This is a genomic window from Agromyces cavernae (assembly GCF_021044935.1).
GTDB classification, from domain to species: domain Bacteria; phylum Actinomycetota; class Actinomycetes; order Actinomycetales; family Microbacteriaceae; genus Agromyces; species Agromyces cavernae.
The window spans coordinates 1-55,019 of the sequence record NZ_JAJNMP010000005.1; the positions used below are offsets into that span (position 1 = coordinate 1).

56 protein-coding genes and 2 tRNA genes (1 of these 58 running past the window's edge) are annotated in these 55,019 nt (G+C 69.9%); 31 read left to right on the forward strand and 27 right to left on the reverse strand.

The features are described from left to right. Positions 1–168: 168 nt before the first annotated feature. Positions 169–411 carry a hypothetical protein gene (locus LQ757_RS18265; protein WP_231048720.1) on the forward strand — a complete coding sequence of 81 codons (243 nt, stop codon included), beginning with the start codon at positions 169–171 and terminating at the stop codon, positions 409–411. Between the two features lie 51 nt (positions 412–462). On the opposite strand, the gene LQ757_RS18270 is transcribed toward LQ757_RS18265, so the two are convergent. Together LQ757_RS18270 and LQ757_RS18275 are read right to left on the reverse strand one after the other, a co-directional pair. Beyond that, positions 463–759, reverse strand: coding sequence for a hypothetical protein (locus LQ757_RS18270; protein ID WP_231048721.1), 297 nt, complete (start codon positions 757–759; stop codon positions 463–465). Between the two features lie 110 nt (positions 760–869). After that, positions 870–1,553 (reverse strand): phosphatase PAP2 family protein, encoded by a 684-nt coding sequence (locus LQ757_RS18275; protein ID WP_231048722.1) that lies wholly within the window; start codon positions 1,551–1,553, stop codon positions 870–872. A 347-nt stretch (positions 1,554–1,900) separates the two neighbouring features. Between LQ757_RS18275 and LQ757_RS18280 the strand changes: the two genes are divergently transcribed. Next, positions 1,901–2,539, forward strand: a complete 639-nt coding sequence (locus LQ757_RS18280) for a DNA-directed RNA polymerase subunit beta (RefSeq protein ID WP_231048723.1) — start codon at positions 1,901–1,903, stop codon at positions 2,537–2,539. A gap of 155 nt (positions 2,540–2,694) precedes the next feature. Then, entirely contained in the window at positions 2,695–3,582 is an 888-nt protein-coding gene (locus LQ757_RS18285; protein WP_231048724.1) for an aminodeoxychorismate lyase, read from the forward strand. A 6-nt stretch (positions 3,583–3,588) separates the two neighbouring features. Here the strand turns inward: LQ757_RS18285 and pstB are convergent, their stop codons facing one another. From pstB to LQ757_RS18320, 7 genes are all read right to left on the reverse strand, one after another. Continuing rightward, positions 3,589–4,368, reverse strand: a complete 780-nt coding sequence (gene pstB / locus LQ757_RS18290) for a phosphate ABC transporter ATP-binding protein PstB (RefSeq protein ID WP_231048725.1) — start codon at positions 4,366–4,368, stop codon at positions 3,589–3,591. Between the two features lie 24 nt (positions 4,369–4,392). Then, a complete protein-coding gene (gene pstA, locus LQ757_RS18295; RefSeq protein WP_231048726.1) occupies positions 4,393–5,484 on the reverse strand; it encodes a phosphate ABC transporter permease PstA in 1,092 nt (363 codons plus the stop codon). Beyond that, positions 5,484–6,419, reverse strand: coding sequence for a phosphate ABC transporter permease subunit PstC (pstC, locus tag LQ757_RS18300; protein WP_231048727.1), 936 nt, complete (start codon positions 6,417–6,419; stop codon positions 5,484–5,486). Before pstC ends, pstA begins: the two co-directional genes overlap by 1 nt. 97 nt (positions 6,420–6,516) lie before the next feature. Then, the gene (locus LQ757_RS18305; RefSeq protein ID WP_231048728.1) at positions 6,517–7,608 is read right to left on the reverse strand and encodes a phosphate ABC transporter substrate-binding protein PstS; all 1,092 of its coding nucleotides are present in this window, start codon (positions 7,606–7,608) and stop codon (positions 6,517–6,519) included. A 207-nt stretch (positions 7,609–7,815) separates the two neighbouring features. After that, positions 7,816–8,754: an NUDIX hydrolase gene (locus tag LQ757_RS18310; protein ID WP_231048729.1), complete on the reverse strand. Its 939-nt coding sequence runs from the start codon at positions 8,752–8,754 to the stop codon at positions 7,816–7,818. After that, the gene (locus LQ757_RS18315; RefSeq protein WP_231048730.1) at positions 8,751–10,943 is read right to left on the reverse strand and encodes an RNA degradosome polyphosphate kinase; all 2,193 of its coding nucleotides are present in this window, start codon (positions 10,941–10,943) and stop codon (positions 8,751–8,753) included. Before LQ757_RS18315 ends, LQ757_RS18310 begins: the two co-directional genes overlap by 4 nt. A gap of 44 nt (positions 10,944–10,987) precedes the next feature. Beyond that, on the reverse strand, positions 10,988–11,674 hold the full coding sequence (locus LQ757_RS18320) for a response regulator transcription factor (protein ID WP_231048731.1): 687 nt from the start codon (positions 11,672–11,674) through the stop codon (positions 10,988–10,990). 83 nt (positions 11,675–11,757) lie between these two features. Here LQ757_RS18320 and LQ757_RS18325 point away from each other — a divergent pair, with 83 nt between their 5' ends. The 3 genes from LQ757_RS18325 (at position 11,758) to ygfZ (ending at position 13,995) form a co-directional block, all read left to right on the forward strand. Further along, positions 11,758–12,072: a hypothetical protein gene (locus LQ757_RS18325; RefSeq protein ID WP_231048732.1), complete on the forward strand. Its 315-nt coding sequence runs from the start codon at positions 11,758–11,760 to the stop codon at positions 12,070–12,072. Between the two features lie 154 nt (positions 12,073–12,226). Continuing rightward, a complete protein-coding gene (locus LQ757_RS18330; RefSeq protein WP_231048733.1) occupies positions 12,227–12,835 on the forward strand; it encodes a nitrobindin family protein in 609 nt (202 codons plus the stop codon). Beyond that, positions 12,835–13,995 (forward strand): CAF17-like 4Fe-4S cluster assembly/insertion protein YgfZ, encoded by a 1,161-nt coding sequence (gene ygfZ, locus LQ757_RS18335; RefSeq protein ID WP_231048734.1) that lies wholly within the window; start codon positions 12,835–12,837, stop codon positions 13,993–13,995. Before LQ757_RS18330 ends, ygfZ begins: the two co-directional genes overlap by 1 nt. Before the next feature lie 44 nt (positions 13,996–14,039). Here ygfZ and LQ757_RS18340 read toward each other — a convergent pair whose 3' ends face one another. Beyond that, positions 14,040–14,849: a class I SAM-dependent methyltransferase gene (locus LQ757_RS18340; protein WP_231048735.1), complete on the reverse strand. Its 810-nt coding sequence runs from the start codon at positions 14,847–14,849 to the stop codon at positions 14,040–14,042. A 104-nt stretch (positions 14,850–14,953) separates the two neighbouring features. Here LQ757_RS18340 and LQ757_RS18345 point away from each other — a divergent pair, with 104 nt between their 5' ends. After that, positions 14,954–15,700 (forward strand): phosphoglyceromutase, encoded by a 747-nt coding sequence (locus LQ757_RS18345; protein ID WP_231048736.1) that lies wholly within the window; start codon positions 14,954–14,956, stop codon positions 15,698–15,700. 57 nt (positions 15,701–15,757) lie between these two features. On the opposite strand, the gene phoU is transcribed toward LQ757_RS18345, so the two are convergent. Continuing rightward, positions 15,758–16,417 carry a phosphate signaling complex protein PhoU gene (gene phoU / locus LQ757_RS18350; RefSeq protein WP_231048737.1) on the reverse strand — a complete coding sequence of 220 codons (660 nt, stop codon included), beginning with the start codon at positions 16,415–16,417 and terminating at the stop codon, positions 15,758–15,760. 182 nt (positions 16,418–16,599) lie between these two features. On the opposite strand from phoU, the gene LQ757_RS18355 reads away from it, so the two are divergent. Together LQ757_RS18355 and LQ757_RS18360 are read left to right on the forward strand one after the other, a co-directional pair. Beyond that, positions 16,600–17,871 carry a sensor histidine kinase gene (locus LQ757_RS18355; protein ID WP_231048738.1) on the forward strand — a complete coding sequence of 424 codons (1,272 nt, stop codon included), beginning with the start codon at positions 16,600–16,602 and terminating at the stop codon, positions 17,869–17,871. Then, positions 17,868–18,548 (forward strand): response regulator, encoded by a 681-nt coding sequence (locus LQ757_RS18360; protein WP_231048739.1) that lies wholly within the window; start codon positions 17,868–17,870, stop codon positions 18,546–18,548. Before LQ757_RS18355 ends, LQ757_RS18360 begins: the two co-directional genes overlap by 4 nt. An 85-nt stretch (positions 18,549–18,633) precedes the next feature. Here LQ757_RS18360 and LQ757_RS18365 read toward each other — a convergent pair whose 3' ends face one another. Next, entirely contained in the window at positions 18,634–19,098 is a 465-nt protein-coding gene (locus LQ757_RS18365) for a DNA modification methylase (protein WP_231048740.1), read from the reverse strand. 174 nt (positions 19,099–19,272) lie between these two features. On the opposite strand from LQ757_RS18365, the gene LQ757_RS18370 reads away from it, so the two are divergent. From LQ757_RS18370 to rlmB, 4 genes are all read left to right on the forward strand, one after another. Next, positions 19,273–19,755 carry a CarD family transcriptional regulator gene (locus tag LQ757_RS18370; protein ID WP_022889889.1) on the forward strand — a complete coding sequence of 161 codons (483 nt, stop codon included), beginning with the start codon at positions 19,273–19,275 and terminating at the stop codon, positions 19,753–19,755. A gap of 75 nt (positions 19,756–19,830) precedes the next feature. Further along, positions 19,831–21,024 carry a 2-C-methyl-D-erythritol 4-phosphate cytidylyltransferase gene (ispD, locus tag LQ757_RS18375; protein WP_231048741.1) on the forward strand — a complete coding sequence of 398 codons (1,194 nt, stop codon included), beginning with the start codon at positions 19,831–19,833 and terminating at the stop codon, positions 21,022–21,024. Between the two features lie 42 nt (positions 21,025–21,066). Next, a complete protein-coding gene (cysS, locus tag LQ757_RS18380) occupies positions 21,067–22,479 on the forward strand; it encodes a cysteine--tRNA ligase (RefSeq protein ID WP_231048742.1) in 1,413 nt (470 codons plus the stop codon). Next, the gene (gene rlmB / locus LQ757_RS18385) at positions 22,476–23,516 is read left to right on the forward strand and encodes a 23S rRNA (guanosine(2251)-2'-O)-methyltransferase RlmB (RefSeq protein ID WP_231048743.1); all 1,041 of its coding nucleotides are present in this window, start codon (positions 22,476–22,478) and stop codon (positions 23,514–23,516) included. The genes cysS and rlmB overlap by 4 nt, the downstream gene beginning before the upstream one ends. 75 nt (positions 23,517–23,591) lie before the next feature. On the opposite strand, the gene LQ757_RS18390 is transcribed toward rlmB, so the two are convergent. Further along, positions 23,592–24,911, reverse strand: coding sequence for a DUF4032 domain-containing protein (locus LQ757_RS18390; protein WP_231048744.1), 1,320 nt, complete (start codon positions 24,909–24,911; stop codon positions 23,592–23,594). A gap of 86 nt (positions 24,912–24,997) precedes the next feature. Continuing rightward, positions 24,998–26,098, reverse strand: a complete 1,101-nt coding sequence (locus tag LQ757_RS18395) for an ABC transporter ATP-binding protein (RefSeq protein ID WP_231048745.1) — start codon at positions 26,096–26,098, stop codon at positions 24,998–25,000. 270 nt (positions 26,099–26,368) lie between these two features. On the opposite strand from LQ757_RS18395, the gene LQ757_RS18400 reads away from it, so the two are divergent. From LQ757_RS18400 to LQ757_RS18410, 3 genes are all read left to right on the forward strand, one after another. Further along, a complete protein-coding gene (locus LQ757_RS18400) occupies positions 26,369–27,295 on the forward strand; it encodes a DsbA family protein (protein ID WP_231048746.1) in 927 nt (308 codons plus the stop codon). 77 nt (positions 27,296–27,372) lie between these two features. Beyond that, a tRNA-Thr gene (locus tag LQ757_RS18405) sits at positions 27,373–27,445 on the forward strand. 1 nt (position 27,446) lies between these two features. After that, positions 27,447–28,505, forward strand: coding sequence for a DMT family transporter (locus LQ757_RS18410; protein ID WP_231048747.1), 1,059 nt, complete (start codon positions 27,447–27,449; stop codon positions 28,503–28,505). On the opposite strand, the gene LQ757_RS18415 is transcribed toward LQ757_RS18410, so the two are convergent. Together LQ757_RS18415 and msrB are read right to left on the reverse strand one after the other, a co-directional pair. Next, on the reverse strand, positions 28,489–29,037 hold the full coding sequence (locus tag LQ757_RS18415) for a nitroreductase family protein (protein WP_231048748.1): 549 nt from the start codon (positions 29,035–29,037) through the stop codon (positions 28,489–28,491). The two genes, LQ757_RS18410 and LQ757_RS18415, sit on opposite strands and share 17 nt — an antisense overlap. 2 nt (positions 29,038–29,039) lie before the next feature. After that, on the reverse strand, positions 29,040–29,441 hold the full coding sequence (gene msrB / locus LQ757_RS18420) for a peptide-methionine (R)-S-oxide reductase MsrB (RefSeq protein ID WP_231048749.1): 402 nt from the start codon (positions 29,439–29,441) through the stop codon (positions 29,040–29,042). Between the two features lie 210 nt (positions 29,442–29,651). Between msrB and LQ757_RS18425 the strand changes: the two genes are divergently transcribed. From LQ757_RS18425 to groL, 4 genes are all read left to right on the forward strand, one after another. Then, positions 29,652–29,948 (forward strand): DUF3263 domain-containing protein, encoded by a 297-nt coding sequence (locus tag LQ757_RS18425; RefSeq protein ID WP_231048750.1) that lies wholly within the window; start codon positions 29,652–29,654, stop codon positions 29,946–29,948. A gap of 29 nt (positions 29,949–29,977) precedes the next feature. Beyond that, entirely contained in the window at positions 29,978–30,520 is a 543-nt protein-coding gene (locus LQ757_RS18430; RefSeq protein WP_231048751.1) for a LytR C-terminal domain-containing protein, read from the forward strand. Positions 30,521–30,748: 228 nt separating this feature from the next. Beyond that, positions 30,749–30,952: a cold-shock protein gene (locus LQ757_RS18435; RefSeq protein ID WP_159606913.1), complete on the forward strand. Its 204-nt coding sequence runs from the start codon at positions 30,749–30,751 to the stop codon at positions 30,950–30,952. A 204-nt stretch (positions 30,953–31,156) separates the two neighbouring features. Then, positions 31,157–32,776 (forward strand): chaperonin GroEL, encoded by a 1,620-nt coding sequence (gene groL / locus LQ757_RS18440; protein WP_231048752.1) that lies wholly within the window; start codon positions 31,157–31,159, stop codon positions 32,774–32,776. Positions 32,777–32,964: 188 nt separating this feature from the next. On the opposite strand, the gene LQ757_RS18445 is transcribed toward groL, so the two are convergent. The 4 genes from LQ757_RS18445 to LQ757_RS18460 form a co-directional block, all read right to left on the reverse strand. Further along, positions 32,965–33,255, reverse strand: a complete 291-nt coding sequence (locus LQ757_RS18445; RefSeq protein WP_231048753.1) for a WXG100 family type VII secretion target — start codon at positions 33,253–33,255, stop codon at positions 32,965–32,967. 120 nt (positions 33,256–33,375) lie between these two features. Next, the gene (locus tag LQ757_RS18450) at positions 33,376–35,205 is read right to left on the reverse strand and encodes a sensor histidine kinase (protein WP_231048754.1); all 1,830 of its coding nucleotides are present in this window, start codon (positions 35,203–35,205) and stop codon (positions 33,376–33,378) included. Between the two features lie 31 nt (positions 35,206–35,236). Further along, on the reverse strand, positions 35,237–35,929 hold the full coding sequence (locus tag LQ757_RS18455) for a response regulator transcription factor (RefSeq protein WP_231048755.1): 693 nt from the start codon (positions 35,927–35,929) through the stop codon (positions 35,237–35,239). Positions 35,930–35,988: 59 nt separating this feature from the next. Then, on the reverse strand, positions 35,989–36,669 hold the full coding sequence (locus LQ757_RS18460; protein ID WP_231048756.1) for a helix-turn-helix transcriptional regulator: 681 nt from the start codon (positions 36,667–36,669) through the stop codon (positions 35,989–35,991). 155 nt (positions 36,670–36,824) lie between these two features. Between LQ757_RS18460 and folE the strand changes: the two genes are divergently transcribed. The 4 genes from folE to LQ757_RS18480 are packed head-to-tail and all read left to right on the forward strand — an operon-like array spanning position 36,825 to position 40,357. Further along, positions 36,825–37,469, forward strand: coding sequence for a GTP cyclohydrolase I FolE (gene folE, locus LQ757_RS18465; protein ID WP_231048757.1), 645 nt, complete (start codon positions 36,825–36,827; stop codon positions 37,467–37,469). Position 37,470: 1 nt separating this feature from the next. Then, positions 37,471–38,715, forward strand: coding sequence for an NAD(P)/FAD-dependent oxidoreductase (locus LQ757_RS18470; RefSeq protein ID WP_231048758.1), 1,245 nt, complete (start codon positions 37,471–37,473; stop codon positions 38,713–38,715). After that, entirely contained in the window at positions 38,712–39,638 is a 927-nt protein-coding gene (folP, locus tag LQ757_RS18475) for a dihydropteroate synthase (RefSeq protein WP_372459678.1), read from the forward strand. Before LQ757_RS18470 ends, folP begins: the two co-directional genes overlap by 4 nt. After that, entirely contained in the window at positions 39,635–40,357 is a 723-nt protein-coding gene (locus LQ757_RS18480) for a pyrimidine reductase family protein (RefSeq protein ID WP_231048759.1), read from the forward strand. Before folP ends, LQ757_RS18480 begins: the two co-directional genes overlap by 4 nt. Before the next feature lie 125 nt (positions 40,358–40,482). On the opposite strand, the gene LQ757_RS18485 is transcribed toward LQ757_RS18480, so the two are convergent. Genes LQ757_RS18485 through LQ757_RS18495 form a run of 3 tightly spaced genes read right to left on the reverse strand, consistent with a single transcriptional unit; the run spans position 40,483 to position 44,310 of the window. Continuing rightward, entirely contained in the window at positions 40,483–42,126 is a 1,644-nt protein-coding gene (locus LQ757_RS18485) for a DNA repair helicase XPB (protein ID WP_231048760.1), read from the reverse strand. Positions 42,127–42,158: 32 nt separating this feature from the next. Further along, positions 42,159–44,024 carry a helicase-associated domain-containing protein gene (locus LQ757_RS18490; RefSeq protein WP_231048761.1) on the reverse strand — a complete coding sequence of 622 codons (1,866 nt, stop codon included), beginning with the start codon at positions 44,022–44,024 and terminating at the stop codon, positions 42,159–42,161. A 10-nt stretch (positions 44,025–44,034) separates the two neighbouring features. Continuing rightward, positions 44,035–44,310, reverse strand: coding sequence for a hypothetical protein (locus LQ757_RS18495; protein ID WP_231048762.1), 276 nt, complete (start codon positions 44,308–44,310; stop codon positions 44,035–44,037). Between the two features lie 217 nt (positions 44,311–44,527). On the opposite strand from LQ757_RS18495, the gene LQ757_RS18500 reads away from it, so the two are divergent. Further along, complete coding sequence (locus tag LQ757_RS18500; RefSeq protein WP_231048763.1) at positions 44,528–44,908, forward strand: cold-shock protein; 381 nt, start codon at positions 44,528–44,530, stop codon at positions 44,906–44,908. Beyond that, a complete protein-coding gene (locus LQ757_RS18505; protein WP_231048764.1) occupies positions 44,901–45,650 on the forward strand; it encodes a DUF3027 domain-containing protein in 750 nt (249 codons plus the stop codon). Before LQ757_RS18500 ends, LQ757_RS18505 begins: the two co-directional genes overlap by 8 nt. Here LQ757_RS18505 and LQ757_RS18510 read toward each other — a convergent pair. Together LQ757_RS18510 and serC are read right to left on the reverse strand one after the other, a co-directional pair. Then, complete coding sequence (locus LQ757_RS18510; protein ID WP_231048765.1) at positions 45,626–45,889, reverse strand: DUF2530 domain-containing protein; 264 nt, start codon at positions 45,887–45,889, stop codon at positions 45,626–45,628. The genes LQ757_RS18505 and LQ757_RS18510 overlap by 25 nt on opposite strands. 5 nt (positions 45,890–45,894) lie before the next feature. Continuing rightward, the gene (gene serC / locus LQ757_RS18515; protein ID WP_231048766.1) at positions 45,895–47,010 is read right to left on the reverse strand and encodes a phosphoserine transaminase; all 1,116 of its coding nucleotides are present in this window, start codon (positions 47,008–47,010) and stop codon (positions 45,895–45,897) included. Positions 47,011–47,082: 72 nt separating this feature from the next. Between serC and LQ757_RS18520 the strand changes: the two genes are divergently transcribed. The 4 genes from LQ757_RS18520 (at position 47,083) to LQ757_RS18535 (ending at position 50,784) form a co-directional block, all read left to right on the forward strand. Then, on the forward strand, positions 47,083–47,775 hold the full coding sequence (locus LQ757_RS18520) for an iron-dependent transcriptional repressor DtxR (protein ID WP_231048767.1): 693 nt from the start codon (positions 47,083–47,085) through the stop codon (positions 47,773–47,775). A gap of 396 nt (positions 47,776–48,171) precedes the next feature. Continuing rightward, positions 48,172–48,852, forward strand: coding sequence for a C40 family peptidase (locus tag LQ757_RS18525; protein ID WP_231048768.1), 681 nt, complete (start codon positions 48,172–48,174; stop codon positions 48,850–48,852). Positions 48,853–49,216: 364 nt separating this feature from the next. Beyond that, positions 49,217–49,714, forward strand: coding sequence for an HNH endonuclease (locus LQ757_RS18530; RefSeq protein ID WP_231048769.1), 498 nt, complete (start codon positions 49,217–49,219; stop codon positions 49,712–49,714). 389 nt (positions 49,715–50,103) lie between these two features. Then, complete coding sequence (locus LQ757_RS18535; protein ID WP_231048770.1) at positions 50,104–50,784, forward strand: CHAP domain-containing protein; 681 nt, start codon at positions 50,104–50,106, stop codon at positions 50,782–50,784. 235 nt (positions 50,785–51,019) lie between these two features. Here the strand turns inward: LQ757_RS18535 and LQ757_RS18540 are convergent, their stop codons facing one another. Continuing rightward, positions 51,020–52,075: a lactonase family protein gene (locus LQ757_RS18540; protein ID WP_231048771.1), complete on the reverse strand. Its 1,056-nt coding sequence runs from the start codon at positions 52,073–52,075 to the stop codon at positions 51,020–51,022. A gap of 93 nt (positions 52,076–52,168) precedes the next feature. Here LQ757_RS18540 and LQ757_RS18545 point away from each other — a divergent pair. Further along, a tRNA-Arg gene (locus tag LQ757_RS18545) sits at positions 52,169–52,240 on the forward strand. Positions 52,241–52,265: 25 nt separating this feature from the next. On the opposite strand, the gene LQ757_RS18550 is transcribed toward LQ757_RS18545, so the two are convergent. Next, positions 52,266–55,019: the 3' portion of a DEAD/DEAH box helicase gene (locus LQ757_RS18550; RefSeq protein WP_231048772.1), read on the reverse strand. It continues 633 nt past the right edge of the window; the window shows 2,754 of its 3,387 coding nt (coding positions 634–3,387); its start codon lies beyond the right edge, outside the window; its stop codon occupies positions 52,266–52,268.

Here is a 55,019-nt window from a genome sequence, read left to right on the forward strand (position 1 = left end):
GGCGCGAAGGACGACGTCGTGTTCTTGCACTCGATCAGTCTGGCCTACCGGCTGGGCGGGCCCACGCCGGCGCTTGGCCGGCCCCGCTGAGGGATCGGCCATCGGGCGGGCTGCTCGTGGTATCGGACTCCCTCGCCACCTTTTGCGTCCATGCCGCATACTTGTGCGGTGGAAGAGTTGACGCAACCCAAGGCTCGTGGTCGCGGCTGGAGGGATCTGCTCGCCGGTAGCCTCGCCGCTGCGGGCGCCATCGTCCTCTCGCTGCTCGACAAGCCGACGCCCTACTACTTCATCCTGTTCACGCTGGGGGTGATCATCGCGCTCGTCGGCGTGGGAAGGCTCGCCCAGTCAAGAATCGATCGCAGGGTCAACCCGACAGAGGGTGGACAGCGCCGGCGAACCCCGAGCTAACGGATCTCACTTGGCGATCCGCCAGGGACCAGATGGCCCTGCAGTGATTCTCTAGGCCAAGTGCCCGAGCGCCTTGAGTAGGTCACCCAGCCACACCAGTTCGAACATGATGGTGGAGTCGATGTCCTTGTCGCCTTGGAGGTTGTCCCACGTCTCGGTGAGCGACCCGATCGTTGGCGACGGCGGGCCATTCAAGACGTCATAGATTTCCGGATATGGCATCGAGTAGAAGTAGTCCTCGTGCAGGGTGACGGATTCGCCTCTCGTCTGCTCCAAATGAGTGATCAGCCGCTCGAACACATCGCGGAGTTCCCGGGTGTCGATCGTCAATCCGCTCCACAAATCCATACACCGACGCTAGTGGGCCGACGACGCCGTTACGAGCCGCCCGCTTGACGGTCGGTAAACGGGCGACCTGCAATACCCGCAAGGCCGTCGGGCGGGGGCGTCCCGCCCGCCTACGACGAGATCAGCTCCCGCCGCACCACCGCGGTGCTCCACCGTCCCAGAAGGGCGCCCGCGACGGTGTCCGAGATGTGGTGTTGGCCGCGGTAGACCCGCGAGAACGCGATCGCTCCGGGAATCCCGTACCGAAGGAGGGGGCCGAAGAGCCGCGCGCCGCGGGCGCCGTGGAGATCGAGCAGGTCGGCGAGCGTGCCGTGGAGCGCGAAAGCTGCCGCCGTGTGCCCGGAGGGGAACGACGAGGTCGCGTGCGGCTGCTCCGGGCGCCACACGCCCTCGGGTCGTGGCCGTCCCGAGAGCGCCGCGGATGCGACGAAGCACGCGGTCTCGAGGGCGAGCACCGCCGCCGGGGCGACAGCTGAGCGCCGGTCGCGCGTCAACAACCAGGTGACGCCGCACCAGATCGCCCCGTTCGCGATGGTCTGCGGCACGCCGGAGTACCACGAGAGCGGCTGGGTGATCCGGTCGATCGGCTCGCGTAGCCCGGTCGGGTCGGTGGGGTCGGTCGGCACGGCGACATCGCCGTCGGCCGGCCGGTGGCCGAACGCGTTCTGGAGCGCACGCAGGGCCCGGTCCTCGCGTGGGTCGTCGCCGCCGAGGAGCCGCATCGCCCGCCCAGCCGCGGCGAACATGGCGATCGCGCCGAGCGCCGGCAGAACGACGGCTCGGAGCAACGGCATACCCGCAGACTAGTGGCGCTGCGCGGGATGGCAGTAGACCGGGGCGCCCCACTCCCGGGAACGCGCGAACGCCGGTCCTTGCGCGCCCCAAACCCCGGGCCGAGCAGCACGCTCGCCGGTGAGCGAATCGCGATTCTCGTATGCCCCGCCCGGTGAAGACGTCCGCACAGGTACGCCAAACGCAACAAGGATTTCCGTTGGGATCCTTGGATGCTTGCGAATCGGTCCCGTGGTGTGCAGTCGACTTCGGATATTCGCGAAGTCGACTTCGAGTCCGACACCGATGCCGGGCGGAGTCGATTTCGGCATCGGCCGGCATGCAGCCGAGCGGAGTAAGGTTGCGCGCGATGGCTTCCGACTTCCACCGTCCCACCCGTTTTCCGCCGACCATGTTCGAGGGCTATCTCGGCGCAGAAGACCCGGCGCACGTCAGCCGCGTGGCGCACGACACCGCGGCCGCACTTCTGGCGCGCGTGCGCGAAGATCCCGATCCCAAGGTCGTCGCGCGGCTGGTGTCGTACACCGACGAGCACGGCATCGACGCGATCGCCGAGCTCTGGTCGCACGCCTCCGCGAAGAGCCTGCCGGGCGCGCTCTGGCGCGTGTACCTGCTGCGGGCGCTCATCCGGCAAGATCCCCGCGGGCAGGCGCTCGCATTCCAGCGCGGCACCGAGGTGTCGCACACGATCGACCAGGTCGTCGCCGGCGCTGCGATCCCCGCCGGTCCCGACGAGGTCGTCGCGCTCGCCGACCGCATCCTGCACGGGCTCTTCACGGGCGACTTCGCGGTCGCCCTCGAGCGGGCGGCCGCGTTCGCGCGCGTGTCGGCCGCCGGGCTCGCGAGCCTCGCAGACGATGCGGATGCCGCAGACGCGACGCATCCCGATCGCCCGGCCGCGCTCACCACGCGTGCGCTTCGCCTCACCCAGCTCGCCGACGAGTTCGCGTCGTGCGCGCGACTCTGGCGTCGCGAGGCGCTCGACTGACCGCTCGGGAATGCCGAGGGGGTCGACCTCGTTTACACTTGTCGAGGCCGGCCGCATAACCCCGGGCTCCAATATTCGCCGCTGCGAGCGGCCTCGCGCCGAGAGGCGTTCTGCGGCCGGCCTTACCTCTGCTCGGCTGCCCGTAACATCGGAGCATGCCCGACACCGTCACCCTCCTCATCGAGCCGCTGCCCGCCGGCGAGACCGTCACCGACGTCGAAGCGACGTTCCGCGAGGTGGATGCCGCCGAGCCCGCACTGCGGGTCGGTGAACTCTCGACGCAACGCGGTGACGGCATCTTCGAGACCCTCGCGGTTACCGACGGGCACCCGCAGGAGCCCCGCGCGCATCTCGAGCGACTGCGCAACTCGGCGCGGATCTGCGAGCTGCCCGAGCCCAACCTCCCGCAGTGGGAGGCGGCGATCGCACGTGCCGCTGCGGCGCTCCCGGTGCACGGCGAGTTCGCGCTCAAGCTCGTCCTGAGCCGCGGCGTCGAGCACGGGCCGGCGCCGACCGCCTGGCTCCACGCGTCGCCCGCCGCCGACTTCAGCGGCCCCCGCGAGCACGGGGTGCGCGTCGTCACGCTCGACCGCGGGTATGCGCGCGACGCAGCGGAGAACGCGCCGTGGCTGCTGCTCGGTGCCAAGACGCTCAGCTACGCCACGAACATGGCAGCGCTGCGCGAGGCCAAGCGCCGCGGCGCCGACGACACGATCTTCATCTCCTCGGACGGCTACGTCATGGAGGGGCCGACGTCGAGCGTGATCCTGCGCAGCGGCGACCTGTACTCGACTCCCGCGCCGAGCGGCGCCATCCTGCACGGCACCACGCAGCTGAGCCTCTTCGGGTACCTCGAGCGCACCGGCCGCCGCACCGAGTACCGCGACATCCCGGCTGCCGAACTCGGTTCCGCCGATGCGATCTGGCTCGTCTCGAGTGTTCGGCTCGCCGCGGGCGTCACGGCGCTCGACGGGACATCCGTGCCCTATGACGCCGAGGCGACCGCCGAATTCAACGCGTACCTCCAGAGCCCGCGCGACTGACGGGGCTCAACCGAAGCGGCCCGAGACGTAGTCTTCGGTCGCCTGCACCGACGGGTTCGAGAAGATCGTCGTCGTGTCGTCGTACTCGATGAGGTTGCCCGGCTTGCCGGTGCCGGCGATGTTGAAGAACGCGGTCTTGTCGCTCACACGCGAGGCCTGCTGCATGTTGTGGGTCACGATCACGATCGTGTACTGCTGCTTGAGCTCCTCGATGAGGTCCTCGATGGCGAGCGTCGAGATCGGGTCGAGGGCCGAGCAGGGCTCGTCCATGAGGATGACCTCGGGGGAGACCGCGATGGCGCGCGCGATGCAGAGACGCTGCTGCTGGCCGCCCGACAGGCCTGAACCGGGACGGTCGAGGCGGTCCTTGACCTCGTTCCAGAGGTTCGCGCCCCGCAGCGACTTCTCGACGAGGTCGTCGGCGTCGGACTTCGAGATGCGGCGGTTGTTGAGCTTCACGCCCGCGAGCACGTTCTCCTTGATCGACATCGTGGGGAACGGGTTCGGCCGCTGGAACACCATGCCGACCTGACGGCGCACGAGCACGGGGTCGACGGCCGCGTCGTAGAGGTTGTTGCCGTCGATGAGCACTTCGCCCTCGACGCGGGCGCCGGGGATGACCTCGTGCATGCGGTTCAGCGTGCGGAGGAACGTCGACTTGCCGCAACCCGAGGGGCCGATGAACGCGGTGACGCTGCGGGGCTCGATCTCGAGGCTGACGCCCTCGACCGCGAGGAACTTGCTGTAGTAGACGTTGAGGTCTCTGACTTCGATGCGCTTGGACACGGGTTTCCTAACTGGGCGTGCGGATCAGCGGCCGAACTTCGGTGCGAAGAAGCGGGCGACGAGTCGGGCGATGAGGTTCAGCGCCATGACGATGAGGATGAGGGTGAGGGCGGCGGCCCACGCGCGATCGAGGTAGGCCTCGGGCGGGTTGCCCTGGTTGGCGTACTGCGTGTACACGAAGACCGGCAGCGACGACATGCGGCCGTCGAAGAGGTTGTAGTTCATGCTCGCGGTGAAGCCCGCCGCGATGAGCAGTGGCGCGGTCTCGCCGATCACTCGCGCGATGGCGAGCGTGATGCCGGTCGTGATGCCGGCGATCGAGGTGGGCAGCACGACCTTGACGATCGTGAGCCACTTCGGCACGCCGAGGGCGTAGGCCGCCTCGCGCAGTTCGTTCGGCACAAGCCGCAGCATCTCTTCACTCGACCGCACGACGACGGGGATCATCAGCACCGAGAGCGCGACCGCGCCCGCGATGCCGGTGCGGGTGCCCGGGCCGAGGAAGATCGAGAAGAGCGCGTAGGCGAACAGGCCGGCGACGATCGACGGGATGCCGGTCATGACGTCGACGAGGAACGTGATGCCCCGGGCGAGACGGCCACGACCGTACTCGACGAGGTAGATCGACGTCATGAGGCCGATCGGGATCGAAATGATCGCCGCAGCCCCGGTGATGAGCAGGGTGCCGACGATGGCGTGCAAGGCGCCGCCGCCCTCACCCGTGACGTTGCGCATCGAGTAACTGAAGAACTCGGCATCGAATCGGGCGAGCCCGTAGGTCACGACGGTGATCGTGAGCGAGATGAGCGGGATCATCGCGAGCACGAAGGCGCCGGTGACGAGGGCGGTGACCAGGCGGTCCATCGCACGGCGTCGGCCCTCGACGAGCATCGAGAAGAGCCAGATCGACGGGATGTAGAGCAGGGCGCCGACGACGAGCGCGCCGCCCCAGTTGAATTCGTTGCCGGCGAGGGCGAGCACGCCGAAGACGGCGGCGCCGACGGCGATGGCGGCGCCGAGGATGATCCACGGCGCCGGGGCGGGCAGGCGGCCCGCGGTGAGCGAGTTCTCGATCGGAACCGCGGTTGCGGTGTCGGGCTTCGTCGTCGTGGTCATCAGTTGGCTCCCGAGAATTCCTTGCGACGGCTGACGATCCAGCGAGCGAACGCGTTGACCGCGAAGGTGACGATGAAGAGGATGAGGCCCGTCGCGATGAGCACGTTGACGTTCATGCCGTAGGCCTCGGGGAAGCTGAGGGCGATGTTCGCGGCGATGGTCGACGGGTTCACCGAGGTCAGCAGCTGGAACGTGACCGCACCCGAGGCGGAGAGCACCATCGCCACCGCCATCGTCTCGCCGAGCGCGCGACCGAGGCCGAGCACCGAGGCCGAGATGATGCCCGACCGACCGAAGGGGAGCACCGCCGTGCGGATCATCTCCCAGCGGGTCGCGCCGAGCGCGAGCGCCGCCTCCTCGTGGAGCACGGGGGTCTGCAGGAACACCTCGCGGCAGATGGCGGTCATGATGGGCAGCACCATGACGGCGAGGACGATGCCGGCCGTCAGGATGGTGCGGCCCGTTCCCGAGACGGGGCCGCTGTACAGCGGGAACCAGCCGAGGTTGTCGACGAGCCAGGAGTAGAGCGGCTGGACGGCCGGGGCCAAGACCCCGATGCCCCAGAGGCCGAACACGACGGAGGGCACGGCAGCGAGCAGGTCGACGATGTACCCGAGCACCGAGGCCAGGCGACGAGGCGCGTAGTGCGAGATGAAGAGGGCGATGCCGATCGAGACCGGAATGGCCATGATCAGCGCCAGGGTCGCAGCCCACACCGTGCCGAAGACGAGGGGGCCGACGTAGGCCCAGAAGTTGGTGGGCAGGATCGAGGCGTCTTCGCCGGTCGCGAAGAACGCCGGGATGCTCTGCACGATCAGGAAGATCGCGACGGCTGCCAGGGTCACGAGGATCATCGACCCCGCGAAGACGGCGGAGCCGGAGAAGACCCGGTCGCCGGGTCGTTGTTTCGCCTTGATCGCGGTGGTGGTGCTCATGGGGCGCAATCCTCGATATCAGGAACGGGTGGGGGAACAAGGCCGTGCCCGACCCCGCGGCGTCCTGGACGCACGCTCGGGGTCGGGCACGAACTTACTAGCTGATCGAGTCGATCGCAGCCGTGACCTTCTCGCGGAGCGCGTCCGAGATCGGAGCCGAGCCGGCGTCGGCCGCCGAGGCGTCCTGGCCCTCGGGGCTGGCGATGTACGAGAGGTACGACTTCACGAGCTCGACGTTCTCGGTCTCGGCGTACGTTCCGCAGGCGATGAGGTAGCTGACGAGGACCACCGGGTAGACGCCGGCCTCGGTCGAGGTGCGGTCGAGCTCGATGGCGAGGTCGCCCTCAGCGCGACCCTCGGCGAACGGCGAGGCGTCGACGATGGCGGCAGCAGCCTCGGGCGAGTACGAGACGAACTCGTCGCCGACCTGCACCGCGACGGTGCCGAGGTCGCCGGCGCGCGACGCGTCGGCGTAGCCGATCGTGCCGGTGCCGTTGGTGACGGCGTCGACGAGGCCCGAGGTGCCCTGCGCAGCCTCGCCGCCCTCGAACGGCCAAACGCCATCAGCCTCGTACGTCCACACGTCGGGGGCGGCGGCACCGAGGTACTCGGTGAAGTTCTCGGTCGTGCCCGAGTCGTCGGAGCGGTGCACGGGAGTGATCGCCAGGTCGGGCAGCGTCGCGTCGGGGTTCGTCGCGGCGATGGCCGGGTCGTTCCACTTGGTGATCGTGCCCGAGAAGATGCCCGCGATGGTCGCCGCGTCGAGGTTGAGCGCGTCGACGCCCTCGACGTTGAAGATCACGGCGATCGGCGAGATGTAGAGCGGCAGCTCGACGATGGTCGAGTCGGGCGCGCACTTGGCGAAGCCGCCTGCGGCGAGTTCCTCGTCGTTGAACGCGCGGTCGGAACCGGCGAAGTCGCTCGCGCCCTCGAGGAAGGTCTCGCGACCGGCACCCGAACCCGAGGGGTCGTAGTCGATCGTGACATCGGGGTTCGCGGTCTGGAAGCCCGCGATCCACGACTGCTGTGCGGCGTCCTGCGAGGAGGCGCCGGCGCCGACGAGGTTGCCCGAGAGCGTCGAAGCCGACTCCGCGGGGGCGGCTCCGCCTTCGTTCGCGGCGCAGGAGCTGAGTGCGAGTGCCGCGGTGACGGCGACAACGGCAGGCACGCCGAAACGCTTGAGGTTCACGTGAATTCCCTTCCGGGGTTCGTTTTGCAGGATTTCGGGCCGGTGCCGACCCGCCTGCGACGTTAATCAGCGAGCCTTACCAACTTGCGCCGCGTTGGTAAACGGAAGGTGAACGAGCGCTGTCGCTCCGGATGTCGCGTGCAGAGCGCTCTCAGGAACCGGCCGCTCGGCGCGGGGCGCGCGCAGAGCCCGCTCAGGAACCGGACGCTATGCGCGGGGTGCGTGCGTCTCGATGGCGATGATGCCCGAGCCCGAATTCGTCGCGGAGAGGTGCACGACGCTGAACGCGCCGGGCTCGAGCCCCGCGGCATCCGTCACGTACGAACCCAAGGGGGTGCCCGTCGCCAACGCGACCTCGCGCATGATCTCGGGCAGCACCGGGCCGTGGCTGCAGAGCACGGCGTTCTTGCCCGATCGCACCCGCTTGCCGATCACGCGCCGCACCTCGCCGTCGCCGGACTCCCAGGCGTCCTGGCTGATGCCGGCGTCGCGCTTCACCGTGATGCCGGTGGCCGCCCCGAGCGGCGCCACGGTCGTGACGCAGCGAACCGCGGGGCTCGACACGATGCGCTTGAGGCCCCACGCCGGCAGCGCGTGCACGAGACCCGCCGCCTGCGCGACGCCGCGTTCGGTCAGGGGCCGTGAGGCGTCGGCGCCGGTCCAGCCGCTGCGTCCGACGGCCTTGCCGTGACGCAGGAGGGTGAGGGAGAACGTCGAGGTCACGCCCTGGTCGACGAGCTTCGCGAAGTTGTCGAGGATCTCGACGTCGGGCTCGTAGCTCAGGTACCCGCGCGCTCGTTTGATGGTCACCCACTCGACCGCGGCGACCTCGGCGTTCGGCTTGAACGTCGACTGCTGCACGGCGCGCTCGCTCACCTCGGCCGACCAGTAGTGCACGATCTTCTCGCGCCCGCTCGACAGCGGGTAGCGCGAGACGCCGAGCGGGACCCCGAGCGCAACGGCGAGCCCGGTCTCCTCGGCGATCTCACGCACCGCCGTTTGCGGGAGCGACTCGCCCGGGTCGACCTTGCCCTTGGGGATCGTGACATCTCCGTATACCGTGCGGTGGATCACCAGCACGTGCACCTTACCGTCGATGATGCGCCAGCACACGGCACCCGCGGCATAGATCGCGGTCGAGGTCACCGGCGTTTTCCGGAGCGCTTGCGCTGTGCGATCTCGAGCATCTGCCGATTCTGCAGGTCGGTGAGCGGAAGCCCGGATGCATCGGTCGCGTGGCGGGTCCACACGCCGTCGCCCGCGAGGTGCCACGTGCTCGTCGAGTCGTCCATCGCCTGGTCGAACAGCGTGCTGATCTGGGCGAGATGCATGGGGTCGGTGAGCCGCACGAGCGCCTCGACGCGTCGGTCGAGGTTGCGGTGCATCATGTCTGCCGAGCCGATGTAGGTCTGCACGTCGCCATCGTTCGCGAACGTGAAGATGCGGGAGTGCTCGAGGTAGCGGCCGAGGATCGAGCGCACCCTGATGTTCTCACTGAGCCCCGGAATGCCGGGTCGCAGGCTGCAGATGCCGCGCACCCACACGTCGACCGGGACGCCCGCGTTCGATGCCCGGTAGAGCGCGTCGATGATCGACTCGTCGACCATCGAATTGACCTTGATGCGGATGCCCGAGGGCCGGCCGGCCTCTGCGTTGCGGATCTCGGTGGCGATCAGCTTGAGCAGCCCCTTGCGCAGGTGCAGCGGAGCCACGAGCAGTCGCTTGAACTTCTTCTCGATGGCGTAGCCCGACAGTTCGTTGAACAGCCGCGTCAGGTCTTTGCCGACCTGGTCGTCGGTCGTGAACAGCCCGAGGTCCTCGTAGATGCGGCTCGTCTTCGGGTTGTAGTTGCCCGTGCCGATGTGGCTGTAGTGGCGCAGGCCGTCCTTCTCCTGACGGATGACGAGCGCGAGCTTGCAGTGGGTCTTCAGCCCGACGAGCCCGTAGACCACGTGCACGCCCGCCTTCTCGAGCTTGCGGGCCCACGTGATGTTGGCCTGCTCGTCGAACCTGGCCTTGATCTCGACGAGCGCGAGCACCTGCTTGCCCGACTCGGCCGCGTCGATGAGCGCCTCGACGATGGGGCTGTCGCCTGAGGTGGTGCGGTACAACGTCTGCTTGATGGCGAGCACGTCGGGGTCCGCCGCAGCCTGTTCGAGGAAGGCCTGCACGCTCGTCGCGAACGACTCGTAGGGGTGGTGCACGAGGACGTCCTGACGCGCGATCGCCTTGAAGACGTCGGCGCGCCGGTTGGGCTCGGAGGGCTGCAACTGCACCGCGGTGGTCGGAACGTGGATGCCGTAGTGCAGCTCGGGCCGGTCGATCCTGGCGAGGTCGAACAGTCCGCCGAGGTCCAGCGGTGCGGGGAGCCGGTAGACCTCCTGCTCGGTGACGTCGAGCTCGCGTACGAGCAGGCCGAGGGTCACCTCGTCCATGTCGTCGGTGATCTCGAGCCGGATCGGCGGGCCGAACCGGCGGCGCAGCAGCTCCTTCTCGAGCGCCTTGATGAGGTTCTCGGTCTCGTCCTCTTCGATCTCGACGTCTTCGTTGCGGGTGACCCGGAACACGTGGTGCTCGACGATCTCCATGCCCGGAAAGAGGTCGCCGAGGTGATTGGCGATGAGGTCTTCGAGCGTGATGTACCGCACGCGTTGCACCGACTCGCTGGGGTCGACGCGCACGAAGCGCGGCAGCATCTGCGGCACCTTGACGCGCGCGAACTCCTGACGCCCGGTGCGGCTGTTGCGCACGCGCACCGAGAGGTTGAGCGAGAGCCCCGAGATGTACGGGAACGGGTGGGCCGGGTCGACCGCGAGCGGCATCAGCACCGGGAAGATCTGCGCGCCGAAGTAGGCGCGCAGGTGGGCCTGCTCGTCGTCGCCGAGCTCGTCCCACGAGACGACCGTGATCCCGACCTCCTCGAGCGCGGGCTTGACGAGTGTCTGATACGCCGCGGCGTGCCGCTCCTGCAGCTCGTGGGCCTTCTTCGAGATGTCGACGAGCACGTCCATCGGGGCGCGGCCGACGTTCGTCGGCACAGCGAGCCCGGTCATGATGCGACGCTTCAGGCCGGCGACCCGCACCATGAAGAACTCGTCGAGGTTCGACGCGAAGATGGCGAGGAAGTTCGCCCGTTCGAGCACCGGAAGGGTCGGGTCTTCGGCCAGCTCGAGCACTCGCTGGTTGAATGCGAGCCAGCTGAGCTCGCGATCGAGGTACCGCTCCGCGGGCAGCTCGGGTGCGCCCTCGATGTCGAACGGCTCGAAGTCGTCGTCGAAATCGCTCGACGTGCGATCCGAGGTGCGCTCGTCCTCGATCAGGCTGTCAGCGGTCATCCTCTCATCATGCCATCCGCCGCGAACACGGCATGAGAACCGGGTTAACGTGCGGTTACGGGCGCGCCCTCGTCGTCTTCGTGCACGTTGAAGCGGTAGCCGACGTTGCGCACGGTGCCGATGAGGCTCTCGAGGTCGCCGAGCTTGGCGCGGAGCCGCCGCACGTGCACGTCGACGGTGCGCGTGCCCCCGAAGTAGTCGTAGCCCCACACCTCGCTGAGCAGCTGCTCGCGCGTGAACACCCGCGAGGGATGGGCCGCAAGGAACCGCAGCAGCTCGAACTCCTTGTACGTGAGGTCGAGGGGTCGACCGTGCACCTTGGCGGAGTAGCTGGCCTCGTCGATGACGACTCCCGAGGTCTGGATGCGCTCGGTCGGTTGCGACCGTTGCGACCGGCCGATGGCGAGCCGGATGCGCGCGTCGACCTCGGCGGGGCCGGCATGCTCGAGCACGACGTCGTCGACGCCCCAGTCGGGCGTGACGGCCGTGAGCCCGCCTTCGGTCACGACGAGGATGAGCGGCACCGAGAGCCCGGTGGTGCGCAGGATCTGGCAGAGCGCCTTCGCGCCCGCGAGGTTCGTGCGGGCGTCGAGGAACACCAGGTCGGATTCGGGCGCGTTGACCAGCTGCTCGGGCGAAGCCGGGATCACCCGGACTCGATGAGACAGGAGCGGAAGTGCCGGAAGAACGTCATCGTTGGCTGCCGGCGTCAAGATCAGCAGCTGCGCCACGCCACACCCTCCAGTAGTAAGGTGCGGTCAATACTACGGGACGGGGGAACCCCGTCCGCGACATCGAAACCGGGGGAGTGACGATGGCCGAGAAGACGGCGACCGGTGGCGGATGGCCCGGCATCGTGTCGGTCTGGGCGATCACGCTCGCGAGCGTGGTCGTCGTCGTCGGTCTCACATTCGCCGGCGGCGTCGCGTGGTTCGGCGATCGGGGTGCGCTCGGGGTCTACGCCGCACTCGGCGTCGTGCTCGCCGCGGCGGTGATCGTGACGCTCGCCGTGCAGCTGGCCACGCGCCGGCCCGAGGGATTCGTCGGCCGGGTAGCGGCGAGCATGGCCGGCTCGGTGGTCCTGGTCGCGCTCGCGGCCGCGGTCGTCGCGCCCGTCGCCGTGCGGTGAGCCGATAGACTCGGACCATGTCTGAGCTGCTCGCCCTCGAACTCCTCTTCATCGGCCTGCTCGGCCTCGCGAGCCTCGCGATCGCGTGGGTCAGCGGGGTCGTCGTCTACAAACTCTTCAAGGGTCAGCGCTAGGGGCTGATGAAGGCGTGGCGATGATCGAGCTGCCCCTCGACCTGCCGGCCGAGCTCGTACCGCTCTCGTGGCTCCTCGGGGTCTGGGAGGGATCGGGCGTCATCGACTACAAGGTCGGCGACGAGTCGGTCACGCATGAGTTCGGGCAGCGAGTGAGCTTCAGCCACGACGGGCTTCCGCACCTGAACTACACGTCGTACACGTGGCTGTTCCCCGCCGACGAGGGCGGCGAGCCGACGCCGCTCGCGACCGAGACCGGCTACTGGCGGCTCGCCCGCGAGCAGGGCGAGGGCGACCCGGGGCCGGCCCTGCTGCCGGCGATCGGCGAGCCGCGCTACCCCGACGCCGAGGCGGTCGAGCAGCTGCGCAATGCCGACGGCGGCTTCGATCTCGAGGTCTCGATCGTGCATCCCGGCGGGGTCAGCGAACTCTACCTAGGCCAGGTCAAGGGGCCGCGCATCGACCTGGCCACCGACGCGGTCATGCGTGCGGCCGGGGCGAAGGACTACGCGGCAGCGACGCGACTCTACGGTCTCGTCGAAGCGCACCTGCTCTGGGCGTGGGACATCGCGGCCCTCGGCCAAGACCTTCGCACCCACGCGTCGGCCCGACTCGCGAAGGTCGACTGATGGCCGCGTCCCCGTTCCTGGTGCTCGACGGCGCAGTTCCGGCCGAGACGCTCGATCTGGGCGTCGCCGGGCACTACGGCAATCCCATCGTCGAGCAGCGCAGACTCGAGCGCGGCGAGGCGATCGTCGACCTGTCCGACCGCGGACTCGTCGTCGTCACCGGCCCCGACCGTCGCTCGTGGCTGCACTCGATGGCGAGCCAGGCCGTCGAACGCATCGCTCCCGGCGAGAGTGCCGAGGCACTCCTGCTCGACGCATCGGGTCGCATCGAGCACGCCGTGCACCTCGTCGACGACGGCGAGTCGACCTGGCTCATCGTCGAGGGCGACGAGGCTGCACCGCTCGCGGCCTGGCTCGACCGCATGCGCTTCATGCTGCGCGTCGAGGTCGCCGACCGCAGTGACGAGTTCGCCGTGATCGCCGCGATGTCCCAGGCCGCACTCGATGCCGCGGCGCCTGCTGCGGCGCCCGCCGGGGTGGCGCTCGACTGGACCGACCCGTGGGCATCGCCCCCGCCGGGGGCGCACCAGTACGCCGAACAGGCCGGCCACCCGGCATCCGCGTGGCACTGGATCGAGCGCATCGTGCCGCGCGCCGCACTCGCGGATGCCGCCGCCGCCGTCTCCGCCGGCCGCGTGGCCGTCGCCGGATCGCTCGCCGCCGAGGCGCTGCGCATCGCCGCGTGGCGTCCGCGCCTCGCGACCGAGGTCGACGAGAAGACGATTCCGCACGAGCTCGACTGGCTGCGCAGTGCCGTCGACCTCGGCAAGGGTTGCTACAAGGGCCAGGAGACGGTGGCGAAGGTGCTGAACCTCGGCCGTCCGCCGCGCCGCCTCGTACTGCTGCACCTCGACGGCAGCGACACGGTGCTGCCCGCGCCCGGAGACGAGGTCGTCGGCGAGAAGGTGCGCCCCGAACCCGAGCCCGGCGCCGCGCCCGAGCGGCGGACCGTCGGCCGCATCACCTCGAGTGCGATGCACCACGAGCTCGGGCCGATCGCGCTGGCGGTCGTCAAGCGCGCGGTGCCCGGCGACCTCCCGCTCATCGTGCTCAGCCACGGCATCGAGGTCGCGGCGGCACAGGTCGAGATCGTCCCGGCCGACGCCGGAGCTGCGGTCGACGTGCCGCGCCTGCCGCGCCTCGGCGTGCGCAAGCCGTAGCGGCGCCGGCGCACCCGTCGGGGCGCGGGCACGGGGAGCGGACGTCAGGCGGGTGCCACCGACTGCCACGGCACGGTGAGTTCGCCGAGACGGGAACGGCGCGGCCCGCCGATCACGTGCCACCCGGCATGCCGCACTGTGGCGACGGTGGCGGTCCACCGCTGCGACGGCCCGTACACCGACATCGGCGCGTGCCGTCGCCAGGCCCGGTCGAGCTCGGCGAGCAGCTCGTGGATGCGCTCGCCGGGAACGTTGCGGTGGATGAGCGCCTTCGGCAGGCGCTCGGCGACGATCGAGGGTGTCTCGAGGCCCGACCGCCGCAGGCTGATCGTGAACGTGCGCGGCCCCGACGCGTCGACGCCGACCCAGCTCGCGACGCGCCCGAGCTCGTCGCACGTGCCCTCGACGAGCAGCCCGCCCGGTGCGAGCCGAGCGGCCATGCGGGTCCATGCGGCGGCGACATCGGACTCGTCGTACTGCCGCAGCACGTTGAACGCACGGATGACCGCGGGACGGCGACTGTTCGGCGTTGGCACCTCGAAGCCGCCGAGGGCGAACTCGACGCGCACGCCGGCATCGAAGTGCGATCGCCCGGCGCGCACCCTCGCGAGCTGTTCGCGCGCGCTGCGCACGCGTGCCGGGTCGATCTCGAGCCCGAGCACCTCGACGTCGGGTCGGACGTGCGCGAGCCTCGCCGCGAGCTCGATCGCGGTCACCCCGCTCGCGCCGTAACCGAGGTCGACGACGAACGCGTCGGTGGCGTGGCGCAGCGCGGACTGCGCGGCGATCCATCGGTCGATGCGTCGCAGGCGGTTCGTGTTCGTCGTCCCGCGAGTGATGGATCCGACCGGCATGCTGCAAGTCTCGCAGGCGCGCGCGGGGCGAGTCGCGCCATCCGTCGCCGTCATCGGGATTCACGCGATCAGGCGCCCGGATGTCCCGCCGGTAGGCTGTCCTCATGCCTCACACCCTCGTACTGCTCCGTCATGGCAACAGCGAATGGAACCAGAAGAACCTGTTCACCGGCTGGGTCGACGTCAGGCTCTCCGAGCTCGGCGAGACCGAAGCGGCCCGCGCCGGCGAGCTGCTGCGCGACTCGGGGCTCCTCCCCGACGTGCAGCACACCTCGGTGCTGACGCGCGCGATCCAGACCGCGAACATCGCGCTCGACGTGGCAGACCGCGCGTGGATCGACGTGCGCCGCTCGTGGCGGCTCAACGAGCGCCACTACGGCGCGCTGCAGGGCCTCGACAAGGCCGAGACGCTCGAGAAGTACGGTCCCGAGCAGTTCCAGCTGTGGCGCCGCTCGTTCGACACCCCGCCGCCCGTGCTCGCCGACGACGCCGAGTGGTCGCAGGTGGGCGATCCGCGCTACGCGAGCCTCACCGACGCCGAGATGCCGCGCACCGAGTGCCTGAAAGACGTCATCGCGCGCATGCTGCCCTACTGGGAGTCGGACATCATCCCCGACCTCGCTGCCGGCAAGGTCGTGCTCGTCACCGCGCACGGCAACTCGCTGCGCGCGCTCGTGAAGCACCTCGATGGCATCAGCGACGACGAGATCTCCGAACTCAACATCCCCACCGGCATCCCGCTCGTGTACCGCCTCGGCGACGACTTCATGCCGCTCGAGCCGGGCGAGTACCTCGACCCCGAGGCCGCCGCGGCCGGTGCGGCGGCCGTTGCCGCACAGGGCACCAGGTAACCCGAACACGACGGAGGGCGAGGGGTCGATGACCCCTCGCCCTCCGTCGTTCCGGCCTCAGCCCGCGGACTTCTCGGGGTCCCAGTCGCCGGTCACGAGGTACTGCACCTTCTTGGCGATCGACACGGCGTGGTCGGCGAAGCGCTCGTGATAGCGGCTCGCGAGCGTGGCGTCGACCGTGTCGACGGCCTGGCCCTTCCAGGTCTCGCCGAGCACCTTGTCGAACACCACGAGGTGCAGCGCGTCGACCTTGTCGTCGTCGTTGCGGATCTCCTCGGCGAGCTGCGCGTCTTCGGTGCGCAGCAGCTCGACGAGCTTGCGCGCGATCTCGACGTCGAGCTGGCCCATCTCGGCGAACGTCGAGCGCAGCGACTTGGGCACGACCTTGTCGGGGAAGCGGTAGCGGGCGAGCTGGGCGATGTGGGTCGACATGTCGCCCATGCGCTCGAGCGAGGCGCTGATGCGCAGGGCACTCACGACGATGCGCAGGTCGCGGGCGACCGGTTGCTGGCGGGCGAGGATCGTGATCGCGAGCTCGTCGAGGGCGACCGTGCGCTGGTCGATGAAGTTGTCGCTGGCGATCACGTCTTCGGCCAGGCTCACCTCGGACTGGTGGAACGCCCGCGTGGCCTTGTCGATCGACTCGGCGACGAGTTCGGCGAGCTCCACCAGTCGGTCCTGAACCTCGGCCAGCTCCTGCTGGAACACCTCACGCATGTACGAATCCTCATCTCTCGGCGGCTCGCGCTGCGCGCGGGACGGCAGGGCGCTGCGGCCCCGGGACATCCTCGCGGCGGCAGGTGAACAGCAGGTGCCGGGAGGCTGAACACCCATTAACGTACCGCCGCACAGGCGGACAATGGCCGAGGCGGCGCGATCGGCTGGTTAGTCTTGAACGCATGGACTCCACGTGGCTGGTGCTCACCGCGCTTGCCTTCGGCCTCTTCCTCGGTGCCGCATTCATGATCGTGCTGCACATGGCCGAACGCCGCGGAGCCAGCGCGGCGAAGGTGGTCGCGCCGACGATTCCCGACGGGGTCGACCAGGTGCTCGATGTCATGGAGTCCGCCGGAGTCGTGCTGGATCCGTCGAACAACGTGCTGCGGGCCTCGCCGGGCGCCGTCGCCATGGGGCTCGTGCGCAACCAGCAGCTCGTGCATCCCGAGCTGCTCGACATCGTCGCCACCGTGCGCCGCACGGGCGAACCGATCGTCGGCGAGGACTACGTCGTCTCCCGGGGGCCTTTCGCCGACACACCGCTCCGGCTGCGGGTACGGTCGGGCCGTCTGGGCACGCGATTCGTGCTCCTGCTCGCCGAGGATCGCACCGAGTCGTTCCGGCTCGACGAGGTGCGACGCGACTTCGTCGCGAACATCAGCCACGAGCTGAAGACCCCGATCGCCTCGGTCAGCCTGCTCGCCGAGGCGCTCGACCAGGCCGCCGACGAGCCCGACCAGGTACGGCGCTTCGCGGGCAGGCTCTCGGTCGAGGCCGGCCGGCTCGCGCACATCACGAGCGAGGTCATCGAGCTGTCCCGGCTGCAGGCTCGCGGGGCGCTGCGCACCGATAAGTTGCTCAGGGTCGACGAGATCGTGGCGGCGGCGGTCGAGCAGAACCGGGTCGTCGCGACCGCGAAGGGCATCGACGTCGCGGTTCGCGCGTCGTCGAAGGCCGAGGTCTACGGCGACCGGTCGTTGCTGATCGTCGCCGTGCACAACCTCATCGCGAACGCGATCGCCTACTCCAGCGAAGGCGGCCGGGTCGGCGTGGGCACGAAGGTCGTCGACGAGGCCGTCGAGATCGCGGTCACCGACCAGGGGATCGGCATCGAGTCCGACGAACTCGAGCGGGTCTTCGAGCGGTTCTACCGCATCGACCAGGCACGCTCGCGCAACACCGGCGGCTCGGGGCTCGGGCTCAGCATCGTGAAGCACACGGTGCAGAATCACGGCGGCGACGTGCGCGTGTGGTCGCAGCCCGGAAGGGGATCGACCTTCATGATCCGGCTTCCCCTCGCCGAGCCGCCCATCGAGGCGTCCGAGTCGGCCGATTCGGACGCGCCGCCGACCGAGGTCCTGCCCGGTGCCACCAGCGCCCCGAAACTCGCCGCCTCGCGCGGCGCCCGACGCGCTGCGAACGTCGCAGCATCCGAACCAGGAGACCGTACGTGACCCGAATCCTCCTCGTCGAAGACGAGATCGCACTGAGCGACCCCCTGAGCTTCCTCCTCGAGCGCGAGGGCTACGAGGTGGAGGTGGCCGCCGACGGACCCGCCGCCATCGCGGCATTCGACCAGGCCGAACCCGACCTCATGCTGCTGGACCTCATGCTGCCCGGACTGCCGGGCACCGAGGTCTGCCGCGAGATCCGGTCGCGCTCGACGGTACCGATCATCATGCTCACGGCGAAGGATTCCGAGATCGACATCGTCGTGGGCCTCGAGCTCGGCGCCGACGACTACGTGACGAAGCCGTACTCCACGCGCGAGCTGCTCGCCCGCATCCGCGCGGTGCTGCGGCGGCGCACCGAGATCGACGACTACGACGAGGCGATCCTCGAGGGCGGTCGGGTGCGCATGGACGTCGACCGGCATACGGTCGAGGTCGACGGAACGGCCGTGCCCATGCCGCTCAAGGAATTCGAGTTGCTCGAACTGCTCATGCGCAATCCCGGTCGCGTGCTCACGCGCGGTCAGCTCATCGACCGGGTGTGGGGGTCCGACTATTTCGGCGACACGAAGACGCTCGACGTGCACATCAAGCGCATCCGGTCGAAGATCGAGCAGCAGCCCTCCGAGCCCGTGCAGCTCGTCACCGTGCGTGGGCTCGGCTACCGTTTCGAGGCATAGGCCCGCAGCGACGAATGAGCGGATGCCCCGGGGCATCCGCTCATGTCGTTCGTCTGGAAGTGGCGCCGCTCGGCACCACCGCTCGTCACGGGGCCAGGTCGGAGTACTCGGGCAGGCTGCTGTCGAGCACCGGCACGCCGATCTCGATGCCCTCGGCCGAGCCGTACTGGAAGTAGATGTCGACGAGCCCGCCGGGCTGTGTGTCGATGCCCTCGAGCAGGATGGGGTCGAGGACGTCGATGCCCTCGACGTCGGCCGCGCCGAGGCCCACGGTCGAGCCTGCCGCGACCTCGATGGTCTGCGTGTCGCCGCTGGAGACGAGCTGCACGTCGAGCTCGACGTCGTCTTCGCCGTTGTTGACGACGGTGAGCACGAGGTTGCCCTCATCGCCGTCGTCGCTCACGACGAGGATGTTGCGCAGGTCGAGATCGCCGACATCGGCGGCGACCCCGTCGCTCGCGTCGTAGGGCTCGGTCGTCGCCTGATAGGTGAGCATCGCGCAGCCGCTCGCGCCGAGCGCGATGCCGAGAGCGAGAGCGGCGGATGCCACGAGACGCGCCTTCACAGAACCTCCAAGAGCGAGCGGGCGCGCGGCCGTTTCGGCGCGCGCGAGGAATCGAATCCGAGCATATCGTACGGTCGCGGCGGCCATGCGAGGGGGAGGCGGAACCTTAGCACGATCCCGAATGTGATATCCTGAGAGTTGCCGAAAGGACACATATTCATGCTTTTTGAGGTTGGCGAAACCGTCGTTTACCCCCACCACGGTGCCGCAACGATCACCGAGGTGAAGAAACGGATCATCAAAGGTGAAGAGAAGCTCTACCTCAAGCTGAACGTCACGCAGGGCGACCTCGTCATCGAGGTTCCGGCCGAGAACGTCGACCTCGTCGGCGTGCGCGACGTCATCGGAAAAGAAGGCCTCGACAAGGTCTTCGAGGTGTTGCGCGCCCCCTTCACCGAAGAGCCGACCAACTGGTCGCGTCGCTACAAGGCGAACCTCGAGAAGCTCGCCTCGGGCGACGTGATCAAGGTCTCCGAAGTCGTGCGCGACCTGTGGCGTCGTGACCAGGACCGCGGGCTCTCGGCCGGCGAGAAGCGCATGCTCGCGAAGGCACGTCAGATCCTCATCTCCGAGCTCGCGCTCGCAGAGAAGACCGACGAAGAGGCTGCCTCGACCGTGCTCGACGAGGTGCTCGCCTCCTAGCGGGTCCTGCTCCGCAGGTCGGGTGGCGAGTTCGGCGTGCGTTTCTCGCGATCGGCGCCGCGCTACGCTCGTGCCATGAGCACGCCCACGATCGCCGTCGTCATCGTCGCGGCCGGAAGCGGCACTCGCCTCGGGTACGACGAGCCGAAGGCATTCGTGCCGCTCGGTGACGGCACGGTGCTCGCGACCGCCGTCGCCGGCGCGCTCGGCATGGCGTCCACGCCGCACCTCGTGCTCGTCGTTCCCGCCGACCGGGTCGATGCGAGCCGGTCGGCGTTCGAGCCGGTCGTGGCCGGGGCATCCGCCGTGCTCGACGTCGTCGCGGGCGGCGCGACCCGGCAGCAGTCGGTATCGCGTGGACTCGCGGTGCTGCCGCCCGGCATCGACACGGTGCTCGTCCACGACGCCGCTCGGGCCCTCACGCCGAGCCTCGTGTTCGACGAGGTCGCCGGAGCCGTGCGCGCCCGCAACCGCGGCATCGTCCCCGCGCTCGACGTCGTCGACACGATCAAGCGAGTCGGGGGCGACGGCAGCGTCGTCGAGACCGTCGACCGGTCGCAGTTGCGCGCGGTGCAGACGCCCCAGGGCTTCCCGCGCAAGGCGCTCGATCACGCCTACGCCACGGCGCGCGACGAGTTCACCGACGATGCGGCGCTCGTCGCATCATCGGGCCTCGCCGTCGACATCGTCCCGGGCGACGTTCGAGCGTTCAAGATCACGGTGCCGGCCGACCTGCGCCGCGCCGAGCAGCTCGTCGCGGAACGCACGGGGCGAACGCCCCCGCGCGCCGCGCCGCCCCCGCGCATCGGCACGGGCACCGACGTGCACGCCTTCGCCGCCGACACCGGCACCCCGCTCTGGCTCGCCGGACTGCACTGGCCCGATGAGCGCGGGCTCTCGGGGCACAGCGACGGCGATGCCGCCGCGCACGCGATCTGCGACGCGCTGCTCGCGGCCGCCGGGCTCGGCGACGTCGGCCAGGTCTTCGGCACCGACGACCCCCGATTCGACGGCGCACGCGGCGAGGTCTTCCTCACCGAGACGAGGCGGCTGGTCGAGGCATCCGGATTCTCGATCGGCAACGTGACCGTGCAGATCGTCGGCAACCGGCCCAAGCTCGCGCCGCGCCGGGCCGAGGCCGAGGCGCTGCTCTCACGCGTGCTCGGCGCGCCGGTGAGCGTGAGCGCGACCACGAGCGACGCCCTCGGCTTCACGGGCCGCGGCGAGGGTGTCGCCGCGATCGCGACCGCGCTCCTCATCCCCGCCTGACATGCTCCGCGTCTCACGGCGGCGCGCCGGTAGGCTTGGCGGGTGACCGTGCGACTCTACGACTCGAAGGCCCAGGCCCTGCGTGACTTCGTGCCCCTCCGCGAGGGGCACGTCGGCATGTACGTCTGCGGGCCGACCGTGCAGTCGAGCCCGCACATCGGGCACCTGCGCAGCGCCCTCGTGTACGACATCATGCGGCGCTGGTTCGCGTATCGCGGCAACGACGTCGCGTTCATCCGCAACGTCACCGACATCGACGACAAGATCCTGAACGCAGCGGGCGACGAGCAGTGGTACGCGCTCGCCTACCGGGTCGAGCTCGAGTTCACGGCGGCGTATGCCTCCCTCGGCATCCTCGCCCCGACCTACGAGCCGCGCGCGACGGCGAGCGTGCAGCAGATGCAGGAACTCATCGCACGACTCATCGAGCGCGGAAACGCGTATCCGGCGCCCGACGGCTCGGGCGACGTGTACTTCGACACGTCGAGCTGGCCCTCCTACGGCGAGCTCACCCGCCAGTCCCGCGACAAGATGGAAGCCGCGGCCGACGCCGACCCGCGCGGCAAGCGCGACCCGCGCGACTTCGCGCTCTGGAAGGGGCACAAGCCGGCAGAGCCCGAGTCGTCGAGTTGGCACTCGCCCTGGGGAGCCGGGCGGCCCGGCTGGCACATCGAATGCTCGGCGATGGCGGCGCGCTACCTCGGCACCGAGTTCGACATCCACGGCGGCGGGCTCGACCTGCGGTTCCCGCACCACGAGAACGAGCTCGCCCAGTCGACCGCAGCCGGCGACGGCTTCGCGCGCTACTGGGTGCACAACGGGCTCGTGAACACGGGCGGACAGAAGATGTCGAAGTCGCTCGGCAACTCGGTCTACGCGGCCGAGCTGTTCGGCCTCGCCTCCCCGCTCGCTGTTCGGTACCTGCTCGGCGGAGCGCACTACAGGTCGACGCTCGACTACGCGCCGAGTTCGCTCGCCGAGGCCGAGGCGACCGTCGACCGCATCCGCGGCTTCCTCGAGCGGGTCGAGCGCCGCCTCGCCGGCACGCGGTACTCGGGCGTGGGCAGCCCGGTGATCCCCGATGCCTTCGCCGACGCCATGGACGACGACTTCAGCGTGCCGCAGGCGCTCGCCGTGCTGCACGACACCGTGCGCGCGGGCAACCAGTCGCTCGACGACGAAGAGCTGCACGACGCCGCGGTCGCGCACGGCCAGGTGGTCGCGATGGTCGAGGTGCTCGGCATCGACCCCCGCGACCCGCACTGGTCGGCGGGTGACTCGGGCCCCGCGACATCCGCGCTCGACGCCCTCGTCACGCGCCTCATCGAAGACCGCCAGACCGCACGCGAGTCGAGGGACTACGCCGCGGCCGATCGCATCCGCGCCGAGCTCGCCGTCGCGGGCATCACCATCGAAGACAGCCAGACCGGCACGCATTGGAGCTTGGGATCATGAAGGGCAGCAGCGGAAAGTCGCGCGCCGGAGCCGTACGCAAGGGCAAGGGCAAGCAGGTCGGCTCGGGCGGTCAGGGGCGCCAGGCGCTCGAGGGCAAGGGTCCCACGCCGAAGGCCGAAGACCGAGCCTGGCACCCCGCCGGCAAGCGCAAGGCCGCGCAGGAGCGCTATGCCGCCGCGGGCGGCAAAGGCAGGGCCGCAGGCAAGGTCGCCGGCCAGGGCGCCCGAGCCGGTGCGCCGCGCGGTGCCTCGGGTGCGGCCCGCCGCTCGAAGTCGGGCGACGAATCCGAGATCGTCACGGGCCGCAACTCGGTCGTCGAGGCACTGCGTGCGCGCATCCCGGCGTCGACGCTCTACATCGCGGCGCGCGTCGAGATGGACGACCGGGTGAAAGAGGCGATGAAGCTCGCCAACAACCGCGGCATCCCCATGCTCGAGGTCATGCGCCCCGAGCTCGACCGGCTCGCCGGGCATGACGCGGTGCATCAGGGCATCGCCCTCAAGGTGCCGCCGTACGAGTACGCGCACCCGATCGAGATGCTCGACGAGGTGCTCGCGCGCGACGAGACCCCGCTGCTCGTGGCACTCGACGGCATCACCGACCCGCGCAACCTCGGCGCGATCCTGCGTTCCACGGGGGCGTTCGGCGGCCAGGGCGTCATCGTGCCGCAGCGCCGCTCGGTGAGCGTCAACGCCGCGGCCTGGAAGACGTCGGCCGGCGCTGCCGCGCGCATCCCCGTCGCCATGGCTCCGAACCTCACCCAGACGCTCAAGACGCTCAAGGAGCGCGGCGTCTTCGTGCTCGGGCTCGACGGCGACGGCGAGGTCTCGCTGCCCGGCCTGTCGTGGGCCGACCGGCCGATCGTCATCGTCGTCGGCAGCGAGGGCAAGGGCCTGTCCCGCCTCGTCGCCGAGACGTGCGACGCGATCGTCTCGATCCCGATCGAGGCGGCCACCGAGTCGCTCAATGCCGGCATCGCGGCATCCGTGACGCTCTACGAGATCTCGAAGCTGCGCGCCGAGGCGTCGGTCGAGTAGCGACGAAGTCGCGTATCGAGACCCCGTCAGTGGTCTCGATACGGCGCTTGCGCGCCTACTCGACCGGCGGAAGTTTCAGACCTTCAGGCGCCAGTCGTTCTCGTCGTCGGGGTCGATCGCGCTGATCGCCGCCGTCTCGGTCGGCACGACGTCGAGTACCGCGGTGAACGAGCTCGTCACCGGGTCGATCACGGTCGCCTCGTCGCGGCGATGACGCAGCACCTCGTTGATGTACGAGGTCACCGCCTCGGCCAGGGGAATGTCGTGGCCGGCCTGCTGCGCCATGAACCAGCGGTGCTCGAGCAGTTGGTGGAACACCTCGGCCGGCTCGAGCTTTCGGCGCAGGTCGAGCGGGATCGCCCGCACGACCGGTTCGAACACGCGCATGAGCCACTCGTGCGCGACCATCTCTTCGTCGAGATGGTCCTTGCCGTACGCCGCGCGGTACGAGTCGAGGTCGTTGAGCAGGCGACGAGCCTGGTTCTCGCCCGCGTCGAGGCCCGTGAGCCGCAGGAGCCGTCGCTGGTGATGTCCGGCGTCGACGACCTTCGGCTGGATGCGCACGCGCGTGCCGGTCTCGTCGGTCTTGATGCCGAGCTCCTCGATGTCGAACCCGAGCTCGTTGAGCCGGTTGACCCGCTCGTTGATGCGCCACCGTTCGGCGGAGGAGAAGACCTCGGGGCCCGTGAGCTCGTTCCACAGGCTGCGGTACGCCTCGATGATCCCGTTCGAGATGTTCACGGGATCGAGCTCGTCGGCGACCTTGCCCCCCGCCTCGAGATCGAGCAGTTCGCCGGCGATGTTGACCCGGGCGATCTCGAGGTCGTTCTCACGCTGGCCGTCGGAGAGTCCGCCCTCGTAGAGCTTGCCGGTCTCGGCGTCGACCAGGTACGCGGCGAACGCGCCGGCGTCGCGCCGGAACAGCGTGTTCGACAGCGAGACGTCGCCCCAGAAGAACCCCACGACGTGCAGTCGCACGAGCAGCACCGCGAGCGCGTCGACGAGACGGGTCGCCGTGTCGGGCCGCAGCGTCTGCGAGAACAACGCCCGATAGGGCAGCGAGAAGCGCAGGTGCCGCGTGACGAGCACGGGCTTCAGCGCTTCGCCCTCGTCGTCGCTGCGGTTCGTGATCACGGCGACGGGGTCGACGCACGGGATGTCGAGGCGCTGCAGGGCGCGCAGCATCTCGTATTCGCCCTTGGCCATCTCGGCGGTCGTCTCCTTGACGGCGACGACGTGCGATCCGAGGTGGGCGAAGCGCACGAGGTGACGCGAGATGCCCTTGGGCAGTGCGGCGATCGTGTCGCTCGGCCACGCCTCGAGCGGCAGGTCCCACGGCAGGTCGAGGAGCGCGGGGTCGGTCAGTGCCGACGTGATCGAGAGTGAGCCGGTCATCGGAATTCAGCGTAGCCCGGGTGCCGGGCAGACGCCGATGCCGGCCGGGCCGAGGCCCGACCGGCATCGTGCGCGGTTCACCGGATTCAGCTCACCACTGCCTTGTCGCTCAGGCGTGCGCCCGACTCGATGTCGAAGAGGTGCACGTGGTTCGGCGTGGCGGTGAGGTAGACCTTGTCGCCCGCATTCGGGTGCACGCGGCCGTCGACGCGCGCGACGATGTCGGTGCGCTTGCCCTCGACGATCGAGTGCCCGTAGAGGTACCCGTCGGCGCCGAGCTCTTCGACGAGGTCGACGTCGACCGCAAGGCCCTCGCCCTCGTGGGGCGAGACCGTGATGTCTTCGGGGCGCACGCCGATGGTCGCGGTGGCGGCCGTCGATGCCGCGAGGATCTCGCGGTCGACCGGCACGGTCGCGGTGCCGAACTTGACGCCACCCTCGACGAGGTCGGCGTGGAAGAGGTTCATCGCCGGCGAGCCGATGAAGCCCGCGACGAACACGTTGCTCGGCTTCTCGTAGAGGTCGCGCGGGGTGCCGACCTGCTGCAGGACGCCGTCCTTGAGCACCGCGATGCGGTCGCCCATGGTGAGCGCCTCGGTCTGGTCGTGGGTGACGTAGACCGTGGTGACGCCGAGGCGGCGCTGCAGCGAGGCGATCTGGGTGCGGGTCTGCACGCGGAGCTTCGCGTCGAGGTTCGACAGGGGCTCGTCCATGAGGAACACCTGCGGCTGGCGCACGATCGCGCGGCCCATCGCGACGCGCTGGCGCTGGCCGCCCGAGAGCGCCTTCGGCTTGCGGCTGAGGTAGGGCTCGAGGTCGAGCAGCTTCGCGGCCTCGAGCACGCGCGCGGCGCGCTCGTCTTTGCCGACGCCCGCGATCTTGAGCGCGAAGCCCATGTTCTCGGCGACGGTCATGTGGGGGTAGAGCGCGTAGTTCTGGAAGACCATCGCGATGTCGCGGTCCTTCGGGGGCACGTCGGTGACGTTGCGGTCGCCGATGAGGATGTTGCCCTCGTTGACTTCTTCGAGGCCCGCGAGCATGCGGAGCGAGGTGGACTTGCCGCAACCCGAGGGGCCGACGAGGACGAGGAACTCGCCGTCTGCGATCTCGAGGTCGAGCTGGTCGACGGCCGGTCGGGTGCCTCCGGGGTAGAGGCGGGTGGCCTTGTCGAACGTGACTGACGCCATGGTTCTGTATCTCCTTCACCGGCAGGTACGTGCCGGACGATCCGTAGTGAATGGACTTGCGTCGATGCTGACGCCTCCTCAGTATCGCATGCGCGCGAGGGTGGTCCGCACCGTCGACGGATGTCCCGGGCCGCGGCCGCCGCGGTGAGGCCCGCGTCGGGACATCCGCGTTCAGCGTTCGTTTGGAGGATTCCCAGACGCCGTGCCTACTATCGTGTTTGCGTTCGCGTGCAGTCGCGCGCGCCCACACAGCGACCGGAGTGACCATCGATGAGCATTGGCGGAGCAGACAAGCCACGCCCTTCCCGTAACGAGCAGCGCGAAGCAGCGCGCGAGAAGGCACGGGCCCTGCGCGAAGAGCAGAAGAAGCGCGAGCGCCGCAACCGTTGGCTCATCCAGGGCGGCATCATCGTCGCCGTGCTCGCGGTCGCGGGCCTCGTCGCCGGGCTGATCTTCAACAACGTGCGTCCTGCGGGTCCCGGCCCCGCGAACATGGCGAGCAACGGCATCGTGCTCACGGGCGCTGAGGGCGTCATCACCCCCGTCGAGACGCCCGCGCTCGACGCCGATGAGACCCCGACGCCGACCGTTCCGGATGAGACCGGCACGGTGGCGAACATCGTGACCTACGTCGACTACCTGTGCCCGTTCTGCGGCGACTTCGAGCAGACCAACTCGGCGTCGATCCGCGCCATGATCGAAGAGGGCGCGGCGACGCTCGAGGTGCACCCCATCGCGATCCTCACCAACAAGTCGGCGGGCACGCAGTACTCGCTGCGAGCGGCGAACGCGGCGGCCTGCGTGGCCGACAACTCGCCCGTCTCGTTCCTCGACTTCCACGACCTGATGTTCGAGAACCAGCCCGAAGAGGGCACCGAGGGGCTCTCGAACGATGAGATCAAGGCCCTCGCGAAGCAGGCCGGCGTCTCCTCGCTGTCGACGATCGAGAAGTGCATCGACGACAAGCAGTTCCACAGCTGGGTGCAGGACGCCACGAACCGGGCGCTCACCCAGCCGGTGCCGAACTCCGACCTCGCGTCGATCACCGGCACCCCCACGGTGCTCGTGAACGGCAAGCAGTACGTGGGCTCGCTCACCGACCCGGCCGAGTTCCAGTCGTTCGTCCTGCAGGCGACCGGCGAGACCTTCTCCGAGTCCAGCGCGTCGCCGACGCCGACGCCGAGTCCGGCGCCGTAGGCGACTCGTCACCGACCGACCGGCGCCTGCCGGCGGCCGGTGACCGCGAGCCCCGGTAAGATGGCCGGGGCACGCATGCCGGCTTGGCGCAATTGGTAGCGCACCGCTCTTGTAAAGCGGTGGTTGCGGGTTCGAGTCCCGCAGCCGGCTCTTGACAGAACAACCGATCACCGACGCTGCGCCCCAGGCGGCGGGTTCGGGTGAACCCCATCGCCACGCGCACGCCGAACGCTCCCGCATCCCGATGTGGCTCGCGATCGTGCTCGCCGTCCTCTTCGGCGGCCTCACGGCGCTGCAGTCGCGCGTGAACGGGCAGCTCGCCGCGGCGATCGACGATCCGTACAGCGCGGCGGCCATCTCGTTCGGCTCCGGCCTCCTGATCCTGCTCGTCGTGCTGGGCTTCTGGCGGCCGGGGCGTCAGGGCATCGGGCGCGTCCGCGAGGGGCTGCGCGCCCGAAGGATCGCGTGGTGGATGCTGCTCGGCGGCCTCGCGGGCGCATGGTTCGTCACCACCCAGGGGCTGTCGGCCGGTGTGCTCGGCGTCGCGCTGTTCACCGTGGCGATCGTCGCGGGCCAGACGGTCGGCGGCATCTTCTTCGACGTCGTCGGCCTGGGTCCGGGCGGGCGACGGCCGCTCACGGTCATGCGCGTCCTGGGCGCGCTGATCGCGCTCGCAGCGATCTCGTGGGCGGTGTCGGCGCAGCTCGTGCACGACGTGCCGCTCGTGCTCATGCTGCTCCCGTTCGTCGCCGGCATCGGTGCCGCGTGGCAGCAGGCGGTGAACGGCCGGGTGAAGGTCGAGGCAGGCAGCGCGTTCACTGCGACGCTCACCAACTTCGCCGTGGGCACCACGGCGCTCGTCATCGTCGTGCTCGTGCATTCGGCGATCGCAGGCTGGCCCGACGCGCTGCCCGCCGAACCATGGCTGTACCTCGGCGGCGCGATCGGTTGCGTGTTCATCGCCGGGCAGGCCGTGCTCGTGCGGGTCGTCGGCGTGCTGCTGCTCGCGCTCTGCGGAGTGGCCGGCCAGCTCGCTGCTGCGCTCGCCCTCGACCTGCTGCTGCCGACCTCCGAGCGCCCCGTCGGCGTCGCCACGATCGGCGGCACCGTGCTCGCCGTCGTCGCGGTGGTCGTCGCATCGATCCGGTGGACCAAGCACAAGCACGTCGCCCCGGCCCCCGCCGACGGATCGGTCAGTCGAGCGAGCTGAACCGCGGTGCGGGCGGCAGCCCCGTGCGCGCCGCGCGTGCGCCCTCGGGAACCCCGCCGACGTAGAGCCACCCGAGCAGGTGCTCATTCGCGCCGAGCCCGTGCATGGCCGCGACGAGCGCGTGCCTCGTGTACGGCCCGGTTCGCCACATCACGCCCCACCCGGCTTCGTCGAGCAGCAGGCTCAGCAGGTGCGCGACGCCGGCCGCCGCGGCGTCCTGCTCCCACTGCGGAACCTTCGGGTGAGGGGTGCTCGTCGCGACGATCGCGAGCAGCAGCGGGGCACGTTCGGGCTTGGCGGCGAGTCGCGATGCCGCGTCGCCCGTCAGGCCCGATGCCTCGGCCAGCGCCGCACCGAGACGCGAACGCGCGGCGCCTCGGAGCGCGATCACGCGCCAGGGGCGCAGCGCCGCATGGTCGGGCACCCGTTCGGCGGCGACGAGCAACTCGATGATCGTCGCGTCGTCGGGAGCGACATCCGTCACCTTCGGCGCCGAGCGCCGCGCGAGGACCGCCTCGCGAACCGACGCCACGCTCAGGACTCGGCGGTGAAGCCGAGCGCGAGGGAGTTCATGCAGTAGCGATCACCCGTGGGCGTTCCGAAGCCGTCGGGGAACACGTGACCGAGGTGCGAGCCGCAGTCGGCGCAGCGCACTTCGGTGCGCACCATGCCGAGCGACGTGTCCTCGATGAGCTCGACGGCCTCGGGGCGCACCGACTCGTAGAAGCTCGGCCAGCCACAGCCCGAATCGAACTTCGTGCCGCTCTTGAAGAGCTCGGCGTTGCAGGCCGCGCAGGTGTAGACGCCTGCGCGCTCCTCGTCGAGGAGCTCACCCGTCCACGGCCGCTCGGTCGCCGCCTCGCGCAGCACCGCGTACTGCTCGGGGTCGAGCTCGGCGCGCCACTCTTCGTCGCTCTTCTTCACGCTGTAGGACATGCGCATCCTCTCGGGGGCTTCGGGTCTCTGCTTCCATCGTCGCAGGTCGGGCGGCGAGGTGACGGATCGGTACGTGGGGTGCAACGCGCGACGGATGTCCCGTGTTCCGCCGGTGGCACACGCCGCGGCTGCTCGGCGTGCACTCGGGTCGCCGTGCCTAGGATGTGCAGCACAGGACGCGTGATCGCGCGGCCCCGACGGGAGATGGACATGGCCGCAGAGCGCGTACCGAACCGGCCCGACGAGGCCGACCTCGACGACCGGCAGCGACACGTCCTCGCATTCGAGGCTCGCGCCTGGCAGCGGCCCGCGCGGAAGGCCGAGGCGATCCGCGACGAATTCGGCATCTCGGCCACCCGCTACTATCGGATACTCGGCGAGCTCATCGACTCGCCGGCGGCCCTCCGGCACGATCCCATGCTCGTCAAACGCCTGCAGCGCATGCGTTCGGCGCGCGCGGAGGCCCGCAGCCGGCGTTCCCTCTCCCTCGGCCGACCGCTCGACTGAGCCCGGCCCCGACCTCGTTACCTGGACACATGGCGCAGAAGTTCCCCCGCGATCGGTTCGACTCGATCCCGCACGGCATCGACCGAGTCGGCGCGCACCGCGCCCCCGCACGCCGCGGCGCCAAGTGGATCGCGTTCGGCTGGGCGGCGTTCGCGACCGTCGTGCTCGTGGCGGTCGGCATCGGCGCGGTCATGCTGCTGAACGATCGGCTGAACTTCACCGCGCCGACGGCGACCCCGACCCCGACGCCCGTCGTCACCGCCGAGCCGACGCTCGCTCCCGACGTGCCCGTCACGGTGCTGAACGGCACGACCACGTCGGGTCTCGCGGCGAACGCCGGAGAGCTGCTCACCGCAGGCGGCGTGACCGTGGGCGCGACGGCGAACGCGAGCGCCAACGACCTGACCGAGACCGTGGTCTACTACGCGACGCCCGACCTCGAGGGTGCGGCGCGGGGCGTCGCCCAGCTGCTGCCCGAGGCGGAGGTGCGGCTCTCCGAGCAGTTCGCCGCGACGGGCACGCCGCTCGTCGTCGTGCTCGGCTCCGACTACGCCGAGAACGTCGCGGGCTGACCGCCCACGGGCCGATTCGCCCGTTCCGTGCAGAATCGTTGCCATTCCGCGATCATTCGTTGCGTCGCCCCCCTTGTGCCCGCGTGTCACGTCGTTAGTATCTGGAATTGGCTGCTCGAAACCCGTGTGACGCCGGTGCCGCTCTCGGCACCGGGTAGGCACGGCCAAGTGGCCCGGTACAGGCGACAGGCACGTGCTGATCCACACACAGCAACATGGGAGCAACGCATGGCGAACGGAACCGTCAAGTGGTTCAACGCTGAAAAGGGATACGGTTTCATCACCGTCGACGATGGCGGCCAAGACGTCTTCGTGCACTACTCCGCCATCGACATGGCCGGGTACAAGGTGCTCGAAGAAGGTCAGCAGGTCGTGTTCGAAGTCGGCACCGGCTCGAAGGGGCCGCAGGCTGAGGGTGTGCGTCCCGCCTGACCGCAACGACATCCGAACGCGCCGCCGGCCCTCCGGCGGCGCGTTCGTCGTTTCGCGCCGCCGCTCGGCTCGTGCGAGGGCGTCGCGCGTCGCGCTCGCTTGCACTCGTGCCGGGAGAGTGCCAGAATCGTCTTAGCACTCACTCGTTTTGAGTGCTAAATCCACGAATCTTTGAAGACGTCCGGGAAAGGACGAGAAACACACATGGCAAAGATCATTGCTTTCAACGAGGAGGCCCGCCGTGGTCTCGAGCGTGGCCTGAACACGCTCGCCGACGCGGTCAAGGTGACCCTCGGCCCGCGCGGACGCAACGTCGTGCTCGAGAAGAAGTGGGGCGCGCCCACGATCACGAACGACGGTGTGTCCATCGCCAAGGAGATCGAGCTCGACGACCCGTACGAGAAGATCGGCGCCGAGCTCGTCAAGGAGGTCGCCAAGAAGACCGACGACGTCGCCGGCGACGGCACCACGACCTCGGTCGTGCTCGCCCAGGCGCTCGTCCGCGAGGGCCTTCGCAACGTCGCCGCAGGCGCCGACCCCATCTCGCTCAAGCGCGGCATCGAGAAGGCCGTCCAGGCCGTCGAGGCCGAGCTCCTCGCCAACGCGAAGGACGTCGAGACCAAGGAGGAGATCGCCGCCACCGCATCGATCTCGGCCGCAGACGAGCAGATCGGTGCGCTCATCGCCGAGGCGATCGACAAGGTCGGCAAGGAGGGCGTGGTCACCGTCGAGGAGTCGAACACCTTCGGCACCGAGCTCGAGCTCACCGAGGGCATGCGCTTCGACAAGGGCTACCTGTCGGCGTACTTCGTCACCGACCCCGAGCGTCAGGAAGCGGTCTTCGAAGACCCCTACATCCTGATCGTCAACAGCAAGGTCTCGAACATCAAGGACCTGCTCCCCATCGTCGACAAGGTGATCCAGACCGGCAAGCAGCTGCTCATCATCGCCGAAGACGTCGACGGCGAGGCCCTCGCGACCCTGATCGTCAACAAGATCCGCGGCATCTTCAAGTCGGTCGCCGTCAAGGCCCCGGGCTTCGGCGACCGCCGCAAGGCCCAGCTGCAGGACATCGCGACCCTCACGGGCGGCCAGGTCATCTCCGAAGAGGTCGGCCTCAAGCTCGAGAACGTCACGCTCGACCTGCTCGGCCAGGCTCGCAAGGTCATCATCACCAAGGACGAGACGACCATCGTCGAGGGCGCCGGTGACGAAGAGGCCATCGCCGGCCGCGTGTCGCAGATCCGCAAGGAGATCGACAACACCGACTCCGACTACGACCGCGAGAAGCTGCAGGAGCGCCTCGCCAAGCTCGCGGGCGGCGTCGCCGTCATCAAGGCGGGCGCGGCCACCGAGGTCGAGCTCAAGGAGCGCAAGCACCGTATCGAAGACGCCGTGCGCAACGCGAAGGCCGCCGTCGAGGAGGGCATCGTCGCCGGTGGTGGCGTCGCCCTCATCCAGGCCGGCAAGAACGCGTTCGAGAAGCTCGACCTCTCGGGCGACGAGGCGACCGGTGCGAACATCGTTCGCGTCGCGATCGACGCGCCGCTCAAGCAGATCGCGCTGAACGCGGGCCTCGAGCCGGGCGTCGTCGCCGACAAGGTGCGCAACCTCCCCGTCGGCCAGGGCCTCAACGCCGCGACCGGTGAGTACGTCGACATGCTCGCCGCGGGCATCAACGACCCGGTGAAGGTGACCCGCTCGGCGCTGCTCAACGCCGCGTCGATCGCGGGCCTGTTCCTCACCACCGAGGCCGTCGTCGCCGACAAGCCCGAGAAGAACCCGGCTCCGGTCGGCGACCCCACGGGCGGCATGGACTTCTAGTCCGTCCGCGACCCGCACCACACGATGGGCGTCTCCTCAGGGAGGCGCCCATCGTCGTCGTCTCGGCCGCCGGCGCGATCGTGATCGGCCCGCGGCCCGCGGCCCGAGGCCCGCGGCGCGCTCGGCGATCGTGCCGATCGCCGAGCGCATCGTGCGAACCTCACGGCGGGTGAGGCGCGCTCGAGTCGTCAGCGCAGGAACAGCCGCGCGTTCGACTGCTCGGCATCGAGGTACTGCGTCGCGGCGACGCCGAGCGCTTGGTTGAGGCCTGAGAGGCTCTGCTCGACCTGCGTCTGCGTCGCGCGCCAGTCGGCGACGGCGCCCTGGAAAGCCGACGAGGCCTGGCCCGACCACGACGACTGCAGCCCGGTGAGCTGCCCGAGCAGTGCCGAGACCTCGGACTGGATCCTTCCGATCGTGCCCTGCACGGTGTGGGTGGCCGCGGAGACCTGCTCGGCGTCGACCTGGTAGCTGGTCATGTGGTGTCCCTTCGTTCGGTGTGCCACCGACGTTAGGGGCGCGTGCGCGGGCGTCGCGGCGCGATCGGCCGAGCGGGCGAGTGCGCACGTCCGAGGCGAACTGTCGAGGACGAGTGCCGGTCAGGGCTCGATGATCGGCTGCGGCGCGGCTGCCGAGCCCGCGAGGGGCAGCATGACCCGGAACGTCGCACCGCCGCCGGGCGTCTCGACGACGTCGACCATGCCGTTGTGCGCGGCCACGATCGACGAGACGATCGCGAGGCCGAGCCCGGAACCTCCGGTCTCACGGGTTCGCGAGGTGTCGGCGCGCCAGAACCGCTGGAAGATCTTCTCCCGGATCTGGGGCGGGATGCCCTCGCCGTGGTCGACGACCTCGACGACGGCGCGCTCGTCGTCATCGTCGATCGTCACGCGGATCTCGAGGGGGCTGCCGTCGGACGTGAACCGGATCGCGTTGCCCATCAGGTTCGTGATGACCTGGCGGATCTTGTTCTCTTCGGCGAGCACGATCGCACGCCGCACCGGTTTCGCGGCGCGCTCGACGGTCGACGAGTCCGCCATCGGAACGCTCTGCACGTCGATTGACAGGTCGCCGGTGACCTGCATGCCGGCCTGTGCCTTCGCTGCGGCGCGCTTGGCCGATGCGGTCGCCGCTGCCGCGCGCTTCGCGGCCTGTGCGTCGCGGCGGGCCGCGACGGCGGCATCTCCGCGGACGCGTCGCCCGCGGAGGCGGGCAAGGGTCGCGCCGGCGAAGGAGATCGGCGCGGCGGCGGGGCTCGACGCCGGGTCGAGCTCGACCTCGAGCGCGGGGGCGAGGTCCCCCGGGATCTCCGTCGCTCCATGCTCTGGGGCGATCACCGTGACGATCCTGTCGGGGTGCGCCGCCATCGTGTCGAGTGCGGCGTCGCGCGCGAGCGGCACGAGGTCGACCTCGGCGAGCTCGAGCGGCTTCGCCTCGTCGAGTCGGGCGAGAGCGAGCAGGTCTTCGACGAGTCCGCCCATGCGGATCGCCTCTTTCTCGATTCGCTCCATCGCCTGTGCGACATCGTCTTCGGTCTGCAGTGCGCCCATTCGGTAGAGCTCGGCGTAGCCGCGCACCGACACGAGCGGAGTGCGCAGCTCGTGCGAGGCGTCGCCGACGAAGCGGCGCATCTGGTCGATCGTGCGCGCCCGATCGCGGAACGCTCGGTCGATGCGGTTGAGCATCGTGTTGAGCGACCGGTTGAGCCGCCCGACCTCGGTGTTGGGTGTGGCGCCGCCGAGTCGCTGGCCGAAGTCGCCGTCGGCGATCGCGGCGGCCGTGCGCTCGACCTCGCGCAGCGGGGTGAAGGTAGAAGTCACGAGCATTCGCGTGAGCAGCGCCCCGACCAGCACGACACCGAGGCCGAACCCGAGGAAGATCGTGAGGTAGACGCCGAGCAGGCGCTCGGTGTCGGCCGACGAGATCGCGATGACGATCGGCACGAGCGTGCCGTGCGAGTCGGCCGGCATGAGTGCCGCGACGGCGCGGAACGTCGGCGCGCCGTCGGCGTCGCTCAGTGGGAAGGTGACGTAGCGCCCGGCGTTGAGCGCGTTGACCTGCGCCTGCGTGAACGTGGCGGGGAACTGGGGCAGCTCGGCCTCATCGAGGTGGTCCCAGTTATTGCGCTGGTATTCACCGAACGCGTTGTAGACGGCGACGAACACCTCTTCCGAAGGCGAGAAGTCGAGCTGATTGAGGTTGGTCTGCGAGCGTGGGTCGGAGCCGTTGGGGGAGAAGTACCTCGACATGTCGCCCGAGGCGATCGCCTCGAGCTTCGCTTCCATCTGGTCGTCGACGTACGAGCGCAGCATCGCCGCCGTGCCGATGCCCGAGACCAGCAGCCCGAGGGTCAGCATCAGCACTGTCACACCGGTGATCTTGGTGCGCAGCGAGATGCGGTTCCACCGCTCGAACAGGGTCTGGTTCATTGCGGGCCGAGTCTAGGCTGCGAAGCCTGAGTCAAGGCTTGGAGGACTTCAGCATGTACCCGAATCCGCGTTTGGTCTGGATGAGCGGCTCGGTCGAGTGCTGGTCGAGCTTGCGGCGCAGGTAGGAGATGTAGCTCTCGACGATGCCGGCATCGCCGTTGAAGTCGTACTCCCATACATGGTCGAGGATCTGCGCCTTGGAGAGCACCCGGTTGGGGTTCAGCATGAGGTAGCGCAGCAGCTTGAACTCGGTGGGGGAGAGCTCGACGGGCACGTCGCCGACGAGCACCTCGTGGGTGTCCTGATCCATCGTGAGCTCGCCGGTGCGGATCACCGCGTCTTCTTCGGCGTGCATCGTGCGCCGGAGGATCGCCTTGATGCGCGCGACGATCTCGTCGAGGCTGAACGGCTTGGTGACATAGTCGTCGCCGCCGACGGTGAGGCCGGTGATCTTGTCTTCGGTGTCGTCTTTCGCCGTGAGGAAGAGGATCGGCGCGGTGTAGCCTGCCGTGCGCAGGCGCTTGGTGACGCCGAACCCGTTCATGTCGGGCAGCATGACGTCGAGGATGATGAGGTCGGGCTCCTCTTCGAGCACGGCCGAGATGGTCTGCGCGCCGTTGCCCACGGCGCGGACCGCGAATCCGGCGAACCTCAGGCTGGTCGTCAGCAGGTCGCGGATGTTGGGCTCGTCATCGACGATGAGAATGCGTGGTCCATCGCTCATGGGTCGATTCTCTTGACGTTTGCTGAAACCTGCCTGTGAGTCGTGTGGGTGGCCGTCGATCACGGCGCGGCGGCGATGCGGATGCAGCATCGGCCCGCTCCCGCATCGAGGTGCACGCGGCCGGGATCGTCGCCGACGGCCTCGGCCATGCCGCACAACATCGCGTGGTTGATCTCGCACACGACGCCGGGGTTCTCGCGCGCGAGACGGTGGAACGGGCACGTGCCGAGCACGGTGTCGTCGCCGTCGACCCTGGGCTCGAGGCCGGCCCGCTCGAGCGCGTCGTCGAGATCGGCGGATGCCCCGGCGAGGCGCCGCCCGCCGCGCACCGCCGCCGCGTGCAGCGCGTCGCGCACGGGAACGTCGTCGCCGACTGCCCGACCGATCGCCTCGGCCATGATCTCGCCCGCCAGTTCGTAGTGCCGCCGGGGGATCGAGACCGAGAGTTCGGCGTCGGGACGCACGTAGACCTTCGCCGGCCGCCCGGAGCCGGGCCCCGTTCGACCGGTGAGTCGCCGGAACTCGACGGTGAGCAGCCCCGCGTCTGCGAGTCGCTCGAGGTGGAAGGCGGCGGTGCTGCGCGGGAGGTCGAGAAGAGCGGCGATCTGATCGCGGCTCATGGGTTCGGTGTTGCGTGCGACCGCCGTGTAGACCCGATGCCGGGTCGGGTCGCCGAGCGCCCTGACGGCGATCAGTTCGTCGTCGTATCCGGACTCGTAGCCGGACTCGTCGGAAGCCATGGCCCCATCGTAACTCTAAAAGCAATATCTATTGACAAAAGAATTTCCCCGGCCTAGCGTCGGCATGACGGGAGATGCCGCGCACGGGGCATCCGATCTCGGGAATCACCGTGCGAGGGGTCGACCGCACCAGACCAGCGAGCCGAGGAGCAGCCATGACGTCGACCGAACTCGCCGCATCGGCGACCAGCGCGCGGCGGCTGCACGCGGTCGCGCCCGACGAGGCGGTCGGCGGCGGCATCGACCGGGCCGGTGCCATCGCGGCGGTCGAGGCGCTGCTCGCAGCGCTCGGTCGCGATCCACGGTCGACCCATCTCGCCGAGACGCCTCGACGTGTCGCCGATGCGCTGATCGAGTTGCTGACGCCGCAACCGTTCGCCGCGACCACATTCGTGAACGACGAGCACTACGACGAGCTCGTCGTCGTCGCCGACATCCCGTTCAGCTCGCTGTGCGAGCACCACCTGTTGCCGTTCCGCGGCGTCGCGCACGTGGGCTACGTTCCCGGTGAACGTCTCGTAGGACTGTCGAAGCTCGCGCGCGTCGTCGAGCTGTTCGCACGCGACCTGCAGGTTCAAGAGCGGATGACCCGCCAGATCGCCGACTGGATCGACGAGACCCTCGAACCGCTGGGCGTCGGCGTGGTGCTCGAGGCCGAGCACCTCTGCATGTCGCTGCGAGGCGTGCAGGCCGAGGGAACGCGCACCGTGACGAGCTCGCTCGTCGGCTCGGTGCGCGACGACGACCGCACCCGCCGCGAGTTCCTCGCCCGCTGCGGCGTGCGCGGAACGGAGGCGTGAGATGGAATCGTCGAGTGGGCTCGTGATCGTCGGGGGCGGACTCGCCGGTGCGCGGGCGGCTGAGGGCGCCAGGGAAGCGGGATACGACGGGTCGATCACCATCGTCGCGGGCGAAGACGCGATGCCCTACATCCGCCCGCCGCTGTCGAAGGAGTTCCTGATCGGAAAAGACGACCGGGCATCGATCGACGTGCACCCCGAGGCGTGGTACTCCGAGCAGGGGGTCGAGGTGCTGCGCGGGCGCCGGGCCGCGTCGATCGATCCGGCGGGCCACAGCCTCACGCTCGGCGATGACGAGGTGCTGCGCTACGACCGGCTGCTGCTCGCGACCGGTGCGTCGCCCCGACGGTTCCGTGGACCGGGCGCCGACCTCGCGGGCGTGCACCTCCTGCGCAGCGTCGACGACTCGATCGCGCTGCGCGACGCCATCGCATCGGGCGGCCGACGCGTCGTGATCGTCGGTGCCGGATGGATCGGGCTCGAGGTCGCGGCCGCCGCACGGGGCTACGGCAACGATGTCACGGTGCTCGGCCTCGAGACCGTGCCGCTGAACGCGGCGATCGGGGACTCGGCCGGCTCGGTCTTCGCCGAACTCCACCGCGCGCACGGCGTCACCCTGCGCATGTCGACGAGCGTGGCCGGCATGGTCGGCACCGAGGGCCGTGTCAGCGGAGTCGAGCTCGACGGTGGTGAGGTGGTGCCGGCCGACGTCGTCGTGGTCGGCATCGGCGCCATCCCCGAGACGGGGCTCGCCGAGTCCGCGGGCCTCGACGTCGACAACGGCGTGACGACCGATGCCGCGTTCCTCACGAGTGCGGCCGACGTATACGCCGTCGGCGACGTCGCGAGCGTGTTCCATCCGGTGCTCGGTCGACGCATCCGCATCGAGCACTGGGCGAACGCCGATGTCGCCGGCAAGGTCGCCGGTCGCTCGATGGCGGGTGAGACGGTCGAGTACGACGAGATCCCGTACTTCTACACCGACCAGTACGATCTGGGCATGGAGTACTCGGGTTACGGCACGCTCGCCGCGGGCATCGAACCGGTGTTCCGGGGCGATCGCGACGGGCGCGAGTTCGTGGCGTTCTGGGTGGATTCGGGCAAGGTCGTCGCGGGCATGAACGTCAACGTGTGGGACGTGAACGACACCGTGCAGCGGCTCATCCGTGACGAGGTCGTCGTCGAGCCCGAGCGGCTCGCCGACCCCTCGATTCCGCTCGATGCGCTCGTCGGGACATCCGAGTGATCGAACGATCGCCGCTCGGCTGGGTCGAACCGGCGATCACCCACCCGGTGCGCCGCATCGCGGGGCGCGAGGTCGACTTCCGCCGCACGATCGCGGTCATGGCCGTCGTCAACCGCACGCCCGACTCGTTCTACGACCGCGGCGCCACGTTCGGCCTGGTGCAGGCGGTCGGGGCCGCGCGACGTGCGGTCGAGCAGGGCGCCGCGTGGGTCGACATCGGCGGCGCGAAGTTCGGGCCGGGTCCGGCGATACCCGTGGCTGAAGAGATCGACCGGGTCGTGCCCGTCGTCGAGGCGCTGCATGGCGTCGAGGCCGCGATCTCGGTCGACACCTTCCACGCCGAGGTCGCCGCTGCCGCCATCGCCGCCGGCGCGCACGTCGTGAACGACACGACGGGCGTGCACGACCCGGCGATCGCCGAAGTCGTCGCCTCGAGCGAGGCGACCCTCGTGATCACGCACAGCCGGGCCGAGCCTCGGCAGTGGTTTCCGCGCCCGCAGTACGACGACGTCGTCGGCGAGGTCGCCGCGTTCCTCGAGGAGCGCGTCGCGCTGGCCGTGCGGCACGGCGTGCCCGAAGATCGCATCGTGCTCGACCCCGGCCACGACCTCAACAAGAACACCCGGCACTCGCTCGAGCTCACGCGCCGGTTCGGCGAACTCGCCCGACTCGGGTTCCCGCTGCTGGCCGCCGTGTCGAACAAGGACTTCATCGGCGAGACCCTCGACCGCCCACGCGATGGCAGGCTCGCCGGTTCGCTCGCGGCCGCCGTGTTCTGCGCGCTCCAGGGCGCGCGCATCCTGCGCATGCACAACGTGCCCGAGTCGGTCGACGCGGCCCGCATGGTTGAGGCGATCCTCGGGTGGCGCGCACCCGCGTACCTGAAGCACAACGTGGTCGACGGCCCGAACGAGGAATCGTGACCGCCGCGCCGGCCGGGCTCGCGCGCGAGGAACTGCTCGCCGCCTACGCGATCGAAGACCGCGCCACGCCGCGGGTGCGCATGAACTTCGTGATGAGCCTCGACGGTGCAGTCACGCTCGACGGGCGCAGCGGCGGGCTCGGCAACGCCGACGACCGGCGCATCATGGGCGTGCTGCGCGCGCTCGCCGACGTCATCCTCGTCGGGGCGGGCACCGTTCGCGTCGAGGGCTACGGCGGCGTGCGCCTGCCCGACGAGGTCGCAGCGTGGCGGACCGGCCGGGGCATGGCAGCGCAACCCCCGCTCGCGGTCGTCTCATCGCGGCTCGACCTCGCCCCGGGGCATCCGTTCTTCACCGACGCCACCGTGCGTCCGATCGTCGTGACCCACTCGGCGGCACCCGCGGATCGGCGGGCCGCGCTCGCCGAGGTCGCCGACATGATCGTGAGCCCCGGTGACGCGGTGGACCTGCGGCACGCGCTCGCCGCGCTCGCCGACCGTGGGCTGCCGCAGGTGCTCTGCGAGGGAGGACCCCATCTGTTCGGCGCGCTGCTGGCCGCCGACCTGGTCGACGAGCTGTGCCTCAGCCTGTCGTCCGTGCTCGTGGCGGGCGACGCCGGGCGTATCGCGGCGGGTGCCGAGGTGCCGCCGCGGCGCATGCGGCTCGTGCACGAGCTGCCGACCGACGAGATGCTGTTCCTGCGCTACGCGCGCGGGTGAGCGGCGGCGCAAGGGCGGTACGGCGCCAACTCAGGAGAATGGGACGCATCCACGCGTCAGAGGCCGCCTCAGTGCAATTCTCCTGAGCAGGGACGGGGCGTGGGCGTGCCCGGCGCCGAACGGCGTCACGCGGCCTCGAGCGCGTGGGCGTCGAGGATCGTATAGCTGTAGCCCTGCTCGGCGAGGAACCGCTGACGGTTCTGCGCGAAGTCCTGGTCGACGGTGTCGCGCGCGACGAGGGTGTAGAAGTTCGCCGACAGACCCGACTCCTTGGGGCGCAGCAGCCGGCCGAGGCGCTGCGCCTCCTCTTGACGCGAGCCGAACGAGCCCGACACCTGGATCGCGACCGTCGCCTCGGGCAGGTCGACCGAGAAGTTCGCGACCTTCGAGACCACGAGCACCGGGGTTCGGCCCTCACGGAACTCCTGGAACAGCCGTTCGCGCTCGTCGACGGGGGTCGAACCGGTCAGTTGCGGTGCGTCGAGCGCCTCGGCGAGTTCGTCGATCTGGTCGAGGTACTGGCCGATCACGAGGATGCGCTCGCCGGCGTGCCGCGCGACGAGTTCTTTCACGACGCCGAGCTTCGCGGGGGCGGTCGCGGCGAGTCGATAGCGTTCGTCGTCGGCGGATGCCGCGTACGCGAGCCGCTCGGACTGCGGGAGGTCGATGCGCACCTCGAAGCAGGCCGCGGGCGAGATGAAGCCCTGGGCCTCGATCTCCTTCCACGGGGCGTCGAACCGCTTGGGACCGATGAGGCTGAACACGTCGCCCTCGCGTCCGTCTTCGCGCACGAGCGTCGCCGTGAGCCCGAGGCGGCGGCGCGCCTGCAGCTCCGCGGTGAGCTTGAACACGGGGGCGGGCAGCAGGTGCACCTCGTCGTAGACGACGAGGCCCCAGTCGAGCGCGTCGAGCAGCGCGAGGTGCGCGTACTCGCCCTTCCGCTTCGCGGTGAGGATCTGGTACGTCGCGATGGTGACGGGCTTGACCTCCTTCACCTGGCCCGAGTACTCGCCGATCTCGTCTTGCGTGAGGCTCGTGCGCTTCAGCAGTTCGTCGCGCCATTGGCGTGCCGACACGGTGTTCGTGACGAGGATGAGGGTCGTGGTCTTGGCCGTCGCCATCGCTCCCGCGCCCACGAGCGTCTTGCCGGCGCCGCAGGGGAGCACCACGACGCCCGAGCCGCCGTCGAAGAAGTTGTCGACGGCCTTCTGCTGGTAGTCGCGCAGGTGCCAGCCGTCCTGCTCGAGGTCGATCTCGTGCGGTGTGCCCGGCGTGTAGCCGGCGAGGTCCTCGGCCGGCCAGCCGAGCTTGACGAGCTCCTGCTTCAGCTGCCCGCGCGCCCATGGCTCGACCAGGAAGCCGGTGTCGTCGAGGCGCTCGGTCAGCAGCGGCGCGATGCGCCGCGCGTTCGCCACCTCGGTGAGCACGGCGAGGTCGTCGGAGTGCAGGCGCAGCCTGCCGTCGTCGGTGCGGTCGATGACGAGGCGGCCATAGCGGCCGACCGTCTCGCGCATGTCGACCGACACCGTCTGCGGCACGGGGAACTTCGCGTATCGCTCGAGCGTGCCGAGCATGTCGTCGGCGTCATGGCCGGCGGCGCGCGCGTTCCACAACCCCAGTCGGGTGATGCGGTAGGTGTGCACGTGCTCGGGTGCTCGCTCGAGTTCGGCGAACACCGCGAGGTCGTGCCGGGCGTCTTCAGCTTGCGGGTGGGCGACTTCGAGCAGCACGGTGCGATCGCTCTGCACGATGAGTGGGCCGTCTGACATAGCGTTCGAGTCTACGCCCGCTCGCTGCGCCGTCACCCGGCGGGCGCGGGTGCGACCGAGGCGATGGCCGAGAGGGGCAGGGTGCGTTCGATGTCGGCCTTGCGATCGCGGGCGCGCAGTCGGCCGTTCGCGACGCTCGCCGGCGCGAGCAGGTAGTCGGCGGTGTCGCCTCCGGGCATGCGCACGGTGACGGTGAGCGTTTCTTTGGCGCGCGCGGCCGCCTCGAGCTGACGTGCCAGCCACGCCTGCTCGGTCGCCTCGCCGCCGGGCTCCTCGAGCACTCGGTCGAGCAGCGCGCTGATCGGGTCGGCCTTGACCGTCACCACGGGTGCGGGTGCGAGCCGGTGCCGGCGCAACCGCACGATGTTGCCGGCGGCGTCTTCGGCGGCCACGGGGTAGCGCGCGTCGGAGAGGGCCCAGAACACGACATCAGGGGTGAACCGTGAGAGCAGCCGGTGCGGCCCGGACTGGCGCAGGCCGATCGACGCGAGCGACTGGTCGACGGCGAGGGTGCGCACGAGCTGCTCGTCGTCGGATCGGATCGACGCCTTCGCCGGGGCATCCGATTCGTCGGCCGCTGCGACGCGCACGGCGCCGAACCGCACGGCCGCTTCGCCGACCAGGTACGCGAGCGGCTGCGGAATCCCGGTGAGCGACAGCCCGCCGAGGAACTCGAGGATCGACTCGGCCGATTCGCCGGCTGCGAGGGCACGGTTGACGGATGCCGCGCTGACGCGATAGGTCGAGGCGAGGTCTCGACCCTCGACGTCGGCGATTCCGCGCAGTCGGGCGTCGAGCGACGGTTCGAGCGGGCCGGGCGAGACGATCGTGAGGTCGTGCTGCAGGTACACCTTGTCGACCTGCGCGGGAAAGTACGCGGCGAGCCGGTCGGCGGCCACGTCGAGTTGGCCGGCGAGCACGAGCCGCCCCGACTCGACGGGTTCACCGGCGACCGCGAGCCCGAGCGCCTCGGCCTCGCCGAGCAGCCGGTCGAGTCCGTCGTCGAGCCAATGCCCGCCCGCCGGGTAGTACCAGCGCACGTCGTCGCGGAGCGCGACCGCAGTGAGCGTGTCGGTGCGGCGCGCGACGAGGTCGCGCAGCGGCGCCGGAATGCGGTCGCGCCAGCACTCGGCGAGGCGCAGCCACCGGCCCTTCGCCGTCTCGAGCGCCCACGTCGCGCCGTGGTCGGATTCGAGCCAGAACGCGCCCTCGCGCGCGACGAGCCCCGCTTCGTCGGCGCGATGGAACAGGCGGGGCAGGTCTTCGAGCGTCGTGCCGCTGGCCTCGGCGAGCCGTTTCGAGTCGGGCAGTGCGAGCCCGCCCTTCGCGAGCTCGCGCGCGGGCTGCGTGCCGAGCTCGGAGAGGAGCTCGGCGGTCGCCGCGACGGTCGCATAGGCGGCCTCGGACGAGCGTCGCTCGAGGATGCTGCGGTCGACCTCGTCGCCGGTGACGAGCACGGGCGGGGCGGGGGCGGCGAGCTCGGCGGCCGACGGGAGGTCTTCGCCGAGGCGCGGCACGAGGCGCGAGGTCAGCGCGACGGGCACGTGCACGCGCCGTTCGGCGACGACGATGAGCAGGGCGCCGCCGAGGCGCTCGAGCAGTTCCTCGGCCCCGGTGATCAGGTCGTCGGATGCCGCGAGCTGGGCCAGTTCGCCGCGGACGTCGTCGACCGTGGTGCCGCCGGCGTTGCCGGCGGCGAGCCCCGCCGCGACCGCGAGCACGGCGAGGCGCCGACGGTCGAGGCGACTGATCGCATGGTCGAGCGAGTCGGGGGAGAGGAGGAGCTCGGCGAGATCGAACAGGTCGTGCACCCCGTTCGGCTCGAACTCGCGCGATTGGAGGGCTGCAGCGAGTTCTTCTCGCGGCAGCTCTCGAAGTCGTGCAGCCAGTTCGAGCATCGTCTCCTGTTCAGCTCGCCCGGGCTCTGGCCTCGCGTGAGCGACGCACCCAGTTCACGACGAGCAGTGCGATGAGCAGCAGGAACCCGATCGGCAGGCCGAACCACGGGAGCATGATGATGAACGGCCAGACGCCCTGGCTGAAGCCGTCGTCGGCCCCGGCCCCGGCCGCGGTGCCGATGATGACCGCGAGGAACGCGAGGATCGAGAGGCCGACCACCGCCGCGAACATGAACGCGAGGACGCGCTCGGCGCGATGTTCGGTGATGGGGCCAGGCTCGGTCACCTCACCAGAATAGGACAGCGCGGGCCGAACCCGCTCGTCCCCACGTGGAACGGCTGCACGGAGGGCGCCGTCCGCTCGGGCGAGCCCGCCGCGAGGACCGTGCTCACCGCCTCGGTTCACGCCGCCGGCAGTGATGCGCCCGTTGCGAGACCGTAGACTGGAGGTCGGACGGGTGCGCCATTTCGGCGCGCCCGGAGACGCGAGCGAGGTCCACACGATGCCCACTGGCAAGGTCAAGTTCTACGACGACGAGAAGGGATTCGGCTTCATCACCTCCGATGACGGCCAGGAGGTCTTCCTCCACGCATCCGCCCTCCCCGCCGGCGCGACCGTGCGCGCGGGCACACGCCTCGAGTTCGGCATCGCCGACGGCAAGCGCGGAGCGCAGGCGCTCTCGGTGCGCGTGCTCGACGCGCCGCCGAGCCTCGTCAAGATGCATCGCAAGCCCGCTGATGACATGGCGGTCATCGTCGAGGACGTCGTCAAGGTGCTCGACGGCATCGGCGCAGACCTGCGTCGCGGCCGCTACCCGGAGAAGTCGAAGGCCCGCACCGTCGCGGCGGTGCTGCGCAAGGTTGCTGACGACCTCGATGCCTGACGCGCCCGGAATCGAGCAGGCCGAGGTCGAGGCGACGTCGGCGCCGGCGGCTGCGCCCGTCGTCGCCGACGAGGTGCTGCTCGCATCGGTCGACCTCGCACGCCGCGCGCTGCTCGAGGTGACCGCACCCGAGACCGTCGGCTCGGTGGTCGGACACGTCGCCGAGGGCGAGCACGTGCTGACCCTGCTGTTCGCCTCCGACCTGTCGGGCTACCCGGGCTGGCGCTGGAGCGTGACCATCGCCCGCGTCGACGACGGCGAGCCGACGGTGCTCGAGACCGAGCTCATGCCGGGCGAGGCGGCGCTGCTCGCGCCCGAGTGGGTCCCGTGGTCCGAGCGCCTCGCCGAGTACCGGGCGGCACAGGAAGCCGCGGCCGCGGCAGCGCGAGAGGACGCTGAGGCCGAGGGCAGCGCCGACGACGAACTGCTCGACGGCGACGACTTCGACGACGAGGACCACGACGACCTCGAGCTCGAGGCCGACGGCTTCGAGGTCGACGACGAAGACCTCGACGACGAAGACCTCGACGACGAAGACCTCGACGACGAAGACCTCGACGACGATGACGACCTCGACGAGGACGACCTCGACGACGACTCCGAGGGCGACGATTTCGGCGCGGGCGACAGCGACGACGAGTTCGACGGCATCGACATCGATGCGCTCGACGACTCAGCCGACGAGGGCGATGACGGTGAGGACGATGACGACCTCGCTCAGTCCGACGAGCCCTCGGCCTGACGCGCCCGCCGCCTGATCACCTGCACTACGAGCAGTCCGACGAGCCCGAGGCCCACTCCGACGGCGGCGGCGATGGCGAACCAGCCGTAGCCGGCCGCTTCGAGCTGCGACTGGAACAGCAGCGACGCCACGAGTGCGACCAGCCAGGCGGCGGTTCCGACGGCGACCGCCTTGCGCGCATCGGCCCGAGCGGGCGCCGGGTCGGGCCGACGCTCCTGCTCGCTCAGCCAGAAGCGCATGCGACTCAGCCGATCTGCTCGAGCACGTAGTCGATCGACGCGGTGAGCGCCCGCACGTCGTCGGGTTCGATCGCCGTGAACGTGGCGACGCGCAACTGGTTGCGCCCGAGCTTGCGGTACGGCTCGGTGTCGACGATGCCGTTGGCCCTGAGGATCGCGGCCAGCCCCGCGGCATCCGTCGATTCATCGAAGTCGATCGTCACGACCACCTGCGACCGGGCGTCGGGCTCGGTGACGAACGGGGTCGCGACCGGTGTGCGCTCGGCCCATTCATAGAGCACCGACGACGATTCGCGCGTGCGGGCGTCGGCCCAGGCGAGCCCGCCCGAACCGTTCATCCAGTCGAGCTGGTTCTCGAGGAGCAGCAGTGTCGCGAGCGCCGGCGTGTTCAGGGTCTGGTTGAGTCGCGAGTTGTCGACCGCGTTCTTCAGCGACAGGAACTCGGGGATGTGGCGATCGCTCGCGGCGATGCGCTCCACGCGCTCGACGGCCGCCGGCGACATGAGCGCGAACCAGATGCCGCCGTCGCTCGCGAAGTTCTTCTGCGGGGCGAAGTAATAGACGTCGAACTGCGAGGGGTCGACCGCGATGCCGCCGGCCGCACTCGTGGCGTCGATCACGGTGAGCGCGCCGGGATCGCCGTCGACCCGGGAGACGGGCGCCATGACACCGGTCGACGTCTCGTTCTGCGGCCACCCGTAGACGTCGATGCCGGCCGCAGCCTGGGGGAGGGCGCGGGTACCGGCGTCTGCCTTGCGCACGTCGGGCGCCTCGAGCCAGGGCGCGGCGGCGGCGGCGGCGAACTTCGCCCCGAATTCGCCGAACGAGGCGAGCTGCGCGCGTCGTTCGATGAGACCGGATGCCGCGGCGTCCCAGAACGCCGTCGAGCCCCCGTTGCCGAGCACGACCTCGTAGCCGTCGGGCAGGGCGAAGAGTTCGCGGAATCCGTCGCGCACGCGACCGACGAGGTCTTTCACGGGCGCCTGGCGGTGGGAAGTGCCGAGGATCGAGGGGCCGACGGCGGCGAGGTGGGCGAGCTGCTCGGGCCGCACCTTCGACGGACCGCAGCCGAAGCGTCCGTCGGCGGGCAGCAGGTCACTGGGGATCACGAGGCTCGGCATGCGACCGAGTCTAGCGAGGGGGTGGTGCCCGGTAGGCTGGATGACGGGCTGCGACGATTCAGGAGGACCCGCGTGACCGATCTGATCGATACGACCGAGATGTACCTGCGCACGATCCTCGATCTCGAAGAAGAGAACATCGTGCCGCTGCGTGCGCGCATCTCCGAGCGTCTCGGGCACTCGGGCCCCACGGTCTCGCAGACCGTCGCACGCATGGAGCGCGACGGCCTCGTCATCGTGTCGGGCGACCGGCACCTCGAGCTCACTCCTGACGGCCGCAGCAAGGCCGTGCACGTCATGCGCAAGCACCGCCTTGCCGAGCGCCTTCTCGCCGACGTCATCGGTCTCGAGTGGGAGTACGTGCACGACGAGGCGTGCCGGTGGGAGCACGTCATGAGCGAGCAGGTCGAGCGGCGCCTCATCGAGATCCTCGGCGGGCCGACCGAGTCGCCCTACGGCAACCCCATCCCCGGGCTCGAAGAGCTCGGGCTGCCCGCCGCAGACCCGTTCCTGCGCGGGGTCGTGAACGTCGTCGACGTGCTCGCCGAACGCGACCAGACCGTGCGCGGCACGGTGCGCCGGCTGGCGGAGCCCGTGCAGTTCGATCCCGAGCTCCTCGCCCAGCTGAAGCAGGCGGGCATCATGCCCGGCGCCGAGGCGACCTTCACCAAGAACGGCGGGTACGTGCTCGTGCAGGTCGAGGGCCACGACGGCGGGCTCGAGCTGCCCACCGAGGTCGCGGGACACATCTTCATTTCCGCGTAATCCGCCGGCCTCGCGCCACACCGTTATCAGGATGTGACATTCGGGCGCAGGTCGCGTACTGTCGTACGAGTCCGCCGGCACGAAGCCAGTCGGCGGAACAGGGTCGAGACGCCTCCCAAGCCCACCTCTCGATCCGGAACCCGTGAAGCGTCACGCGCGCATCCGGTGGGGCGACATCAGTGTCGCGGGGCGACGGAGGTACACGTTTTGGCTCGATTCTCCCGGCGTCGCCCGACAAGGTCACACGCCCGAGGGGCCGCCACGAAGGCGATCATCGCCTCCAAGGCCCCGAGTTCCCCCAGTCCGACCAATCAAGACCTCGCACCGAAGGTCGCCGCGAAGCCGCTTCCGTCGACCCGGCGACTCCGTCGCGGCGGTGTCGCGAACGTGCTCGTGATGGCGGTCGCCGCGGGCATCGTCGGCACCCTCGCGATCCCCGCCTATGCGATGGCGCCCGGCAGCCTCGACCAGCAGTTCGGCGCCACCGACGCGACGAAGCTCACCAAGGCGCAGGCGCAATCGGTCGAGGTCACCGACGACGTCATCGCCGCGCCGATCACCAAGGACGGCTACGACGCCGTCACCGGTGAATCGATCCGCGCGGCCGAGGCCGCCGCGGCTGCGGCCGCCGCCGCCGAGGCCGCACGTGTCGCCGCCGAGGCGGCCATGGTGTCGTATGCCGCGGACTACAGCGGCCCATCGGTCGGTGACTTCCTCGCGAACCCGCCGTACCCGACCTTCGACCTGGCGAGCGTCTACAGCGTCGCGTCGTCGTACATCGGCACGCCCTACGTCTACGGTGGCGCCACGCCCGCCGGCTTCGACTGCTCGGGCTTCATCATGTACGTCTATGCGCAGTTCGGCGTGAGCCTTCCGCACTCGGCCGCCGGTCAGGGCGCCGCCGGGACCCCGATCTCCGAAGCCGACGCACAGCCCGGCGACCTCGTCATCATGCCCGGCCACGACGGCTTCTATGCGGGCAACGGGATGATCCTGCACGCACCCTACGAAGGGGCATCCGTTCGCGTCCAGCCGATCTGGACGAGCGATTACCAGATCGTGCGCATCGGTATCTGAACGATGAACGACGCGTGATACACGCGTTCGAACGGCGCGCCGGGATTTCCCGGTGCGCCGTTCGTGCCTTACCCTGAAACCCTGACGATCCGAGAAACCCGGTAGGGGAGGCCGATGGTCCAGCTGCGCAGCATCCATTCCACGGATGCCCGCGCGCATTTCGACCAACGGCACAGTAGTCAGCCGAGCACGACCCGGGCGAACGCGCCGACGGACACCGTCTTCACGACGGTGTCCGTTTCTTGTTTCCCCGACAGTGCACATCCCCGCCGGGCGGCCGCGATTCGCGCGCGCCGCACCCCGCTCGCATCGCCGAACCGTGCACGCGGCTGGAAGCCATCCAGCCCCGAACGAAGGGCACCACATGCGCACGCTCGTGCTGAACGCCGGATATGAGCCGCTCGCCGTCGTCTCGTTCAAACGAGCGTTACTGCTCGTCATGAACCAGAAGGCAACCGTGATCCTGCACGACGAGGGCAACCCGGTGTGCGCCGCGAGCGGTTCGTGGCAGCGCCCGAGCGTGATCCTGCTCACCCGTTACGTGCGCGCACCGCGTGCGCACCAGGTGCCGGTGACGAGGCGCGGGGTGCTGCGCCGCGACGACCATCGATGCGCGTATTGCGGTCGGTCGGCGGCGACGATCGACCACGTGCTGCCACGATCGCGCGGCGGGCGCGACACGTGGGAGAACCTCGTCGCGTGCTGCCTTCGCTGCAACAACACGAAGAGCGATCGCACCCCCGCTGAGATGGGCTGGGAGTTGCGATTCACGCCCCGCATGCCTCACGGCCGCGGCTGGGTCGTGCGCGGTGTCGATCGCCCGCTTCCGCAGTGGAGCGAGTACCTCGCGATGGCGGCGTGATCGACTCGCCTGCGGGGGACGAGTCGTGACAGCGAGGGTCCCGCTCGCGACAGGCCCGATCGCACCGTGACAATCGCGGGGTCGTGCCCTATCGTGGGACGAGTCCGGAGCACCCCCTGGCTCCGTGACCAGCCAAGCCACTTCGCGCTGGGGTCGACTGCGGCCATGCGCGATGCCCGGAGGTCCGACTGTTGAGCGGTGACGAGACGAACGACGCGACCCGACGCGATCGTTCCGGGCGACGGTCGAGTGCGAGACGAGTCGCCGGCCGCGGCCCCGTGGACCGCGTCGCGTCGAGGGCCCCACGTTCCGCGACCGCTCGCTCCTCCACCACACGGCGCCGCAACGGCCCGACCCGCGTCTTCGCGACGATGCTCATCGTCCCCGCGATGTTCGGCACCGTGGCCCTGCCGGCGTATGCCCTCCTGCCGGGCGGGCCCGGGCACGAGGCATCCGACACCTTCAGCCTCAGCGTTGCGCAGGCTCAGGATGTCGACGTCTCGGCACTCGCGACCGGCGCGCCCCTGTCGGCCGATGGCTACGCCGTCACGACGAAGGCCGAGATCGAGGAGGCGCGGCTCGAGGCCGAAGCCGCCGAGCGCGCGTCGTGGGCGGCAGAGCTCGCCTCGCGCGGCTCCGGCAGTTATGCGGTGTACACCGTGCGTGCCGAAGGCGACGACTATCCGTGGTGGGACCAGTTGCCCGACGACTACGGCGGAGGGCTCTCCCCGCTGCGCTACTACTACCGCGAGTGCGTCGACTTCGTCGCCTGGAGGCTCAACCGCGACGCGGGCGTCACGAGCGCACCGTGGAAATGGGACTGGTCGAACCTCGCGTCGGGCAGCGCATACGCGTGGGCCGACGAGTGGGTGAGCAAGGGATGGCCCACCTCGAGCACCCCGGTCGTCGGGGCGGTCGCGTGGTTCCCCTACAACCACGTCGCCTACGTGCAGTCGATCAACGCCGACGGGTCGGTGAATCTCGAGGAGTACAACCAGAATTCCGACCACTCGTACCACACGCGCACGATCGCCGCAGGAGATGCGCTGTACCTCTACCCACCCGGCTGACCCAGACGCGCCCGTCATTGTCGACGTCGTGGCGAAACCCGGTCGAATCGTTGGACGAGTCGGCCAGTGTGCTCGGAGAGGCCGGTCAATACGGTGGAAGTCATTCCACGGCGGAGACAGGTGATGGTGATGACGCAGCCCTTTGACGAATCACGGCTCGACGAGATCGGGTTCGTCGACGAGCTCACGCCCACGACCTCCGCGATCGTCATTCTCGGGTACAACTGACGGGCTGCTAGGGCATCCGCGCCAGGCAGGCCGGCGCCGGAGTCTCGAGCGTCGCGACCACTTCGGTCGGCACACCGCCGGCGAGCGCGATCACGGCGATCGAGTCCGAGCCCTGGTCGGCGACGAGTGCGAACCGCTCGTCGTACGTGAGCTCGAGGTCGCGCGGGTGCCGCCCGCCCGTCGGCACGGTCGCGACGAGTTCGAGCGTGCGCGCCCCGGCGTCGAACCGCAGCGCACGGAGCGCGTCCGCGTCGCGGTCGCCGACGAGCACGATCCCCGTGCGCGTGAGACGGATGGCGGAGCACCCCAGCCCGCGAGGTTCGACATCTTCGCCGATCGACGACCATGCGACCTCACGACCTACGACGAGGTCGAGGACGCTCGCCGTGCGGTCGAGTTCGTTCGCGGTGATCGCGAAGTCGCCCGCGACGACGAGGTGCCTCGGCCCGGCGCCGGCGTGCAGCACGATGTCGGACGCGAGGTCGTGGTCGAGCGCCGCGGGCAGCCCCGCGAGGCCGAGCACGCGAACACGGTCGGTACCGAGGTCGGGCACGAGCAACCGGCCACGCGCCGAGTCGATGACCGCCTGGTGCGGGTGCGGCATCTGCTGGCGTGCTGCGTTGGGGCCCGTGCCGGTGAAGTCGACGGCGAGCGCGGCGTCGGCCGTGACATCCGGACCGACGGGATGCACCGAAAGGCGACCGCCCGAGTAGTTGGCGGCGAACAGCAGGTCTCCCGACTCCGCGAACGCGAGGTGGCAGGGGTCGGCCGCACCGGTCGCGCCGGCACGCCCGAACGGCGCGACGGTGTCGCCTTCGATCGTCCACGTCGAAACGAGCCCGTCTGCGAGCTCGTGCACGATACCCAGCACCCCGGTGGCGGGCGAGACGGCGAGGAACATCGGATTCGGGCCGACATCGACAGGCTCGCCGATCGTCGCTCGCCCGGCGCCGTCGATTTCGAGCGATCGGATGCCCCGAGCCGGAGATCCCAGCACCCCGAGCGTCGACGCCCCGACCCAGAACCTCGTCGTGTCGGAGGCCGTCTCACCGGTCGTCGTCACGTTCGCCTCCACTTCCCGGTGCAGCACCTCGTTGGGCCACGTGCCGACAGCCGCAGGTCCACGCTATCGCGAGCCGGTAGACTCGTGCGGTCAGCCTCTGTAGCTCAATGGAAGAGCAGCGCCGTCCTAAGGCGAGGGTTGGGGGTTCGAGTCCCTCCAGGGGCACGCGCGGCAGACCTCCGCGAGTCGCTCACCCCTCGATGAGCCCGCGGATGTCGTCGGCCGAGAGCGACTCGCTGAACAGATCGTCGTCGTCCATGAGCGACGACACGAGCGCGTCCTTCTTGGCCTTCAGCGCCATGACCTTCTCTTCGATCGTGCCCTCGGCGACCATGCGGTAGACCATCACGGTCTTCGCCTGGCCGATGCGGTGGGCGCGGTCGACAGCCTGGGCCTCGCTGGCCGGGTTCCACCACGGGTCGAGCAGGAACACGTAGTCGGCCTCGGTGAGATTCAGCCCGAACCCGCCCGCCTTCAGGCTGATCAGGAACACCGGCGCCTTGCCCGTGCGGAACCGGTCGATGACCTCGCTCCGGCGCCGAGTCGCCCCGTCGAGATACGCGTAGGGCACCCCGGCCGCCTCGAGGCGGGCCGCCGCGAGCTGCAGGAACGACGTGAACTGGCTGAACACGAGCGCCCGGTGCCCCTCGGCGATGACCTCGTCGAGCTGCTCGAACAGCGCGTCGAGCTTGGCCGACGGCACCTCGGCGTACTGCTCGCCGTCGATGAGGCCGGCGTGCAGGCTCAGCATGCGCAGCAGCGTGAGTGAGCGGAACACCGTGAACCGGTTGCGGTCGAGATCGTCGATGAGGCCGAGCAGCTTCTGTCGCTCACGCTGCAGGAACGTGTCGTAGATGCGGCGGTGCGCCGGGTCGAGCGCGACCGACAGCACCTGCTCCTGCTTCTCGGGAAGCTCGGGGGCCACGAGCTCTTTCGTGCGGCGCAGCACGAGCGGCCGGATGCGCCGCCGCAGGCGCGCGAGCCGATCGGTGTTGTGGTCGTTCTCGATGGGGCGGCGGTAGCGCTCGGCGAACGCGCGCGCCGAGGGGAAGAGCCCGGGCGCGACGATCTTCATGAGCGCCCACAACTCCATCAGGTTGTTCTCGACGGGCGTGCCGGTGACGGCGAGCCTGAAGGGCGCGCGGATGTCGCGTGCCGCGGCATTGGCCTTCGACGCGCCGTTCTTCACGAACTGGGCCTCGTCGAGCACGAGCCCCGCCCAGTCGATCGCGGCGAACGCGTCGGCGTCGAGCCGCAGGATCGCGTAGCTCGTGACGACGATGTCGGCTCCTGCCGCGGCATCGGCGATGCGACGTCCGCTCGCGGCCTGGGTGGCGCCCACGGTCGTCACCCGCAGGCCGGGCACGAAGCGGGCGGCCTCGGCCGCCCAGTTCGAGACGACCGACGTCGGGGCGACGACGAGGAACGGCGGGGTCGGGGCATCCGCCTGTTCGATCGCGTGCGCCATCAACGCGAGCGTCTGCGCGGTCTTGCCGAGGCCCATGTCGTCGGCGAGGATGCCGCCGAGCCCGTGCCGGTGGAGGAACGCGAGCCAGCGGAACCCCTCGAGCTGGTAGGGCCGCAGTTCGAGCGCGAGACCGGTGGGCGGTGCGACCGGCTCGATGCCGCCGGGGTTGTTGAGGCCTGCGACCGTCTCGCGCCATGAGACCGCGGATTCGGACTCGTCGGCGAGGTCCTCGAATTCCGACCAGAGGCTCGCCTGCGTTCGGTGGATGGCGACGCCCGTCTCCCACTCGTGGAGCGACCCAGCCTCGTCGATCAGCTCGCGCAGCGGCTCGAACACCGGATGCGCCAGCGAGAGGTAACTGCCGTCGACGAGCAACAGCTTCTTGCGGCCGTGCGAGAGGGCGCTGAACAGCGGCCCGAACGGCACCTTCTTGCCCTCGACGGTGACGATGACCCCGAGGTCGAACCAGTCGGTGCGCTCGCTCTCGACCGTCGTGACGGTGAGCCTGGGTGCTTCGACGAGCTCGCGGTAGACGGGCGCCTCGCCCACGGTCTCGACGCGCAGGCGATCGAGCTCGGCGAGCCGGGGCAGCAGGCGGGCCGCGAACTCGGCCGCCTCGAGGCCGCGCAATGCCACGTCTGCACGCAGGTTCGGCTCGGCGTCGCGGGTGAGCAGCGGTGCACCGGCGTCGTCGTCGGCGAGGATCGCGACGGCGCGGGCAGCCACGACGCGCTCGACATCGGGGTCGTGGAACTCGGCGGCGGGTGCGTCGACCGGCAGCAGGTCACCGCCGTCCCGCTGCCACGCCCACTCGAGGCGCATCACGTGGTTCGGCTCATGTGTTGCCGTGAGCACGAGCGTCGCGGGTTCGAGCGGCGGCAGCTCGAAGCTCGCATCGCGACTCTCGACGCGCAACGAGCGGGCGAGCGCCGCATAGTGGTCGGCGACGAACGATGCGACCTCGTCGGCGGGAATACGCACCGGCTCGCTGCGGGTGATGGCGACGCGCTGCGCCTCGGTGAGCCGCCCGCGAAGCGGTGCGAGCACGATCGAGCCCCGTGCGAAGTCGAAGGCGTAGACGCCATGCGTGCCGATGAGCCGCACACGGTCGGCCGACACGGTGGTGCCGTCGACGCGCACCATCGTCGCGAGCAGCAGGTCGGCGTCGCCGACGTCCCCGACCGACTCGTCGGGGCCGCTGTCGCTGCCGCCGTGGCTATCGCCGTCGTGGTCGCGTTCTCGCCATGCGTCGAGGCCGATCGACGCGTGCGGCGAGACCGACACCGTCGACCTGGCGTTGGTGCCGACGAGCGCGATGCCGAGCGAGGACGCCTGCTCGAACAGCGCCCAGAGCGTGGGGCTCTCGAACTCGTCGAGCGAGATCCACGCCGAGCCGAAGTCGGCGAAACCCGCGTGCCGCGCGCCCTTGAGCGCAGAGAACTCGGCGAACCACCGCGCCTGGGCGGGGTCGAACCC

What these genes read in the sequence shown, in the direction of transcription:
- LQ757_RS18270 (WP_231048721.1), bottom strand. Translation starts at nt 759, where the DNA reads ATGGATTTGTGGAGCGGATTGACGATCGACACCCGGGAACTCCGCGAT.
- LQ757_RS18275 (WP_231048722.1), bottom strand. Translation starts at nt 1,553, where the DNA reads ATGCCGTTGCTCCGAGCCGTCGTTCTGCCGGCGCTCGGCGCGATCGCC.
- LQ757_RS18280 (WP_231048723.1), top strand. Translation starts at nt 1,901, where the DNA reads ATGGCTTCCGACTTCCACCGTCCCACCCGTTTTCCGCCGACCATGTTC.
- LQ757_RS18285 (WP_231048724.1), top strand. Translation starts at nt 2,695, where the DNA reads ATGCCCGACACCGTCACCCTCCTCATCGAGCCGCTGCCCGCCGGCGAG.
- pstA (WP_231048726.1), bottom strand. Translation starts at nt 5,484, where the DNA reads ATGACCACGACGACGAAGCCCGACACCGCAACCGCGGTTCCGATCGAG.
- pstC (WP_231048727.1), bottom strand. Translation starts at nt 6,419, where the DNA reads ATGAGCACCACCACCGCGATCAAGGCGAAACAACGACCCGGCGACCGG.
- LQ757_RS18315 (WP_231048730.1), bottom strand. Translation starts at nt 10,943, where the DNA reads ATGACCGCTGACAGCCTGATCGAGGACGAGCGCACCTCGGATCGCACG.
- LQ757_RS18325 (WP_231048732.1), top strand. Translation starts at nt 11,758, where the DNA reads ATGGCCGAGAAGACGGCGACCGGTGGCGGATGGCCCGGCATCGTGTCG.
- LQ757_RS18330 (WP_231048733.1), top strand. Translation starts at nt 12,227, where the DNA reads ATGATCGAGCTGCCCCTCGACCTGCCGGCCGAGCTCGTACCGCTCTCG.
- ygfZ (WP_231048734.1), top strand. Translation starts at nt 12,835, where the DNA reads ATGGCCGCGTCCCCGTTCCTGGTGCTCGACGGCGCAGTTCCGGCCGAG.
- LQ757_RS18340 (WP_231048735.1), bottom strand. Translation starts at nt 14,849, where the DNA reads ATGCCGGTCGGATCCATCACTCGCGGGACGACGAACACGAACCGCCTG.
- LQ757_RS18345 (WP_231048736.1), top strand. Translation starts at nt 14,954, where the DNA reads ATGCCTCACACCCTCGTACTGCTCCGTCATGGCAACAGCGAATGGAAC.
- phoU (WP_231048737.1), bottom strand. Translation starts at nt 16,417, where the DNA reads ATGCGTGAGGTGTTCCAGCAGGAGCTGGCCGAGGTTCAGGACCGACTG.
- LQ757_RS18355 (WP_231048738.1), top strand. Translation starts at nt 16,600, where the DNA reads ATGGACTCCACGTGGCTGGTGCTCACCGCGCTTGCCTTCGGCCTCTTC.
- LQ757_RS18370 (WP_022889889.1), top strand. Translation starts at nt 19,273, where the DNA reads ATGCTTTTTGAGGTTGGCGAAACCGTCGTTTACCCCCACCACGGTGCC.
- ispD (WP_231048741.1), top strand. Translation starts at nt 19,831, where the DNA reads ATGAGCACGCCCACGATCGCCGTCGTCATCGTCGCGGCCGGAAGCGGC.
- rlmB (WP_231048743.1), top strand. Translation starts at nt 22,476, where the DNA reads ATGAAGGGCAGCAGCGGAAAGTCGCGCGCCGGAGCCGTACGCAAGGGC.
- LQ757_RS18390 (WP_231048744.1), bottom strand. Translation starts at nt 24,911, where the DNA reads ATGACCGGCTCACTCTCGATCACGTCGGCACTGACCGACCCCGCGCTC.
- LQ757_RS18395 (WP_231048745.1), bottom strand. Translation starts at nt 26,098, where the DNA reads ATGGCGTCAGTCACGTTCGACAAGGCCACCCGCCTCTACCCCGGAGGC.
- LQ757_RS18400 (WP_231048746.1), top strand. Translation starts at nt 26,369, where the DNA reads ATGAGCATTGGCGGAGCAGACAAGCCACGCCCTTCCCGTAACGAGCAG.
- msrB (WP_231048749.1), bottom strand. Translation starts at nt 29,441, where the DNA reads ATGTCCTACAGCGTGAAGAAGAGCGACGAAGAGTGGCGCGCCGAGCTC.
- LQ757_RS18425 (WP_231048750.1), top strand. Translation starts at nt 29,652, where the DNA reads ATGGCCGCAGAGCGCGTACCGAACCGGCCCGACGAGGCCGACCTCGAC.
- LQ757_RS18430 (WP_231048751.1), top strand. Translation starts at nt 29,978, where the DNA reads ATGGCGCAGAAGTTCCCCCGCGATCGGTTCGACTCGATCCCGCACGGC.
- LQ757_RS18435 (WP_159606913.1), top strand. Translation starts at nt 30,749, where the DNA reads ATGGCGAACGGAACCGTCAAGTGGTTCAACGCTGAAAAGGGATACGGT.
- groL (WP_231048752.1), top strand. Translation starts at nt 31,157, where the DNA reads ATGGCAAAGATCATTGCTTTCAACGAGGAGGCCCGCCGTGGTCTCGAG.
- LQ757_RS18445 (WP_231048753.1), bottom strand. Translation starts at nt 33,255, where the DNA reads ATGACCAGCTACCAGGTCGACGCCGAGCAGGTCTCCGCGGCCACCCAC.
- LQ757_RS18450 (WP_231048754.1), bottom strand. Translation starts at nt 35,205, where the DNA reads ATGAACCAGACCCTGTTCGAGCGGTGGAACCGCATCTCGCTGCGCACC.
- LQ757_RS18455 (WP_231048755.1), bottom strand. Translation starts at nt 35,929, where the DNA reads ATGAGCGATGGACCACGCATTCTCATCGTCGATGACGAGCCCAACATC.
- LQ757_RS18460 (WP_231048756.1), bottom strand. Translation starts at nt 36,669, where the DNA reads ATGGCTTCCGACGAGTCCGGCTACGAGTCCGGATACGACGACGAACTG.
- folE (WP_231048757.1), top strand. Translation starts at nt 36,825, where the DNA reads ATGACGTCGACCGAACTCGCCGCATCGGCGACCAGCGCGCGGCGGCTG.
- LQ757_RS18470 (WP_231048758.1), top strand. Translation starts at nt 37,471, where the DNA reads ATGGAATCGTCGAGTGGGCTCGTGATCGTCGGGGGCGGACTCGCCGGT.
- LQ757_RS18485 (WP_231048760.1), bottom strand. Translation starts at nt 42,126, where the DNA reads ATGTCAGACGGCCCACTCATCGTGCAGAGCGATCGCACCGTGCTGCTC.
- LQ757_RS18490 (WP_231048761.1), bottom strand. Translation starts at nt 44,024, where the DNA reads ATGCTCGAACTGGCTGCACGACTTCGAGAGCTGCCGCGAGAAGAACTC.
- LQ757_RS18500 (WP_231048763.1), top strand. Translation starts at nt 44,528, where the DNA reads ATGCCCACTGGCAAGGTCAAGTTCTACGACGACGAGAAGGGATTCGGC.
- LQ757_RS18505 (WP_231048764.1), top strand. Translation starts at nt 44,901, where the DNA reads ATGCCTGACGCGCCCGGAATCGAGCAGGCCGAGGTCGAGGCGACGTCG.
- LQ757_RS18510 (WP_231048765.1), bottom strand. Translation starts at nt 45,889, where the DNA reads ATGCGCTTCTGGCTGAGCGAGCAGGAGCGTCGGCCCGACCCGGCGCCC.
- serC (WP_231048766.1), bottom strand. Translation starts at nt 47,010, where the DNA reads ATGCCGAGCCTCGTGATCCCCAGTGACCTGCTGCCCGCCGACGGACGC.
- LQ757_RS18525 (WP_231048768.1), top strand. Translation starts at nt 48,172, where the DNA reads ATGGCGGTCGCCGCGGGCATCGTCGGCACCCTCGCGATCCCCGCCTAT.
- LQ757_RS18530 (WP_231048769.1), top strand. Translation starts at nt 49,217, where the DNA reads ATGCGCACGCTCGTGCTGAACGCCGGATATGAGCCGCTCGCCGTCGTC.
- LQ757_RS18535 (WP_231048770.1), top strand. Translation starts at nt 50,104, where the DNA reads ATGTTCGGCACCGTGGCCCTGCCGGCGTATGCCCTCCTGCCGGGCGGG.